Genomic DNA, 57671 nt, shown 5'->3' with positions numbered 1-57671 from the left:
GTTTGAAGCGCGTTTCCCTGTCCAGTACGTAGTGCGTCCAAACCTAGATTTTCGCGGTTTCCAAGGCACGCTTACCTCTGGCAGTTTACACCTAGGTCAAGCCGTTAAAGTATTGCCATCAGGTAAAACTTCAACGATTAAAGAGCTGGTCACTTTTGACGGTAATTTAACTCAAGCAGAAACAGGGCAAGCATTTACCATTACATTAGCTGACGAAGTGGACGTAAGCCGGGGCGATGTGATTGTGCCTGCAGAATCGGCAGCACAAGTAAGCAACCAGATCAGCGCTAAGCTGGTATGGATGCACGAAACGCCACTGCAATTGGGTAAAAGTTATAACCTTAAGTTAGGCAGTAAGAAAGTCGCTGCAATCGTGACGAGTATTGATCACACCATTGACGTTAATACGCTAGAGCACGGGCAAGCAGATACACTGGAGCTCAATGAAATTGCTATCGTGACTATCGAGTTAACTGAAAATGTCGTTGCGGACGCCTATTTAAATAACCGTGAGACGGGGTCGTTTATTTTGATAGACCGCCTATCGAACCTAACCATAGGTGCGGGTATGATAGAAACAGTCCAAGCTGCTACATCCACATCCTCAAGTCAGTTTAGTGACTTTGAGATTGAATTTAATGCATTAGTTCGCAAGCATTTCCCTCATTGGCAAGCGCTTGATATTTCGAAGTTAAAATAATGCACCTTAGCCTGTTAGTCGAGGTATGACGTCATTATGGAACAAGTCATTTTAACAGGCATTATGCTGGCGTTAGTCGTGTGTCTTTTTGCCACACGCATTAACGCTGCGTGGCTGTTCACTGGTGCTATTGCGACGAGTTACTTGACTGGTCTCATTGATTTAGAGTCAATGCTAGCAAACTATGCTAATCCTTCTTTGATCACGCTTGTGCTACTAATTTTAGTATCTATTGCAATTGAAAAAACCGCGCTGGTTAAAAAGCTAGCGCATTCGATGGCACAAGGGAGTCTAGCAAAAGCCGTTATTAAACTAGGATTATCCACCGCATTTTTGTCTTCTTTTACCAACAATACTGCGGTAGTTGCCTCATTGATCACGACGGTGAAAGAGAGCAAAACCCATGCTCCTTCAAAGCTCTTATTACCACTTTCGTATACAGCTATCTTAGGCGGTACACTGACACTTATCGGCACATCAACCAATCTTATTGTCAACGGCTTTGCCGTAGAAGCAGGCATGGCGCCGCTAGGTTTCTTCGATTTTACTTTGGTCGGGTTGGCCGTTCTAGCGGTTGGTTTATTGACCATCACTGTCATGCTTAAATACTTACCTGATAATGGTAAAAATGATGATGAGGTCGTGCCATTTTATCTGGAAGGCCGTGTAGAGCCGAGCTCCAAACTGGTTGGCCGTACCGTTGAAGAAAATGGCCTACGCGATCTCAAGGACTTATTCCTAGCAGAAATTATTCGCGGAGAGCGACGCATCTGTGCTGTTACTCCGCAGCAGGAGATTCTCGCTGATGACGTACTGCTATTTGTCGGCGATATTAATTCAGTACCGCTGCTGCAGCGTTTCGACGGTCTCAAAATCGTTCATGACAAACATGAAAAAGATGTCGAGCATCTGGTAGAAGTTGTGGTCAGTCAGTCGTCACGATTCTTAGGGAAAACCATCAAAGAAATCCGTTTTAGAGAACAGTTTCACGCGGCTATTATCGCGATCCGCCGAGGTCACGACCGCCTTCAAGGTGGAATTGGTCAAGTGGAATTACAAGCTGGAGACTCGCTAATCCTCGCCCCTAGCAGTGACTTCTACGCGCTACCCAACTTAAAGCGTGAGTTTGTTTATATCTCTGGCCTTGATTTACAAACACATTTATCCACAACTAAGTCTAATACCGTGCTTGCGAGCTTTGCGACCGTGGTAGGCCTGAGTATTTTTGGTGTTGTACCTTTGGTGAAGGGGTTAATTGTGCTACTTGGTGCATTGGTGCTACTTGGCACAATTAAAGTACCGGAGATGAAACGCCGTTTTCCTATTGAGCTGGTTGCCATTGTAGGCAGCGCCATTGGGTTGGCAAAATTAATGATAGAAACCGGACTGGCAACTGAAATTTCTTCCAGCCTATTGTGGCTACTCGGAGACTTCGGCCCTTATGGTGCATTTATTGCGATTTTCGTCATGACTGTGATATTCACCGAGCTCATTACCAACAACGCCGCTGCAGCGCTTTCCTTTCCGGTTGCCTATGCACTGGCCAGCGGGTTTGGTGTCAACCCATTACCCTTTGTGATGGCTGTCGCATTTGGCGCATCGGCGAGCTTTATTTCACCTTTTGGTTATCAGACTAACTTAATGGTGTATAGCGCAGGCAACTATCGTATTCGTGATTACGTCACTATGGGGCTGCCTTTATCGCTGATTTATTCAGCGACGGTGCTGACTGTGATCCCATTTGTATTTCCATTTTAATAGAGCTGAATATGGACGAAAATATTGTTTGGCATAATTATGCCGTAGATAAAACCCAGCGTAGCAAATTGAAGGGTCATAAGCCTTGCATACTGTGGTTTACTGGTTTTTCTGGCTCCGGGAAAAGTACTGTGGCTAATGCGCTGGAACATGCCCTGCAAGAACAAGGCATTCATACTTACCTACTCGATGGCGATAATGTCCGTCATGGGTTATGTAAAGATTTGGGCTTTAGTGATGAGGACAGAGTCGAGAATATCCGCCGTGTGGGTGAATTGAGTAAACTCATGGTGGATGCAGGACTGATGGTGCTCACCGCCTTTATTTCCCCATTTCAGGCAGAGCGAGATATGGTTCGCTCACTGGTACAAAGCGATGAATTTATTGAAGTGTATTTAGATACGCCATTGGAAGTTTGTGAGCAGCGAGATCCCAAAGGCCTGTACAAAAAAGCCCGAGCAGGAGAAATAAAACATTTTACTGGCATAGATTCGACTTATGAGCCCCCTATTAATCCAGAAATATGTTTAAATACTGCTGAGCAGTCGCTGGCAGAGTCTGTCCAGCAGCTAATAAACTATCTAGAGTCAAAAAATATCATAGGGTAAGTCATGAATCATACGGATCTGCTGGAAGAAGTATTAAATCTGAGTATTCGCGCTGGTGAAGCGATTATGGAGATTTATGCCAAGGACTTTACTGTCGAATATAAAGAAGATGAAAGCCCTGTTACGGAGGCAGATCTCGCTGCACATAAAATTATTGTTGCAGGTCTAAAAGCCCTGACACCAGATCTCCCTATTTTGAGTGAAGAAAGCGCGGATATTGAGTGGGAATCGCGTCAACAGTGGCAGGAATATTGGCTTGTCGATCCAATCGACGGCACCAAAGAGTTCATCAAGAAAAATGGCGAATTCACCGTCAATATTGCACTGATCCACAATGGTGAACCCATTCTCGGTGTTGTTCATGCACCGGCACTCAATGAAAGCTACCTTGCTGAAAAGAGCATTGGCGCCTTCAAACAAACTGGCGAAGCGCGGATTGAACTAAAAGTAACAACCAAGCCGAATCAAGGTATGATTAAAGTTGTGGGGTCGCGCTCACACCCATCACCAGATCTGGCTGAATACCTCACACGTTTTGAGCAAGTAGATATGGTGCCAAAAGGCAGCTCTCTTAAACTGTGTCTGGTCGCTGAAGGTAAAGCCGATGTTTACCCGCGCCTTGGTCCAACATCAGAGTGGGACACTGGAGCGGGACATGCCGTAGCGAGCATTGCAGGTGCAAAGGTGAGTCAAGTAAATGGTGAGCCCTTACGCTACAACCAAAAAGCCGATTATCTTAACCCATATTTTGTGGTTTCAAGATTAGCAGATTAGTTCAAGATAAGCATAAACCAGTCGCGTTAACGGTCGACTGGTTTATTTGCGGCACGCGTTAGTACCTTGTCATATACACTTTTCAGTATATCTTGTGGGGTATCAAGTAAAAACGTTTCTCTCACCAGTTGTTCCAACTGCGCAAAGCTCTCAATTTCCTGTTCAGTCACACTGCCATCGCATTCATGCCACTCAAAATAACGCTGATTACGCAACAGGTAGCGATGACAATCTGTAATGCGAGAAACCACTAAATTGTTTACGAATGCGCATCCGGATGCTGATGAGAATAAAAGTGTGCAACTTCACAATCGGACTCAAATACCTCAGCAAGATCGACATGGTACAAAGTTAATGGTGCTTCTCCCTCTTCTAGCAAAGTCACTTTGACTGTGTTTTCTGCAGTTTGCACTTGATAGGTCTGGCGACCCTGAATAGTTAAAGCCTGATTAATATTTAACGGAAGGCGAGGAGACTTCACTCCAAAACCAGCATCCACCAGATACTGCTCGCCATCAAGCTGCAACACAGTCATTCGATGCGAGCGTGGATTCGCAGGATTACCATTGAGCATAACTCTCGCCAACACGGGCCTCACACTAAAACCAAGCTGTTGCAGCGCTAAAAATAAAACCTTGTTATGCTCAAAACAGTAACCACCTTGTTTATGATCCACTAAACGTTCAAATAGTGGTTGTGGGTCAAGTAACAAGCGCTCTCCATACATGGCATTAATACTGGAGAACGCGTAGTGTGCAAGGTGTTTTTGTTGTAACTCGGTGACCAACTCAATACCTGCAAGATGCTGCAAGGATAAACTGTTAAGGTACTGGTTAATATTCGCTTCTAATTCCATGATTGACTCCTAAAGTTGATAAAGTCAGGTTAAAACCTCAACCCATGTTAAGGTCAATAGGAATTTTCAAATTTATTTGATACACAGAACTACAACTTAACTAATCAGAGATTTGGATAAGAAGTGAGCTAAAAAAAGCTGCTAGAAAGGCATTCATTAACCAAAGCTCAGCCAATTAACACGATGCAAAAAGCTGATGAACTTTCCTTTGCGGCATCGCCAAGTGTTTGGCCTCTTTGACTGACAATGGTTTAGACATGAAGTAACCTTGGGTTTGATGACAATATAGTTGCGATAATGTGCTGAGCTGAGCTCGTGTTTCTATCCCTTCTGCGGTGACTACAAGATTAAAACTTTTGGCGATGGCACAAATTGCTTCGATAAGCTGCGTCGCTTTTCCGCCATACTCAATGTCCGCCATAAACGCTCTATCTATTTTGACACCATCAACAGGGAGGTGATTGAGTCGAGCTAGACTACTATAGCCGGTACCGAAGTCATCAATATAGATTCCAAAACCAACTTGGTGAAGCTGATTTAATGGCGCAATAAGCATGTTTTCCTCCGCCATCATCGCGGACTCTGTCAACTCCAGCTTAATTTGACTCACAGCTACCTCGGCTTCGTCACACTTAGCGATCAGCCAATCAACAAATGCTTGAGACTGCAGCTGTAAAGGAGAAATATTAACGGCCACGAACAAGGCTTCATTTCCGACTTCTACAATAAAACGAAGCGCCTGTTCAAATACCCAACGTCCTAACTCAGTTATCTTTGCGCACTGTTCAGCAATGGGGATAAACTCAGCAGGACTTACCTCTCCTAAGACGGGACTGTGCCACCGTAACAACGCCTCAAAGCCCTTAAGTGTTTTGCCTTGCTGACAATAAACTGGTTGCAAGTTAAGCCTTAATTCTTGTGCTGGGTCCATTGCGTGAAGCGCTTGCTCTACTTGGATCTTACGCCCTGCCTCACTAGCAATGGCATTGGTAAATATATGGTAGGTATTTTTCCCTCTTTTTTTTGCTTCATACATGGCAATATCTGCATCATGCAACAGCTTTTCGGCATCGTAATTTACGCAAGGTACAGTGAAATGGCGAACGCCAACACTGCCACTAATACTATGAAGGTGTTCTTTGAACGAAAATGGTGCCCGGATCCGCGCAAGAATATCTTCTAGCACGCCTTCAACAGGTTGATACAAATGCTCATCCTGAATGAGTACCGCAAACTCATCCCCCCCTAGCCGAGCAATATCAGCATAACCACTAAGTAGTTGCCGCATTCTAGATGCAAATTCAACCAGCAATTTATCACCTGCTTGATGCCCGAGCGTATCATTGATCAACTTGAATCTATCTAAATCGATATATAATAAAGTGTAACGAGCATCATGGTGACTGCGCACGTTATCGACTCTAGATATAAAGCTTTGACGATTTAATAAGTCCGTTAAACTGTCGTGCTGTGCTTTATATCTTAATTGTTCTTGAAACAGTTTTGCTTGGGTAACATCTGTTACGCGACCTTCATACAAACAACTATCTGGCTGAAGTAACCAATTGCCTGAATGCCGCAACCAAATGTGTTCACCAGCCGTTGACTTAGCCAACCACTCTACCTCTTGATGTGCCTGCTTGGTACTCACAATTTGTTGCCACTCGGCACGATATTCATGATCTTGGATTAATGAGGAGAAGCAAGTCCCCGGCGGTGGCATCTCACCATCAAAAAGTAAGCGATTAAACGCAGGGTTTGAGTCGACGATATAACCATGGCTATCGAGTACAAAAAGGCCTTCGTGACTGTTGATAAACAAGCTTTTGTATTTACGCTCAGCAGCTACCTGTTGCTGCAACGCCCCCAGCCTTTTATTCGATTCGATTTGCAGCCTTTGATTGGTAATTTCTAACCGCTTGGTTCGCTCTACCACTAGGCTATTGATGGTATTATTTCGATTTCTAAGCTGTCTCAGTTGCGACCACACCAATACGATACAAATAGAAAATACTACTAAGAACAGCCCAATTAAAATTTTGTGGTTATTCAGCCAACTAGGATGTAAACGGGCTTCATCAAAAAGCTTCATGGTGATGGACAAGCCATAAAAATCCATGGTGTGCTGCGCACTGGCGGGTAATTCATCCAATCCAAATTGCTGCTGCCAGTCAGAACTGTAAATGCGCTTTCCTTCAGAGACAACGACCAAATGTTGCTTACGCTGTTGATATAGCTGGCCAAACAATGCATCAAGTAGTACCGGTAGCTCAAAGCTGAGTCCAAGCATACTCCTAAACTCGTTTTCGTTGGGTTGTGCAATCAGTAAGCTCAATTTATTTTGGCTTGGCCAAGCGAATGTCGTGAGGTTATTTTCACTACGCTGGATAAAGATATCTTGGGTGACGGCTCGCCCAGTACCCACCGTTTGCCCAACTTCATAGACTGGCGCTGCGTTGGTAACAACCAGCCATTGTGCCGCCTCACTTTCTGACTCTTGCCTTACTTTAAAATCAAAATATCCTTTTGCGCGTTGTATTTGCTCCAATTTAGAGAATTGTGCAGTGGTAACCAACGCGTAAGTTTCCATGCTCAGGCCTAAATTGGTCGTACTAAGTTGTGACGAGGCAATTTCGTAAAAGTCAGTATGTTGATGGGTATTTAGATAGGCATCTATTGAGTACAGCAAATGTGCAACATGCTGAAGTTTACCATCAAGCAAGTACTCTAATCGCGAAAGCTCTTGTGCCCTTTTCTGGTTTAACTGCTGTTGATAATAAGCATCCACGACGACACCTATATAGCACAATACAGTGAGTAGCAGCACTAGACCAACAGCTGGAGCCCTACGCACGGCGACTTGCTTTGCGTTAGATGTCATGCTGTCACTGCCAAGGTGTTGTTTAAGTCTGGACATATTTACTAAACATTGTATGCTAAACTCATTCGATAATAATTCTTATTTGCAATGAATAAAAGTAAACTTTTCCTTTTTTTACTGTTTTGGGTACATTTTAGTCAAGCGGCTGATCAGCAGCGAACTAGCTCAGCGGTCAATGTCTATTCATTTAGAAAATATGAATTAATTCAACCCGTTCTTCAGGCATTTGAAAAAGAAACCGGGATCACGGTAAACCTGGTAAATGGTAAATCGGCTCAGCTGCTTGAGCGTCTCAAAAATGATGGAGCCAATTCAAAGGCCGATGTTTTACTTACTTCCGATCTAATCCAGCTTCATGATTATAAAGCACTATTACGTCCTATCGATAAAATTCAGAACTGGCAAGAAGTCGACCTAGAACTTAAAGATGATGATAAACGTTGGATTAGTGTCTCCATAAGGACACGAGCATTATTCCGAAAAAAAGGGACTGCCACACCACTACCCGAGTATTTTTCAGATTTAGATAAGGCGCTTTACCATGGGAAATTTTGCATTCGCCAGTGGTCTCATAGTTATAACTTAACGTTAGCATCTAGCCTATACGCTTCGTCTGATAGCGAGGATTTCTTATGGATCGACAAGGCAAACTCGTTATTAGCAAAACGTCCTGTAGGAGGAGACAGAGATCAACTGCGCTCCCTAGCACAAGGCCAGTGTGAGTTTGCGTTAGCTAATCACTATTATTGGAGTATGATGCAACACTCAGAAAATAAGCGTGATAAAGCACTTGCCGAGCAATTAGAAGTGCACTATTTAAAAATGCACTCGGGGAAAACAGCAATCTCTACAACGACTGTCGCGATAGCAAAGCACTCACCCAATGCACAAAATGCCTTGCTATTTGTTGAGTTCTTATTAAAACCAAGTACTCAGTCCATGTATGCTAATTTGCTTCATGAATACCCAGTAATTCAACACGCACAAACCGTGCTTCCTCCATTTACCCCTGCAACGCAACAGGTAAAGCTCGGTTTGCAGCAAGTCTCACGTGCCCAGCACGTGGTCAACTCACTCAGCAAAGATCACTTGTAAATCACAGTTAAATACCGGCACGGGCCTATCGAAAAGCTGCTGTCTAGTAAATGTTTTTGCGGGTTTGGGTCCTTGCAATGTTTGCACTGTATGCTCGTGCTCGGCATACACTTGTTGATAAGGAGCTTGATTTGGTCTCTCACGCCAAGTTAAGGTCAGGAAGCTACTCTCGTAATTCCAACGCCCTTGATACTGAGTGCCCACTTGCTGCCAATAACCATTGGGTTTCAGTTGCAACTGAATCGAATCATCTTGGCATTGATGAGCAAATAATAAACCCGGCAGAGTCTGAGCAACTCTGTTTTGCACCAAATACAGCCCAGCATTATTCGGTGTATAACGGTGTCTTTCCATATTAAACTCTGAAACTGTTAGCCTATTAAAGCCAATCTCTTTTACCGCATATTCAATATCTCTCAGCCAATCATCACCTGAAGTCATCGGCGGAATATTGAGCCGTGCATTCTCATATTCTTGTGGTACGGGTAGTTCAGTAAAGCGGTAATGAATATCTCGTTTTGCTAATGCTTGAACTAACTTGGCTCTCGTACCGTCATCAAGACCGGACTCAAAGATATGCAAAGTTGGGGTACTACATCCACTCAATAATAAAGCGACTATTGCAACAACACGTGACATTGTCTTCCTTGGTGTTACGCTTTGATTCACTCAGCCTTCTTAGGGTGAAGGCCCGATCACCTCAGCATTATCAAAGTGTTAGGCTAACACCTTGATAACCAACTTTCTACCGACTTTTTAGGGTAGAGAATATCTTTAAATAACCGGTGTTGTTGATAACTTAAGTGTTGCTCTTGACTCGGTAACCCAGCCTGAACTTGACTGTGGTGCTCATTAAAGCGAGAGATAACTGAGAGTTTGTCCTTGGCTTGTGGAAGAGACTCATTCAAATAGTGACGTACATCATCCGCGGTCATCAGATCTGTCTTATCTACATTCATAAGCTCTTTTCTTAATGCTGTGCGAATCCCCATCGTTGCCTCCATAAAATACTGATAAAAACAAATCGCGTGGTCGGCGTGCAAGATACACACCAAATGCTTCAGTAATGTTAAAGACTCAGGTTTTAATGAAAAAGTTTCGTCATTCATCGCAGTAATTTTATATACTATCGATTAAGGCAATGAAGACACTGACCATGTGTTATCCACTGCGAACATTGAGGTAATGAATATGCAAGATGGGTTTATTGAAATTGAACTCGAAGAAGAACCGATAGAGTTATGCAACCTGTTGAAAGTACTTGATTTAGCAGAAACAGGAGGACATGCCAAGTTATTGATTACTGAAGGGTATGTGGCGCTTAATGATGAAGTATGTACACAAAAGCGAAAAAAGATTTATTCTGGTGATGTGCTACATTTTGACGGTGATGAGTTTCATTTAACGTTAGCGCCTGATGCAACGCCTCAACCAAGGGCAGTTGCCACCCCAAAACCGAAGGCAACGCCTTCAGCCGGTAAGAAAAAACGACAAAAGTCGGGAAAATCTTACACACAAGTGGACAAAAATACAGGCAGAAAACCAATTTCTTTTGGTTAATTTGTATCGATTTCACAACAGTTCATGACTTTTTTCTCACCGATGTAGTGCACCTATGCGCCGCTAAAGTGCACTTCCCTCTTGAAAAATCCCTTTTTCAACACTAGGACTATAGAAGTACAAAAATGCAGCAAGCCTGCAACTGGTACATTCTATGCAAATTGCTTTGCATGATTAGAATAAGGAAAAGGGTCAAGCATGAATAATTCATATAACACCCTGACTCAGCTTACCGTCGGCGAGCGTCAGGTCCATATTCACTCACTTCCAGCATTGAGCGACAGAACGAAAAGACTGCCATTTTCTCTGAAAATCTTACTAGAAAACCTACTTCGTCATGAAGATGGCAAAAACGTCACGGCACAAGACATTGATGCCCTACTGAATTGGAAGCCTGAGGAAAAGCCCAGTAAAGAAGTGGCATTTACTCCGGCCCGCGTCGTGATGCAAGACTTTACGGGAGTGCCTGCTATCGTTGACCTTGCAGCCATGCGTGACGCAATGGCAAAGCTTGGCGGGGATCCAAATAAAATCAATCCACTCTCCCCTGCAGAAATGGTAATAGACCACTCAGTGCAAGTCGATGAATACGGTCATGATGGCGCATTTGATCTCAATGCAAAACTCGAATACCAGCGCAATAAAGAAAGGTATGAGTTTTTGCGCTGGGGGCAAGGCGCATTTGATAATCTCAAAGTGGTGCCACCAGCAACCGGTATCGTGCATCAGGTCAACCTAGAGTATTTGGCTAGAGTCGTATTTGAAAAAGAAATTGATGGTATGCCCTTCGCGTACCCGGATACCCTTGTCGGTACAGACTCACATACCACCATGATCAATGGACTGGGGATCTTAGGTTGGGGTGTTGGCGGCATTGAAGCCGAAGCTGCGATGCTGGGCCAGCCCATCTCCTTACTCATTCCACAAGTTGTTGGCTTTAAACTAGAAGGTCAACTACCTGAAGGGACCACAGCAACCGATTTAGTTCTCACCGTTACGCAAATGCTACGTGAGCACGGAGTAGTAGGTAAATTTGTTGAGTTCTTTGGCGATGGACTTGCTGAGCTACCCTTGGCTGACAGAGCCACAATTGCCAATATGGCACCTGAGTATGGTGCAACCTGTGGGATCTTCCCTATTGATAACGAAACCCTCGAATATCTGCGTTTGACCAACCGTGATGAAGAAAAGATTGCGCTTATTGAAGGCTATGCCAAACATCAAGGTATGTGGCGAGAGCCTGGTGATGAGCCACTTTATACCGATGTATTAACACTCGATTTAGCTACAGTTGTGCCGAGCCTTGCAGGACCAAAAAGACCCCAAGATAGGATCCCACTGAATGATGCAGGTAAGACTATCCAAGCACATTTAGGTGAGTTTCAGCATGAACGTAGCGAAAAAAATGCAGATTCCAACCAAGATGAAGCGCGAACTGTTGGTGAAGGTGGCGCCTCGCGTGTCGCTCAAGACGAGCCTGCAACCTTAGGAGCCGGTAAGGTTACTTACAAAGGAGAAACGTTTGAATTAGTCGATGGTGCCTGTGTCATTGCAGCTATCACTAGCTGTACCAATACCTCGAACCCCAGTGTGATTCTCGCAGCAGGCTTAGTTGCGCAAAAAGCCAAAGCACTCGGGTTAACACCTAAGCCTTGGGTTAAAACCTCACTCGCACCTGGCTCTAAAGTGGTGACTGATTACCTTAAACAAGCTGAGCTGCTTGAACCACTTGCAGATCTGGGCTTTGATTTAGTTGGTTACGGCTGTACAACTTGTATCGGTAACTCAGGTCCATTACCGACAGAGATAAACGAAGCCATTGTAAAGCATCAGTTGGTTGTCAGCTCTATTCTATCCGGTAACCGCAATTTTGAGGGACGGATCCACCAAGATGTGAAAATGAACTTTCTTGCTTCACCGCCTTTGGTTGTGGCTTATGCACTAGCAGGTCGCACAGACATTGATGTGTACAATGAGCCATTGTGCCAAACAAAAGAGGGCAAAGATGTTTTCTTAAAAGATATTTGGCCATCGGTTTCAGAAGTCAGCGAATTGGTCTCTCAAACAGTGACTCAAGCAATGTTTGCCAAAAACTATGCTGATGTTTACCAAGGGGATAAACACTGGCAAGAGATCGCCGTTAACCAAAGCGAACGCTATAACTGGCAGGATGACTCTACCTACATTCGCAAAGCACCGTTCTTTGACGATATGACAAAAGCGCCACCTGGGATCCCAAGCATTAAAGGTGCGCGATGTCTGGCCAAACTCGGAGACTCGGTCACCACCGACCATATCTCTCCAGCTGGTAATATCAAAGCTTCAGCCCCAGCAGGTGAATACTTGCAAGCGCAAGGTGTGAAACAGTCTGACTTTAACTCTTATGGGTCGCGTCGTGGTAACCATGAAGTGATGATGCGTGGCACCTTTGCGAATGTCCGTTTACGCAACCAGTTAGCACCAGGTACAGAAGGTGGGATCACCCGATTATTACCTGATGGCGAGTTAATGAGTATATTTGATGCTGCAGAGCAGTATCAACAGCGCAATACTCCCTTGGTGGTATTAGCTGGAAGTGAATATGGTACAGGTTCATCAAGAGACTGGGCTGCCAAAGGCTCATTACTGCTTGGTATAAAAACCGTGCTCGCCAAGAGTTATGAGCGTATTCATCGCTCAAATCTTATCGGTATGGGTGTGCTACCTTTGCAGTTCAAGTCAGGTGAAGGTCACGAAGAGCTTGGTTTAAGCGGCGAAGAGGAATTTGAAATCGAAGGGATCTACGACACGGCAACTGAAGTTGTGGTTACCGCTAAAAATGCCGACGGTAAAGAAACGCAGTTTTCAGCAGACATTCGCATAGATACGCCAAAAGAGTGGGAATACTATAAACATGGCGGTATATTGCAGTATGTGTTGAGACAAATGCTCAACTAACCCAAGCTTAACGAACTATATTAACGCCAGCACACTCAGCTGGCGTTATTTTTATCTTATCTTGCTACTGTGGCTTACTGAGCATGTTATACCAATCGCATTAGATTAAAATCGACCGGTATAAATAAACGTAATGGTGTTTATTCCACCGTCGTCAAGATCAGTACCTAAGCCAAATCGCAGTGCAGAATGTGCGTTTAGCCAATATTCGCTTTGTAGCTCCACAATAGACTTATCGAACTCATCCTCTCTTAATCGTGCAGACACAGCAACCTGCCAATTCTTTGCAAAATAATAGCCAGCATTGACTTGCCAGAAATCAGACTCTGCCGCAACTTTTTGCATTTTCACATCCCAGCCAACACCATTACTGACTTCGGTATAGCGGAAAAACGGCGCAAAGACAGTTTCAGTACTGTCTTCGTCCATAGCAAAGTGACGAAATTCGGAACGCTGGCTAATAAGTGTGAGTCCTAATTGCATCGTATCACTTACAAAACGCCCCACTTGCGCTATAGCTATTGTGTCTCGCGTTGCAGTAGAGTCAGCTGAATCATCTCGAAACTGAGTAACATCGAACGCCACTCGCCAATGTCGTTTAATGAAAAACTCTGCATCTGCTTGATATAGCTGCCAATCATCATTTTGAAATCCACCTGCTGAAAAATTATTACTTTTTTGCACATATCCCTGTAAACGATAAGGCGTGTCGGTATCCTCTAGTGCTTGTAGATAATGTTTATATTGAACGCCTAAAAATCCATCTTCTATTTCTAAAAATTCACCAAATCCAACGCTCACTTCATGTGAATTGGCTAAGCTGAAACTTGAATAAAGTAATAGCCCTACCAGCGATAATGCTTTCATATTTTCCCCTTTACGTTAATGCAAAGATTGTAACGATGAGAAAAAATCGCCATAGTAAAAAAGTGTAAGCATATGTATCTAAAAGAGAGACGTTTATGTCAATTTGGTTTAAACCCGTAGACTTAGCTTTATGTAAATCGTTGGAAGAAGGCATTTCTGGTAAAGGGACACTCATGAAGACCTTAGGTATAGAAATCAGTGAGGTAGGCGATGATTATTTGGTTGCTACTATGCCCGCAATCCCACAACACCATAACCCCATGGGAATGATACACGGTGGTGCCAATGTAGCACTGGCTGAAACCGTTGCGAGCTATGCAGCAAACTTTGTTGTCGATACCGAACGGTTTTATTGTGTTGGACAAGAAATAAATGCCAACCACCTGAAAGCTTCTCGAACAGGTACGTTGACCGCCACTACTCGCCCTGTACATCTAGGAAAGCGCTCGTCAGTATGGGAGATCCGCATTAACAATAGTAAAAATGAACTGTGCTGTATTGCTAGAATGACCGCTGCGGTGATATCGCGTTAAAAGTTGATCTATCACAATTTCATAAAATCAAATCCGCCTCATTATTATTGCACCATACAAAATAGTGAGGTAGCTATGATGTCAACTCAAAAACTTTGGCCATTGCACGTGCTCATAGTGATAGGGCTGGTTTTGATTTTTACAGGCCACACCATATTGACGACTGAGTGGCTCAATGAGCTTGGACCAAAAGGGTTTGTGCTCGGTGCAAGCTGCATTGCTATCGGGCTAATTTGTTCCTTACCCACTAAAATCTATCTCACCATTTTACTGATGCGTCGTGAACACAAAGATTAACGCACTTATTTGATCTTAGGGTATATTTACAGCACCCAAAGTGACTATATTTATATTGGTGTGAATCAGTGGATAAAATCGACACGCTTATTATCGGTGCAGGCGTTGTAGGCCTTGCAATTGCAGCCAGACTTAGCCACAGTCGTAGCGTTATTGTGATCGACAAAGAAACTCACTTTGGCGAACATACCAGTAGCCGTAATAGTGAAGTGATCCATGCTGGGATTTATTACCCTAAAGACAGCCTTAAGCAGCGCTTGTGTATTAACGGTAAGGTACTCCTCTACGACCGTTGCCAGCGACTTAATATTCCATGTCAGCAGCTCGGTAAATTTATCGTCGCCACAAATGCAGAAGAGGCGCAGCAACTCGCACGTATCAAACAAGCAGCGCACAACAACTCTGTCACTGATGTTGATTTTGCTTCTACTCACACCATTAACCAACACCTCAGCGATTTAACTGTCCACAGCGCACTCTTTTCTCCTTCAACAGGTATTCTGGACAGCCACCAGCTGATGCTGTCTTTAGTTGCAGAAATTGAAGCCAACGGGGGGATTGTTGCAACCCAAACAGAGTTTATCCAATCACAGCAAACCGCTGTAGGCTTTACCGTAACAATGCACTGCAACAATGAGCACTATACGCTCAGCTGTGAGCAGCTGATTAACTGTGCAGGACTAACAGCACCGGATGTGATGGCGAAGATAACGGGCAGCAGTAAGACGCAAGCAAAGGCGTATTACTGTCGTGGTCGCTATTATCGCTATCAAGGTAAGCATCCATTCGCTCACCTTGTTTATCCAATTCCAAATACTCACGGTTTAGGGATACATGCTACGTTAGATTTAGCGGGGCAAGTAAAATTTGGCCCCGATACTGAGTATGTTAACAACATAGATTATCGTTTTGATGACGCACAAAAGGCACAATTTGTGAGAGCAATAAAACAATACTGGCCGGGTCTTGACCCAAACCGACTGACACCAGACTACACAGGGATCAGACCGAAGCTAGACCGCCATCAACAAAGTGACTTTGTTATTGAGTTTGAGGCCACGCATGGTATTGCGAACTTTGTCAATTTGATGGGAATTGAATCTCCAGGACTGACCGCCTGCCTTGCAATTGCAGAATATGTTGAGCAGCGCTTATAGCCTGCTCAATGGTTTTCCTTCAACGCCTCGTCAATCTTCTTGGCTCTTTCGTCCATCAGTTTTTGTACATTTTTTGCGTCATCCATTACTTGCTTCACCGCCGCAGGGTTTAACGCTGTTGGCAATGCCGTAGAAGTGGTTTTACTTGGTTCTTGTGACGACTTACGCGTTAGAATGCTCGTATCTTCGGCAGCCACCACAGTGATCTTGTCCTCATCAATTTGATATGCTTGAGAATGACCAGCTGGGTTTGGCTTGTCAGAATAATGCCATTGCCCGTTCTCATCTTGCCAACGATACACTTTCACGCTTTCTTTGACCTCTTGCCCTTCGTTGGTGACCAGCTGCTGAGTGTGTGATTTAACTTGCTCAAAGGCATTGGTACTGTGTTGTTTAAGCTTGGCGGTGCTCTGCTCAACCGACTCGGTGATTGCATCAGTACTCAGCCAAGGTTTTCCGTCTGGTCGCTTCAATACAAATAAACACGCCACGGCCACCAACATAATCATAATCATCAAATAACTTGCTGCTTTCATTCTCACCTCCTCACTTTCCTTAGAGTCCATACTTTAGCAGTATTTGATTAAATTTTTCCGTTTTTTTAAAGTCGATAAAAAAGCGGTTAAAGTCATCGCACAACTGCTTTGCCCGTTGCGTTTGGCCAAACTGTAATTGCAATGGAGCACGTCCGAGACTCCACGGATCGTGATCAGACCTTTTAACTTAGGATGTTTAAGCTGATACCAGCGCAAGGTGGGCTTGCCGATGATAGAAAACGCTATCGATTTATGACTTCCCCCAGCCAAGACAGACAAAATATCGCTTTCGGAGTAATAGTCCTTACGTTGCAATGTATCACTTTCAAAATAAGACTCTAGCTGCGGGTAGGTGTATCCAAAGCGACCCAAAAATAAATGGGCTTTTACGTCTGCCACATCAAATTCTTCGGCTTGTCTATGCGTAACAACCACATCTTCGATGATGTAAATTGGGTCGCTCCAGCACATTTGCATCGTGCCACGATACCACTTTTCCGACTCCATACGCACATCCACATTGCCTTTTTCGATTGCAACAGATGAGCGCTTTTCGGGATAAATTAGGTAGTTTGGTTGGTAGTTATACTGACTTGCAAAGTGGTTGAACACATCAATGATCACCCCTTGATCTGATGCATGCTCGATGGTGAATGGCGGGTAATACTGCACTGCAAAGTTAATAAACTTGCCATCAAGGGAAGCATTTGCAGCTTGCGCATAGTGCGATAACAAATAAAACGCAATCGCACCGATAGTCTTGGGGAAGTAGATCAAAGCCACCTCCTAGACTTTGAATAAATAATAGACTAAGTATGACCGATCACAGCGAATTTCCAAGTCAAAAAAATGAGGCCATACTCAACATTATTCATGCATATTGAGGTGCTAGATGCCATCCCCATCTATATGAAGGCCACACTCCCGATTAAGACCAAAGAACCGCGTTTCTTCTTCCGTCATGCCTGGTTCTAATTTACGCGTAGTATGTACATCTCCCATAGAGACGTAACCTTGCTCCCACAGCGGGTGATAAGGCAGGTCAAACTTGGTCAAATACTGATACACATCACGGTTATGCCAATCGATAATTGGGTAGAATTTTACCGTACCACGACTTAACTCAACAATGGGTTTATCGGCACGCGTTGAAGACTGTTGACGACGCAGGCCACTAAACCAAGTACCAGCATTTAAGTCCTGTAATGCCTGACTCATCGGCTCAACTTTATTCAGCGTATTGTACTTCTTGATACCAGCTTCGCCCTGCTCCCATAGCTTACCATGCACTGCTTCTTGCCACGCTGGACTCTGCTTAGCACGGTATACTTTTAGATTAAGCGACAGGCGTGCCGATAGCTCTTCAATAAACTGGTATGTTTCAGGAAATAGATAACCTGTGTCGGTAAGTACCACGGGGATATCAGGCCGTTGTTGCGTCAACAGGTGTAACATGACCGCCGCTTGGATACCGAAACTCGACGATAAAAAGTGCGTCTCAGGTAAATGCTCAAGTGCCCAAGCTACTCTTTGTTCAGCCGTTTTATCAGTCAACAAGGCATTAGCGTCAGCCAGTAGCATTTGCTGTGTAGCACTGTCCAAAGTCAATATTTGCTTAAAATCACTCATTTTTCTCATCCACTGGGCAGCGCAAAGCTGCCCTATTTAAATCAAGCGTAAAAATCGGTTTTAGAGACTTTCACTTCAGCGACTATTTCTTTACGAATAACAAAATCGCCAAAGCATTCGTCTTCCTGACGTTCGCTCACCCATTGACCAATTAGTTCATCTAGGGCTGGAAGGAAGACATCTTCAGCTACATTTTCCAAATACAATTTTGGAATACGAGTGCCTTCACGGTTACCACCTAGATACATGTTGTACTTACCAGGACCTTTCCCAACAAAACCCACTTCCGCTAGCATTGCGCGGCCACAACCATTCGGGCAACCCACAACACGGAGAATAATATTCTCGTCTGCAACACCATGCTTTTCTAATAAGCCTTCCACTTTAGTCACTAGGTCCGGCAAATAGCGCTCAGCTTCCGCCATCGCTAATGGGCAAGTTGGTAGTGATACACAAGCCATTGAGTTCTTACGTTGCTCAGAATGGTCATCGTCGATCAAACCGTGTTCACGAGCAATTTTTTCGATTTCCGCTTTATCTTCTAATGCAACGCCTGCGATAATTAGATTTTGGTTAGCCGTCATGCGGAAATCGCCTTTGTGGATTTCTGCAATTTTACGGCAACCCGTTTTCAACGGCTTGTCAGGGAAGTCTAAAATACGGCCATTTTGAATAAATACCGTCAGATGATGTTTACCATCAATCCCCTCAACCCAACCAAAACGATCGCCACGGTGAGTAAATTCATAAGGACGGGTTGGCTCAAACTGCATACCTGCACGCTTTTCAACTTCGGCTTTAAACGCTTCCGTACCAAAAGTATCTAAGGTGTACTTAGTTTTCGCATTTTTGCGATTAACCCGGTTACCCCAGTCACGTTGTACCGATACAACGTGCTCGGCTACCGCTAAAGTATGTTCAAGCGGGATAAAACCAAAATCATCGGCTTTACGAGGGTAAGTGTTAACGTCCCCATGAGTCATGGCAAGACCACCACCTACAAGTACGTTAAAGCCAACTAACTTACCTTCTTGCGCAATAGCAACAAAGTTCAGATCGTTAGCGTGAACATCCACTTCGTTGTTAGGTGGAATCGTTACCGTCGTTTTAAACTTACGCGGAAGGTAGGTATCACCTAGGATAGGCTCAGCTGTCGTTTCTGTTTTTTCACCGTTTAACCAAATCTCAGCATATGCTTTGGTTTTTGGCAGCAGGTGCTCCGAGATCTTAGCCGCCCACTGATAAGCCTCTTGGTGTAATTCAGATTCAACCGGATTAGTTGTACACAGTACATTGCGGTTAACGTCACCCGCCGTTGCAATAGAGTCGATACCCACACTGTGCAATAACTGATGCATCCCTTTAATATTAGGCTTTAATACCCCGTGAAACTGGAAGGTTTGGCGGGTAGTTAAACGAATACTACCGTACATCGTTTTATCCGCAGCAAACTCATCAATCGCCAACCATTGGTGCGGTTTGATGATACCGCCAGGCATCCGTGCTCGAAGCATCACATTATGTAATGGCTCAAGACGCTGCTTTGTGCGCTCAGGACGAATGTCACGGTCATCCTGCTGATACATACCATGGAAACGGATCAGCTGGAAGTTATCAGCAGTAAAACCCCCTGTTAACTGATCGGTCAGATCCGTTGAAATAGAGCCACGTAAGTGGGCACTTTGTGACTTCAAACGCTCGTTATCAGAAAACTTCGCGCTTGAATCGAGCTTACTATTCGGTTTGATTTCAGAATTGCTCATTGTCTTTCCTACATTATAATTGGCTGACGGTATAACAAGACGCGTTAGTAGACGTCTTTCTGATAACGATTTGCGCTACGCAACTCTTTAAGATATTGCTCAGCTTGCTCATCATCTTTCCCTCCATGGGTTTTAATGATGTCGATTAATACTTGGTGTACATCTTTCGCCATTCTGCTGGCGTCACCACATACGTAGAAGTGAGCACCCTTTTCTAGCCATGCAAACACTTCTTCACCTTTCTCGCGCAGTTTGTCCTGCACATAAATCTTTTCAGCTTGGTCACGGCTAAATGCCAAATCTACATGAGTCAACAAGCCCGACTTCACGTATTTTTGAATTTCTACCTGATACAGGAAGTCTTCCGTAAAATGTGGATTCCCAAAGAATAACCAGTTTTGACCTTCTGCTTCACGAGCTTCACGCTCTTGTAAAAATGCTCTAAAAGGCGCAATACCAGTACCAGGACCCACCATGATCACCGGTGTTGTGTTGTCTGTCGGTAGCCTAAAGTTGTCATTGTGCTCGCTGAATACTTTCACTTTAGTGCCTTCCTCAGCGCGATTTGACAGATAACCAGAGCAGCCACCAAAATGCTTTTCACCAAATGCATCAAACTCAACTAACCCCACCGTTAAGTGCACTTCGTCTTCTACCTCAGCTTGGCTTGAAGCAATGGAGTAAAGGCGCGCTTGTAATTTGCGACAGCAGTCGACTAATGCCTGCGCTTCAATCGTTGCTGGATTTTGCTTAATGACATCAAAGATTTGACGCGTTTCAATATAACTACGCAACGCGGCTTTGTCGTTTACCAACGCCGTTAATTCCTCATTCCCAGTCGCGATAGCATATTTCTCGACAAACCCAGGATATGACTGCGTGAGTTCAAGGTGCTCCACAAGAGCCGTTTCTAGTGAGACTTCTAATTCACCTACCTTGACGGTTTGTGATTTATCTAGTTGCAGTAGTGCTAAAATGTTCGCGACTTCTTGAGGGTCATTTAGGAAGTAAACACCAAGTGAGTCACCCGGCTGATAGGTAATGTCTGACCCTTCTAATGAGATCTCAATATGACGCACATCTTTACTTGAGTTTCTACCCGTGATTTTTTGCACGACGCTTAATTCAGCTGCGAAAGGGTTTTGCTTAGTGTACTGACTCGCTGCGGCCTGCGGTGCGCCAAATGGCATACTGATAACGTTTCCACCACCAGCTTGTTGCTGAGCTTTCAGCTCCGGCTCTAAAACATCTAATGCCTGCGCTATCCATGCTTGCGCTTCGGCTTCATAATCCACATCTAAATCAGCACGCGGAATGACAATTTCAGCGCCAAGGGCTGCTAGGCGTGCTTCAAAATCTTTTGCCGTTTGGCAAAAGAACTCATAGCTTGAGTCGCCAAGGCCAATTACCGCTTGCTTCACACCTTCAAGTTTAGGCGCTTTTTTACCAACTAAGAATTCATGTAATGCCTCTGCATCTTCTGGTGGCTCACCTTCACCATAGGTTGAAACGGCAATCACTAAAAACTTTTCTTTCTTCAGGTTAGCAGGCTTGTAATCCGCCATGTTCACAAGCTTAGTCGTTAAGCCACGCGCTTCGGCCTGTGCTTTGATTTGATTAGCTACTCCTTTTGCGTTGCCAGTTTGTGAACCAAATAGAATAGTCAGTGGTGCGGCATCTCCTGCGCCCGCAGTTGCCTGCCCGGCGACGCCAGATAATGCAGCTGAATTTGCGGTTGCAGCTAAATAGCCACTCACCCAAGCCTGTTGAATTGGATTTAACTCTCCAACTAAGCCTTGTAGTTTTTGCAGTTGTTCTTGTGTCAGCGGACTTGCTGCAGCATTAAGTTGACTTAACAACATCATGGATCCCCGTACCCAAAAGGTTTGCTTGCTCATTGCATAACTGGCTCGCGCAAGGCGCAGCCTACTTTTATAAGCCTGAAGCATACGTGGCAAAGTCGGAGATCAAAAAGAATAGAATCTGCTTTTATATTCCTTTTAGTTATTGATGATTGAAAAGTCCAAAGAAAACAGCTTAAAAGAAGTGCGATATTTAACCACCAAAAAGATTAACATTATCGTAACAGAGTTGATGCAAAATCAACCTGTCAAAACCGACAAATCAATAATAGAGATAAACATAATAATGAGACCAACAATGAAACACGGGAAATATAAATACCTGATCTTAGGATCATGTTGCGCACTGCTTAGCGCAAACCTTGCCGCACAAGTCAGCAATGGTGGATTCGAAAACTGGAGCGGACAAGCGCCTAGCGGGTGGACCACAATAGACTCAGGCATTACACTCTCTGCAACCACTTCTTTGGTAAAGGAAGGCAGTTATGCTGCGGCAGTCCAAGTGACTACCACAACGCAAAGCAGTACTGACTTACAACAACAGGTAAATGTCGAAGCCGGTAAAAGCTACCAATTTAGTAGTTGGGTTTACCACACTGAAGGAGGAGTTAAAGCAAGAATGGTCGTAGATGGCTATCATGGCTATTCTGATCAGTTTAATGTTGGCCAATGGCAGCAAATAACCCACACCTACACCGCAACGGCAACCAAAGCAATCAATGTCGGCTTGCGTTTTTATGATGGCACTGGCTTTGATGGCAATGAAATTGTGTATGTTGATGGTTTTGAGCCGAGCAACACCACACCTGAACCACCACAGAGCTGCCAAAACCATACTGTCAGCCTTACGTTAGTGACGGATAATTATGGCAGCGAAACAAGCTGGCAAATCACCAACGGAGTAAACAGTATCATTGCCAGCGGCAGCGACTATAGCAACAATCAAACCATCAATGAAAACTTATGTCTGAATGACGGCAATTACACTTTTAGTATTTTTGATAGCTATGGCGACGGTATTTGCTGCTCTAACGGCAATGGCCAATATACTTTAACTCAAGGTGCAACTAACCTGGCATCCGGAGGCCAATTTAGCAACCGTCAAGATCATACTTTTACGCTTGGCACGACACCACCTCCGCCTTCGGGTGATGGTTATTACGCTTCAACTGTGGGACTAAGTGGCTATGCATTAAAAACCGAGTTACACCGTATTATCCGTAATCACCAATCACAGGGTTACTCCGCCATCTGGCATTTTATCGATCAGAACGAGCGTGATCGCTACTTCGAAAACGACAACAGTATCTTAGATAGATATTCAGAAAAGCCTACTACTGGTGATAGTGTCAATTATGTGTCTACCGGTTCACAATGTGGTAGCTACAGTGGTGAGGGTGACTGTTACAACCGAGAGCACTCTTTTCCGAAATCTTGGTTCGGCGGTAAAGTGGAGCCAATGAACTCTGATATCCATCATATTTTTGCCTCCGATGGCTATGTGAATGCCAAACGCAGTAACTTTCCGTTTGGAGAGGTAGGCAGTGCATCATATACGTCAAGCAATGGTAGCCGTGTCGGTTCTGCATCCGGCATACAATACAATGGTACGGTGTTTGAGCCAATAGACAACTTTAAAGGTGACTTTGCTCGCGCTTATTTTTACATGGCAACTCGGTATCAAGATGTCATTGCTAACTGGCAGAATAATACCAGTTACAGTAATGACGTGCTCAATGGCACGCAAAATCAAGTATTCGAAAGCTGGGTGGTAACTATGTTAAAGCGGTGGCACAACGAAGATCCTGTTGATGCCCTTGAGCAAGCACGCAATCAAGCTGCCTATGAGTTTCAAGGTAATCGCAATCCATTTGTAGATCATCCTGAGTTTGTAGAGTCAATTTGGTAACAAAGAAAAGGCCAGTTTACTGGCCTTTTTTCATTATTACTGTCATCGCTATATTTAGCGTGGGTTGATAGTTAGCGGTTCAATCGTTACTTTTGCGTTACCACTGGCGCCCATATGCCCGTTGTAGGTTTGCCCTTCAAACAAAGTGTAAAATACGTCAACATAGTCATCGTCGTTGGTAAACCAGTGACTTGGCATTGCTTTGATTAATTGATTCGTCAGTTGCGGGATCAAGGCATAACCTTGCACATTTGGATCAGGAATGGCGCGCATCACTTGGGTAACAATATCGAGCAAGGTAGTAGCTAACTCTTGATAGTTGGTATTGTCATCTTGTTCCATCAATAATAGATCAGCCGCTTGCCAACGATATCTTTCCCAGTGAATAATAATTTGATTTGGAGTGTAATCAGTTCCGTCATGATCCAGATAAGGCATATCCACAATATCTAGCACGGGCTCATCTCGAGATGGGTTAACCCCAGTCACTACCCCGTATACCTCTGCCGCTCCAGATACCCAAGGTTCTTCGTCGTCATTTAGCCTAATTCTTTTTAACACACTGGTAGAGATAGGCTGTGCTTCATCAGTAGTTTGTAACTTTGCAGAAGGCATGACAAAGCCTCGCTCAGCAAATACTCGCTTCATGACCTCAAGCCCTTCAGCCTTTGCTTTTTTCCCATCAAGTTCAACAATAAGCACTGGACGCTCTGGCATTTTGTGGGCGTCCAGTAAATGTAACTGCCCAAGTTCATCAAATGCTTCTACATATTGCCAATGCTTATCATCACCTTTTGGAGCAAACGCAATAAGTGGTGCCTCACCTTGTTGCCACTTTGTTAGCATTTCGCTAGACGCAAGACGTAGTTGATATAAGTTTGAAGTATGATCAGTAAGCCCTTTTAGCGAACGAGTATACTGGCTAGCTTCACTCATCACTTGCGCTGTATTTTTTTGAACCTGCAATTGCTCGAGTGAAACTGTATCTTGATATTGGCTCAGCTGTGTTTGCACTTGCGGGCCAATCTGATTGAGAGATTGGGCAAGCTCCTTCGCTATTTGCTTCTTAATATCGACAATTTGAACCGGTGCGGCGTTGAATTTATCAAGTTGCTGAAGTGTGCTGTACGCATTTATATTATGCTTATCAGCTGCAAAGCTAGAGAAAGACGCTCCACCGAGCATCGCGATCATTATTGTGGAAAAGGTTACATGTTGTTTCATCTTGCGTTCCTAGAAATAATCCGTGAAATCGAATAAGCAAGATAAAACAACAAAAATAAATTATCAATAAGTTAACACGGTTAACATTTAAAACAATTTATTCTAGACTTTAGAGTTTTTATACCAATATCACTTAGTGGCATGAAATGATTATGATTCTTCTACCGGGTAGATAGTGATTTCAATGCCAGCTCCAATTGCCGAGATTCTTAGCAACGTATCGGCATGCAGTGCTTGTGAGAAACATTTCGGAGATTTTCCTGAGTTAAATCCAATATCAAATGTACGCTTGGTACAGCTCAGCCACTGTTTCAACGCCGCTTTTGAACAGGACTCTATCAGCTCACATAGCTGGTTAATGGCTTTATCAGGTGTTAGCTCACTGGTGTTCGCTTCAATGCGGGCGAGTTGACGGAAGTCATCTTGGTCGTAATGCAGGACGATAGCGTTTTGCTTCAAATCCGAAACCAGTGCGCTGATATCTTGCTTTGATTCCAGTTCCAAATCGACATTTAAAAATTGAATTTCAGACATGTGTTAAAAGCTACCTTGTAAAACTAAGTTTAGTAATGGCTTACTAATCAGAATGATAGGTCATTACCTATGGACAATGCGACAATATGTCACATTCTAAGTACCGTGCGTTATAGTTATCATACTCACGAACAACTAGAATAACATATTGTGATGATTAAAAAACTGCTAAAACCTGCACGTAAACTCCACAAGTACCTCGGTTACCTGCTGTTTCTCCAGATCTTTGCTTGGTTACTGGGAGGACTGGTTATGAGTGCCATTCCGCTAGAGAAAATCCATGGTAAACACCTTGTCAAAAGAAGCTTAGTAAACCCATTCACAACGTCAGACTATCAAGCTGATTTAAACCAAATCGCTACTAACGTGGGACAGATCTCACAACTTCAGTTTAGCCATGTGCTTGATATGCCGATTATTAAAATCAATCAGGATGAAGCGCTGATTTTCAATGGTATCACTGGCGCTCCCTTGTCCGCGCTGAGCCGAAAACATGTGATACAACAAGCTAACAAACATCTGTTGATAGATGCAGAGGTGAAGCAAGCCGAGTTGCTTGAAACTGGCCCTCGAGAAGCAGGCTATAGAGAAAACATCTGGCGAATTGAGTATGACGATCCCCTTTCCACCACCCTTTATCTCACTGCGAATAGCGCAGAAGTGCTAACGGTTCGCAGTACATTGTGGCGTATTTTTGACTTCTTTTGGATGCTACACATTATGGACTATGATGAAAGGGAGGATTTTAACAACCCGCTACTAGTGTCTTTTGCTGCCACCAGTGTGCTGTTTTGCCTCTCAGGATTACTATTATTGCTACAATCTCCACCTTGGCGTCAACGGCGAACCAAGTTCGCGAAGTAAACTGAACTTTGGGCTATGGCAGCATTGATAGCTGATAGTGTTATATCCCTGTTTGCATTGATGATTTTTTTGATATAGTGACATTTCCTGTATTCCACCCTTTGGTGAGAGGTTATGTCACGATATTACTGTATTCTCTTATTGAGTTTATTTGCCTTTACGGCACATGCTCAGTCGTTCACTTCTTTTTATCAAGCCAAGCAATATTTATCAAAGCAGGTCTCTGACGAAACTCGCACCTTATATTGTGGCTGCAACATTAAAAAGCAGGAGAAGAAGCTAGTCCCCGACACTGCAAGCTGTGGTTATACGCCAAGGCTTCCATACACTAGAAGTGGTAAAGTAAATGCTCGTGCACATCGTATCGAGTGGGAGCACATTGTATCTGCATGGGAGTTTGGACACCAATTGCAGTGTTGGCAAGACGGTGGTCGAAAACACTGCCGAAAAGTCAGTGAGCAATTTAGAAAAATGGAAGCTGACATTCATAACCTTGCCCCCGCCATTGGCGAGGTCAACGGTGACAGATCTAATTTTCGCTTTGGTATGTTGCCGAGTACGGAAGCCAAATACGGTGCCTGTCCTGTTAAAATTGATTTTAAACTACGCCGAATTGAACCTCCACACTATGCAAGAAAGCGCATTGCTGAGGCGTATTTTTATATGGAGAAAACCTATGGGCTAAAAATTTCAGCCCAACAGCGAAAATTGTTCACCGCTTGGCAGAAACAGTGATTGCGAGAAAAGCGAAGCAGTGCTAGTTTTTAGTTATAAAACTAAAACAGGAACGTGAATACGATGCAACGTATTACTCTAGTTTTCGCATCAACAGCGATGAGCTTATTATTAGCGGCGTGCGGTGGCGGCGGCAGTGACTCATTAGGCACTAGCAACCCTAACGACAACTCAGGACAAACCGAGCCACCTACGTGGACATTTAACCAATTCTCCCCTTCGAGCCAATTTATCAATTACTGTGCGGCCCCACGGACTGGAACGGATCCATACAATAATGATCAACCGTACCCAGATAGAGCGGGCACAGCCATGCACGAAAAAATGTGGTTACGTTCGTTCACTAACGAAACCTACCTGTGGTATGACGAAGTAGAAGACAATGATCCGACACAATTTGACACTGTCATTGATTACTTTGACCAGCTGAAAACCAATCAAAAAACTGCAAACGGCAATGATAAGGATCGATTTCATTATTACGAATCTTACGAAGACTTTCAAAAAGAAGCACAATCTGGTGTGACAACTGGGTATGGCATACGCTGGGCGGTGATCTCAAGCGCTCCACCACGTAACTTTACGGTTGCTGAGGTAGAGCCTGATTCACCAGCAGCCGAGGCTGGAATCATGCGCGGTGATAAAGTGCTATCGATTGATGGCATTGACTTTGTTTCAGGCTCCAATATTACTGTACTTAATGCAGGCTTGGCTCCGGCGCAAAGTGAGCCGCACGACTTTGTATTTGAAGATACTGACGGTAATGAAAAGTCTGTTACGTTAACTTCTGACGAAATCAATATATCTGCCGTAAAAAATGCCCAAATCATAAACTATGGCGGTAAACGCGTAGGCTATGTGCAATTCAACCAGTTTATCCCAACAGCGCAAACCAACTTGATCAAAGCCTTTAGTGACTTTGTAACTTCTGATCCTGTCGACGAATTAGTACTCGACATGCGCTACAACGGCGGTGGTCGCGTTGTTATCGCGGCTCAGCTAGGCTACATGATAGCGGGTAATAATAGCCTAAATAAAACCTTCTCCTTTAGTACCTTGAATGATAAGCGTACAGCAGAAGAAGAACGAACAGAGTTTGAGCCTCGAGTCATCAATTGGGCAGAAAATAAGTTTACCTCAACCAATTTACCTACGGTTTCTCTACCTAGGGTCTATATTCTGACAACTCGAGGTACTGCTTCTGCGAGTGAAAATGTAATCAATGGATTGCGCGGTATTGACGTTGAAGTTTTCCTTATCGGTAGCACAACACAAGGGAAACCATACGGGTTTGTGCCCGCCCAGAACTGCGGCACGGTTTACTACACTATCCAGTTCGGTTCTGAAAATGCCAAAGGGTTTGGTGACTATGCCGATGGCTTTACCCCTTCGGGCGCTTCAAGCAATGGGGAAATAGGTCTGTCATCACAGGTGCCTGGCTGTATTGTCGCTGATGATTTCTCAGAGCCATTAGGAAGTCAAAATGAAGATTTGCTAGCCGCAGCGCTTACGCATATCGACACAGGTCGTTGCCCTGAGTCTATCCAGCTTGCACCTGCCGCGTTCCCGCAACACGAAGTGCAAGGAGAGCCTGTGACCTTGCCATTGCACCCTATGCGTAACCATGCGATTTTGCTAAAGCCTGAGGAGCCATAGTGATGAGGGGGCAACAAAGCCTAAAAATTGTTGCTTTGGCTGCTCTGCTGCAAGCGTGTAGTAATACGCCTGTATCAACTCAAGCAGAAGAAGCGGTGCTTACCGCTTCTTCTCCAGAAGTCATTCAACAAATTAAACAAGCCATAGTCAAATTAAAAGGTGGTATTGCGCCAACACTCTCAAGTAGTGTATTTCAGCAGCGCCCTACGCTGCTCCTTGAGCATGGTACAAGCCTTCAAAATGATGGCATCCCGATACTAGGAGCCCATGACCTTGCGTATGAGAGCTTTGTTTTGCAACTGCGTGGCTCTCAATGTGTGCTGTATTACCCCAAGAATCAAACCTATGTCCCCCTAAATAAGGTATCTTGCGCTAGGTTCATACCTTAACTTTTACGGTCAGTGAAGTGACGTTTTAACACGTCACAGAACGCTTGAACCTTGGCTGTGCGGTGCACTAAAACATGGGTCACTAACCATACCTGACTTAACCACGTTAACTCATCTTTTAATATGGGTTGAAGATCAGGATAGCGTTTCGCCACATTGTGTTGTAACCCTCCGATACCCAGTCCATTTACAATCGCTCGAGTTGCATCTGAGGTTTCAGAAACCCTGAGCGTGACTTGAGAATCTGGAATATGCTCATCTACCCAGGCAAAATAGGGAACTCGTGCATTAAAACCAGCGACACCAGAAACAAAATAATGCCCGTTTAATGCATCTAAGGTTTTTGCCACTCCCATCCGCTTAATATAGCTCGATGACGCATACAAACCTGCCTCCAACGTACTTAAGTGTTGCACAATGTAGTCTGGTTCATCAGGCTTTGGCCCTGCTCGCAGTGCAACATGTGCTTGACCGTGATCCAATCGCAAACGCTTTTGGTCAAGAATAACTTCAAGTTGCACTTGAGGGTGTAACTGTTGAAACGTCAAACAAGGTTCTGAAAGCATATCCATAAAGCCACTTACCGTCGTCACCAACAACTTCCCTCTCAGCTGGCTGTCTGAAGCCGCAATCGATGTGCTTAACTCCATCAAGCGTTCATCAATTTGACTGGCTGTTACTAGTAGCTTCTCACCCGCTTGAGTCACTTGATATCCTCGAGCATGACGATGGAATAGTCGCGTACCCAGTGCGGTCTCTAAACTATTGATACGCCTAAGTACGGTACTATGGTGTATTTCCAACTCCTGTGCAGCAGCCGACAAAGTGCCAAACTTAGCCACTGTGTAAGCAACCTTTAGATCTTGCCAATCTGTAAATTTATCCATTACCACCTCTGTGCATATATGCACATAAGCTTTGCGTTTATTTCGCTTTTATGCAAGAAAAATTTTGCTACTATAAATTCAACGAAACAAAATAAGGTATCAGCAAGATGACTACAGCAAAAATTATCGCCCTAGCAGGCAGTTTAAGAAAAGACAGCTACAATCAACTCCTCGTTCAAGCCGCCGCCAATTACGCATTGGAAAGTGGGGCAGAAGTAGAAGTGATCAAATTACAAGATTTAGATATCCCGATGTTTGATGAAGACTTAGAAGCACAAGGTACGCCAAAAGGTGCGCAACTGCTGAAGGACAAACTTCGTGATGCCGATGGGATTTTATTAGCCAGCCCTGAATACAATGGCTCATTCACTGCGGTTCTTAAAAACGCAATTGATTGGGCTTCACGAACAGAGCAAGGTGCAGTACCCGCCTTTAGAAATAAAGTGGTAGCCCTTTATGCTGCATCACCGGGCGGCCTTGGCGGACTGCGTGGCCTAAACCATGTTCGTGACGTTCTTTCAGGGATCGGCAGCTTGGTTCTAGCAGATCAGCTTGCTGTACCTAGCGCTTTTAACGTATTCGATGAGCAAGGAAAAATTAAAGACCCAGAACTGGCAGAAAAAGTATCTAGTCTCGCGCTGCAACTAGTGTCAGTTGCAAGTAAACTAAAATAAAATGTAGATAGCTCCGCTCATATCTTGCTATGGACGTTTAGCTCATGCACACTAAGCGTCCAAAGCGAATTAAGGGATTATATCAAGCGTAAAGTCGTCTTTAGCAAATTGGTATAATGGATATAAATAACAGGAGCTAGCTTTGCAAAGCAATCAAAGCCATCTATTTACCCCTTTTTTAAAACACCATTTTCATTGTATTCAGTTTGACCCTGATAGTTACACTGACCAGTCATTTGATCAGCATAACATCTTACTACCCACGTCTTTAGAAAAAGCTGTTGCGAAAAGAAGAGCAGAGTTTCTAGCAGGAAGAGTGTGTGCCAATGCCTGTTTAACGCCGCTAGGCCATGGTGGCTTTCCTGTACTAAATGGCTCTGATCGCGCACCAATTTGGCCAACCCATACTATTGCCAGTATCACTCACACCCGAGGTATCGCAGCGGCAATCGCCACCAGTGACAGGATGATAAAGGGGTTGGGCATTGATATTGAGCGAGATATGAAGCCCAAGCAAGAAGTCGAGCTCCAACGTCAAATTTTACATTCAGATGAAGTGAACATATTTAATCAATTCGCAAAAACCGTACATTGCCCGTTGACCGTTATTTTCTCGGCAAAAGAAAGCATTTATAAAGCACTCTACGGCACCGTAAATCGCTTTTTTGGTTTTGATGCAGTAAAGCTGAGCCACTTCGATGATCAGGTATTGTCCTTTACCCTTATGGAAACCTTGCACGAACAGTTGGTTGCAGGTCAAGTAGTCCAAGTGTTTTATCAATGTAAAATGGGGCTAGTACTCACTGAGTGTGAATATAGAAAAACCCAAGCCTAGAAACAAGAAACGCCCTAATGGGCGCTTCAAATGATTTTCTTTACTGAAATACAACATTTTCACTGCCAGCAGCGGCTTTAAAGCGTTCAATTAGCTTCTCGCAGTCTTTCAGAATGTCCGCTTCTAAACGCTCTTCAGCACGCCAGCGCTGACTGTCCATTTTAAAAATCTCTTTTTTAGAGTATTTTTTACGAGCATCGTGAGTTGGCATTTCATTCACTTCGTCATACATCTGATAAACGCCAGGATAAGTCTGCTGTAAGTCCACATCCTCATCAAAGCTGTACTGTGAAATCAATACCCAAACACGCAGGCACCCTTCTGAATACTCACACTGCTTTTCTTTCATTGCGCGAGCTATCAAATTCACACTATCAGCAATTTTTTCGTTGCGCTTCTGACGAGATACTTCTAGCTCAGCGGCTTTTTTCTCGCGATATTTAGCAATCTGCTCTTTTTGTACCTTCAGTTGCCAAAGTAATTTACCAGCATAAAACGCCAGTCCAGCAATAATCAGGGCACCAATAATGATTGCGATGATCCATGCAGTATTCATTACTTATCTTCTTCCTCAAAGTCGTCATCTAGCCATTCGTTTGCTAAATCATTACTCATAAACTGATCCATTGGATCATTTTCTAGCATATCGCCTTCTTCAAATTCATCATCAATGCCCAACAGTTCACACAACTCTTGGTGACGCGCGATACCACGGTTAAAGTATTTCGCATCTTTGCCAGTGAGTAGTTCCCCTCTTTCATGACGTTCTAGTAATGCCATTAGGCGCTCGTCATTTTCGAGTTGCTCTAGTTCTTGCTCCGGCGTGAGCGTCTCTTTCGCGCTACTTAACTGAACTTGCGGCTGCAGGTGACGTTTCATTTCGGGCTGTGTGTTTTCTTTCACCGGCTTAGGCTCAGGAGTTAAAGCGATTGGCTTTTTACTTCCCACGCGAGGATCTTTATTGCTGGTTGTATTTGCCTGTTCTTTTACCAAGGTGTCAGGCGCATTTCTAGATCCAGGCTTTTTGCCTTTGGTTTTTTTGTTGCGCATTTCTTTTAGCGCGCGCAACTCTTGCAACTTTTCTTTACTCAACCTAGGAGTACCATTGGCTGCAATCTTACGTGTCTTTTTCTTTCTGGTCATATTCGATTATCCAAAACTCTCGCGTTCATTACGCTTGGTGAGAATGATGACATCATTCCCAATAAATTCTAAATCACAATCCTGCTGTGCTGCAAAGAACACAAAGCTTTTCTGACTAAAAAACGAAATATGCGTCAAGTCATTCTTATAATGCCAGTGCGCAAATCGCGATTGGTCTATGACCAATTTAGTCATCAAGGCGAGTGGCTTCCCGGGCTTTAACAGTGCTAATAATTGCAGTAATACTTGCCTAGGTTTGGCTAAGTGCTCAACCACTTCGGTACTAACAATAAAATCATAGCGCTGCATCAGTACGTCGGGGTTATTAGCATAATATAGGTCAAATAACGCAACTTGATGCCCTGCTTCTTCCAGCATTTTTGCAAGTAAAGGGCCGGGCCCACAACCAAAATCTAACCCTTTGCTAGGCGCAGCCAAACGAGCTAAAAGTGGCTCAGCTACTCTGGTCAGAAAACGGCGATAGCCTTCATCTTCTAAATCATTTTCATGACTATCATAAATGGCCTTTTCTTGCTCAGGCGTCAGTCGCGACTTAGGGTCGACCATAACTAGCTGACAAGTTTGGCACTGCCAGTAACGTCGATGCTTGTCTTGATGATAGGCTTCAAGCTGCTTACCTAAACACAGGCCACAACTTAATGATGGAGTTGAATCTTGCAATGGTTAACTGTGATTGCTTAATAAGACGGCTATTGTATCAGGTATGCCAAAAGCAACCAAATAAAAAGGCGGCAGAGATTGCTCTCTACCGCCTACTAATCTGAGCGTCACAACTGGACACTTCTCCCTTCGACTTTTAAGTCTTATTATTATTTTTGTTATTTATTGTCGTCCGTATTGTTTTTATTTTAGACTTCCGTGACATTTTCCGTATTGTTATTGTTATGAGACTTCCATGAATTTCTTTTTCTCGGTCTTCCTAACGCTTTCTTGATAATCCTTTGTATCTATCTAGATACTTAATCTTGCCACCTACGCTTCCGTATCGAATTGTCCCTTTTTTTGTATTGCTTGGCGACAACGAATAATCTACGCTCCTGAGCTTGAGTTACAACTGTTTAATAACAATTTTCTTACCTTAATTTTTTTTGTGGAAAAGAAAAAACATTGATTACATAAACTTACGCTGAATAAAAACTTAAAAATAAGCCAAAACTCACAAATAGCTCAAGACAATATCTCACAGCAAAGGTGAGAGATATCTCACAAACTTAAACACAAAAAAAGGCAGCCGATGCTGCCCTTTTTACAATAGTACGAGTTTACACTGAGTGATATAAACTCAATATACTACTTTAGTGTAAGCCACCTAAATACTTAGATAATACTTCGATGTCTTTGTCGGTAAGCTTCTTAGCGATATCACGCATCATACCATTCATGTCATTGTTGCGAGTGCCATCACGGAACTTTTCAAGCTGTGATTTAATGTACTCAGGGTGCTGGAATGACACTTTAGGGAACTTAGCTAGAGAAGTACCGTTACCACGCGGGCCGTGACATGCCGCACATGCTGGGATACCGCGCTCTGCATCGCCTGCTTTATATAGCTGTTGTCCTACTTCAATTACGTCTTCAGGTGTAGTGCCTGCAGACATAGGTAATGAAGAGAAGTATGCAGCTAAGTCTTTCATATCTTGATCTGAAAGTGGCATTGCCATTCCACTCATCACAGGGTCCATGCGCCCTTCTTTACCACCAGAAGTCATACCTAGCTTAAACTCTTGTAGCTGCTTGTAGATATAATCCGCGTGCTGACCTGCGATTTTTGGATACATAGTCACAGGGGCATTGCCATCTGGACCGTGACATGCTGCACACGTTGCAGATTTTGCTTTACCTGCTTCTGCGTCACCATCGAATGCCGATGCGTTGCTTGCTGACAACGTACCAAGCAACATTGTTAAAGTTAATGCTATTTTTTTCATGGTAAATTCTCTGTTTCCGACCCTGTAATTTGCACCCATGCGAACAAAGTCGCTCTCTTTATTGCCTGGGCAAATAATACCAATCAGTACTAAATTTAGGTTGTTATCTTAATCAGATGAATCATACATGCAATACTCAGCAATAATAACGCCAAACAGCACCGATCCACCTAAATATGCCTTGTTCAGTAGTGACTACTGATAGGTATACTCTTTAGATTGACATTGCAATTCATACATTCTACACGATATTACTTTCTCTGGCACGTTTTCTGCCCATATTAAGCTTATAATTTATAGGGATTTGACCTAGATTAATTATTATAGGGGCGTCACTGCGCCTCATTTGCATCAAAAGCAGCGTTTAGAACAATTCTCGCAATGCTTTTGGTTTCCGCCATACTGTTATAAAATACGCAATTCAATCCGCGAAAGTTTAATCAGTTAGGAGTCAGCGTGCTAAAATCTCGCGTTAAATACAATCAGGCACAATTTATTACCAGTGCCCCAGATATCAGTAAACTGCCACCAGACACTGGAATTGAAGTGGCTTTTGCGGGCCGTTCTAATGCGGGTAAGTCCAGCGCACTCAATACATTAACCGATCAAAAGCTAGCGCGTACCAGTAAAACTCCAGGCCGTACACAGCTTATCAATACTTTTTCCCTTGGCGAAGATCAGCGCCTTATTGATTTGCCGGGGTATGGCTTTGCAAAAGTACCACTCGAGATGAAAAAGAAGTGGCAAAAAGCCTTAGGTGACTATCTACAACGTCGTAAATGTTTGAAAGGCATCGTGGTGTTAATGGATATTCGCCACCCCCTTAAAGATCTCGATATGGATTTGATCCACTGGGCCACAAGCAGTGATATTCCAGTATTAGCGCTGCTGACTAAAGCAGACAAGCTAAAGCAAGGTAAGCGTAAAGCGGAAGTGCTTCAGGTACGTCGTGCACTATCAGAAATTGATGGTGATATTACCGTGCATGCGTTTTCCTCTTTGAAAGGAATAGGATTAAATGAACTCGCATGGAAGTTAGATGAATGGTATCTAGGTCCTTTCGTTAAAGAAGTTAAAGAAGAGACCGAGTAACACAGTATACCGCTTGATGATGGCGCGCTTATCCGAGATAAAAGCGCGTCTTTGCCGAACTCAGATAAAAGCCTTTTTCATCTTCTTTTAATAACTCAGCCCATTGATAATAGACATTCCTTGAGATCCTAGCTGTGAGCCCATAATTTAACCGCAGAAATGGGATCAAATGACCATCCACTCGCTCTAGCGCCAACGGAAAGCGGTTACATATTGGCCACTGACGATCTAGATTGTCTGTCGCGATGATACAGGGCGACAAATCAGCACTTTCGGCTTTATCACAATAATGCCACTGCGTGATAATAAATGGATGCGCCTCGACCTCAACTTCGCAACTCTCCGCTGGAGTTTTCAACCAAAACTGCTTGCCATCAAAACTCAATACACTCGCAAACAGTGCTATAAGCGGCTTCCTCTTGATTTCTGTACCTTGATGAAACCAGCGGCCATCAGCGGTGATTTTAATCTCGGAAAAGCCACACGAGGGCGCCGACCAAGTTTCTGTCGGCGCATGAGTCGTGACATACTGTGCGATTAATGCATCAATTTTGCTCATCAAATACCAAGTTAAAGCTAACTGGCACACTGGTCGCTATCGATTTTAACCCTGCAATTTCCCTTAGCGCTTCTATTCCCGTATCGAGGCCAAACTGCTTAGCATCTAAAATAAAGGCGCTGATTGGTGTTACGACTAACCCAGTGGCACTTTTTGTTACTAATAAGTCTAGATTGATCTTCTGGATCTGACCATGCAACGTTAGGGTCGCGGTCACGTCATAGATTTTCTGAGTACCAGGCTTTAGCTTAGCTAAAATTTCGGATACATCAGCATTGATCTTTGCTTGAGGATGCTGAGCTACATGGAACAGCATTTTTTTCATACGCTCGTTGCGAATAGGGATCATGGTTTCAACACTTGCAAGATCAATGTTGATCTCCAATTCACCTTGGCCCGACAATGCACCATCTATTGCTTTAAAATGATGAACTTCTGCTACGCTCGACTGTTTTACAGAGACAAAACTTACATCACTTTGCTGCTGATTAAATTGCCACGCAGCAAACGCCTGAGAAGAAATAAGAGCACTACCTAAAAGAAGGTACTTAAGCATGACGACTTCCTTATTAAATGAAAATGAGAGTAATACCATATTGTCTTAATACTTGCTCAATTTGAGACAACAAATCAGACGCTAACTACCCTAAAAAATTTCTTATTTAGAACAATTAAATTTTGCCGTGCCTACATAGATGTTACTACTTCGGCGTGAGCAGGATACGGTAACTGGATTACCGACAAGATTTTCTCGCCTCAAAATAGATCACTTAATTAAGCAAATAGGTATCAGTTGCATTTGAACGCACAGTGTAAAACGCAGTTCAAATTAAATAAACCTTTAATCGAATAACTCATGGTTCAGACTGAATACAATGCTTGAGATAAAGATAAAGTGGTTCAAAGAAGAAAAAGACGGCTCGTAAAAATTACGAGCCGCTATAGCAATCTGGGGAGAAGCTATCAATACACTGTATCCTCTTGCGAGAGATACATCATCAACAGGATGTCCTACAGGATGAGGACGGCGCGAACTCTATCAAATAGACGTCCAGAAATAAACACCAAAAAGCAAAACTTAAGCCAATTTGATAAACTTTCAACGATAAATTATTTTTTGTTACCCAAGATTAACAGAGGCTACAATTTAAAGACGTTATACAGCAAGTGCTTACTCGCTAACCTATGTTAAGCGAGCGGTATTTTTGAATCTGCACCGGCTGAATAGCCGGTGCGAAATGGACAATAATCTCGTTTTTGTTCCTTTGAGTTAGTGCGCTTGCTCCCAGTTGTCTCCACTATCGGCTTCAACCAATAATGGTACATCCAGCTTCGCAGCTTCACTCATTAGTTCACAAATCTTTTCACTGTATTCAGTGACTTTGTCACTGTGTACTTCAAACACCAATTCATCGTGCACTTGCATCAATAACTGGATATCATCACTGCTGCACGTTTGTAGCCACTCATCTACTTTAATCATCGCTTTTTTGATGATGTCAGCAGCAGTACCTTGCATCGGTGCATTAATTGCGGCACGCTCAGCGGCCTTTCTACGAGCACCATTACGCGCTTTAATATCAGGTAAATAGAGACGGCGCCCGAATAAAGTTTCCACATACCCTTTCTCTGCAGCTTCCTCACGAGTGCGCTCCATATATTCTAGCACTCCAGGGAAACGCTCAAAGTAAGTATCCATATAATGCTGTGCTTCATGTCTAGGAATGTCTAGCTGGCGCGATAGGCCAAATGCACTCATACCATAGATCAAACCAAAGTTAACGGCTTTGGCTTTGCGGCGCATATCCGAGGTTACCTCTTCTAGCGGTACAGAGAAAACCTCTGACGCAGTTGCACTGTGTACATCTTTTCCTTCTGCGAAGGCGGTCAACAACCCTTTGTCCTGTGACAAGTGAGCCATGATCCTCAACTCGATTTGGCTGTAGTCAGCAGCAACAATTTGTTTATTGGTGTCGGCAACAAATGCTTGTCGGATACGGCGACCAGCTTCGTTTCGGATCGGAATATTTTGTAAGTTAGGATCGCTAGAGCTCAAGCGTCCAGTAGCAGTTACCGCTTGATGATAAGAAGTATGGACACGCCCAGTATCAGCATTGACCAACTTAGGAAGTTTATCGGTATAGGTGGACTTTAGTTTGGATAAACCACGGTGCTCAATAATCAGCTTTGGCAGTGGATAATCATGGGCCAACTCTTGCAGAACCTCTTCTGCGGTGGAAGGAGCGCCTTTTGGCGTTTTCTTGATCACCGGTAGCGCCAGCTTGTCGAACAATATCGCCTGTAATTGCTTAGTTGAACTAAGATTAAATTCTTCACCTGCAATATCAAAAGCTTGCTGTTCCAATTCTCCTAAACGCTTTTCTATCTCAACACTTTGCTTCGCAAGCATATCACCATCAATGTGTACGCCAGTCCGCTCGATGCGAGACAAAACGCTCAACAGCGGCAGTTCGATCTCAGTGAAAACCTGCTTTAAGCTATTTTCTTTTTCAATTAACGGCCAAAGATGTTGATGTAGCCTTAGGGTAATATCAGCGTCTTCCGCAGCGTAAGGAGCGGCTTTTTCCAACTCAATTTGGTTAAAGGTCAACTGGTTCTTACCTTTACCCGCAATGTCTTCAAAGCTGATTGTTTTATGGCCTAAGTATTTTAGCGCCAGCGAGTCCATATCGTGACGCGTGCCTACACTATTAAATACATATGATTCCAGCATAGTGTCAAAAGCGATACCATCAAGCGTAAGACCTGCTCGAGCAAGTACACTTTGATCGTATTTTAAGTTCTGCCCAACTTTTTTGATCTCAGGATCGGCCAACAGTGGTGCCATCACATCAAACACAACTTGCTGTGACAATTGTTCAGGTGCCCCCACATAATCATGGCAAATTGGCAAGTACGCTGCTTCTCCAGGTGCAACCGCGAAACTCATGCCAACTAAATCCGCTTGCATGTAGTTCACACTGGTGGTCTCCGTATCAAAAGCGACCAGATCTGCGGCGCTGAGTTTTGCGGCCCACTCATCTAATTGCGCTTTTGTGAGGATCGTCTCATATTGTGTTTCCACTTGCGCCGCAGCAGGCGCAGATCCCTCGGCTTCAACATTAACAATATCAGCCTGTTGCTGACCATCTAATAGCTCTGCTAACCAACGCTTAAACTCACATTGACCATACAGCTCAATCAAACGATCTTTATCCATCTCAGCGATCTTAAACGCTTCTAGATCTTGCTCTACCTCGCAATCAAGCTTAATTGTAGCCAGCTCGTACGAGAGTTTCAGTTGCTCTTGGTGCGCTTCCAGTTTCTTCGCCATGGTTTTTGCGCCACGGAAGCCTAAATCAGCGATCTTATCCAAATTCTGATATAAAGAATCAATGGATCCAAGCCCTTGCAACATAGCTAATGCTGTTTTTTCACCGACGCCAGGAACGCCCGGAATATTATCGACTTTATCTCCCATTAAGGCGAGGTAATCGATTATTAGCTCAGGGCCAATGCCAAACTTATCGACAACACCTTCAGGGTCTAAAATGGTATTGGTCATCGTATTGATCAAAGTAACGTGCTCATTAACCAATTGCGCCATGTCTTTATCGCCAGTACTTATCAACACATGGCGGCTTTGCTCAGCAGCAATTCTAGAAAATGTGCCGATCACATCATCAGCTTCTACACCACTGATGCTAACAAGCGGTAGGCCCATTGCTTTGATAATCTCATGGATCGGTTCGATTTGCGTTCTAAGATCATCCGGCATCGGTGGACGGTGCGCTTTATACTCACTGTACATTTCATTGCGAAAAGTAGGCCCTTTCGCATCAAAGACTACTACCATATGACTTGGCTGGTATTGTTTAAGCAAGCTCTTCAGCATATTGATCACGCCATAGATCGCGCCTGTTGCTTCGCCTTTGGAATTAGTTAAATGTGGCGGCGCATGATAAGCACGAAATAAATAGGAAGAACCATCAACCAAGATCAACGGATTTTGAGGGATCTGAGACATAAATATTGGATCCTAAATTAGTCATATGTGGAGTAGAGTGTAAGGATGCCACAAGGCACAAAATAAAACGAGTTTCACGTTAGCTCTGTTGTGGGCTAATTTCGGCCTTACCTGTGGATAACTTTGTAGACAAACAGGAAAAATCGCTTCGGAACTTTGATTAGAAAGTCGAAGTACGTAGCAAAACATTGATTTACTTGCGTTTTTTTAGCTTTTCTTGTTGTTATTATCTTTAGCCATTTGTGGATAAAGAATTTTTTTAGTCACGCACTACTGTCTAGGTGAGTAAAAAATAGCCTGTTTTTCTCAAGCGGAGGAGTATACTAACACAATTGATCAAAGATCATAGAAGATCCTTTATAATTTTTTAATCCGTGTATAATTCTTTTTATGCATATAGCACGTATAACGAGACATTGAAGGGAGTAATGAATGAAGAAAATAGCGGTAATTTTAAGTGGCTGTGGTGTATTTGATGGCGCTGAGATCCATGAATCTGTATTAACACTACTTAACCTCGAAAAACTTGGGGCAAGTTATCAGTGCTTTGCACCTAATATTGATCAATTTCACGTTATCAATCACCTTACCGGTGACACTCAAAATGAACGTCGCAACGTGCTGGTAGAAGCTGCACGCATTGCTAGAGGAGAAGTCGCAGATCTTGACACTCTTAACGCTGATGAGTTTGATGCATTAGTGTTACCGGGCGGTTTTGGGGTGGCGAAAAACCTCTCTGATTTTGCTTTTAAAGGGGCAGACTCAACGATACTAGAAAGCGTAAAGGTCGCATGTAGTGCCTTTAGCCGTCAGCAAAAACCGATTGCCTACCTATGCATAGCCCCTGCGTTGATCCCACATATTCACGCTCCAGGCACTCTTGCAACTATTGGTTCTGATGCTGATACCGCCGCGGCGATCAACACCCTAGGCGCTAAGCATGTTGAGTGCAAAGTAACAGAGATTGTGGTTGATGAGAATGAGAAAGTGATCTCTACGCCTGCATATATGTTGGCTTCATCAGTGCTTGAAGCTGCCACCGGCATTGAAAAAGCCATCATCAAGCTAATTGAAATGGCTTAATGTTAAACCGGTTACACTTTGACTTCGTATCAAAGTAATAACTATTGAGACGTGACAAGCGAAGCCGAGGTACACACCTGCGGCTTTACATTTTGCGAATTTAGGCAAAAAAGCTTGCCCTAACGCAATAAATTAATGGTTTTAACCATTTATACTCAAGTTTACGTTTTATAAATGAACAGGTGGCGTTATAATCCCAATAATTCCGTCATCCATCATCGTGATTGAACACGTTCAAACGAAGTGAGCAAGGTAAATGAAAAAACTTTCAGCAGCACTTTTATTGCTATCAACAGCCGCAGTTGCGCAACCATACGACAATTCTTTAACTGAAGAAGCGATCAAACAACGTCTTCAGCCTATCGGCTCAGTATATTTAGCTGGTGCAGAAAGTGCGGCCGACGCTAAACCAGCGGGTCCTCGCTCTGGCGAGCAAGTTTATCAAGCAGCGTGTTTTGCCTGTCACGGCACAGGTGCACTAGGTGCGCCAAAAACAGCTGACGACTGGGCTCCTCGTCTTGCAAAAGGCAATGACGTATTACTAGACCACGCAATTAATGGCTTTAATGCAATGCCACCTCGTGGTACTTGTATGGATTGTTCTGATGATGAAATCGCGGCTGCGATTGACTTTATGACGAAAAAATAAGTATTAAGCCAACGACTCTATTTTAGTGGAAATATTTGTTCAAAGTGCAGCGTAAAACGCTGCACTTTTGTCTTTAAAGTGACGTCATTAAACGCAGCATTCAACATCAAAACAACCCGCGCACTTAAGCGTACTAGAATGAGTAAATTGCACTTGACCGCCTCGGCTAAAAGTGAAACTATTAAGCTCAATAATTAAACAAAAATAAGAACTGGTTTCGTCATTGGAAGAGCCACTACAACAGGTTGAGAGATTATCTCGGCGAACCGCCAGATTAGAGTCTTTACTCGAAAAGTACAAAAGAAAGTCTCAACTGCAATACACATTAATTCAACTATCAGAACAGGCTAGCACTGTTGCTGAGCTTACCCTGTTGTATCCTGCAATTCACAATATTCTATCGCAATACCTGCCTAGCAAGAGCTTTTATGTGGTCTTGCAAAATCGTTTTACCCAAGCTTTGGAGCTGTCTTATTTTGTTGATGAAAAAGACGGTGTTTCTATACCTTTACATGAAGCCCACCATTTTAAAGATGGCGTCACAGGGTTTGTCTTTAAAACTGGTGAAACCGTTTACCTAACCAAAGAAGACATGCTGTCACGAGCTCAAAACGGTGAGTTTAAAATATTAGGCAGCCAAGCAGAGCATTGGGTTGGCGTCCCCATCTATCGTGATGGCGCAATCATTGGGGTCATGGTGTCACAAAGCTACCAAGCAGAACAAGCTTATAGCGATCACCAAGTAGAATTGCTCGAAGTGATGTCTTTATATTTGGCCACTGCAATAGAGCGGGTAAAGAAACGAGAGTTACTAGAATCAGAAGTAAAGATCCGTACCCGAGCGCTGATGCAAAGTAACGAAGCACTGAACAAAGAAATAGACAACCGCAAACGCGCCCTCGAGAGACAGCAGATCTTATTCAAAATATCAGAGTTAGCAACACAGTTCTCTGATATTGACGACGTATACCAGCAAGTTCACGACATTATTCGTTCTATTACTTTTGCGGATAATCTCTATATCGCATTATATGATAAAGAAAATGACTGGTTAACTTTCCCATATAGCGTCGATGAAAAAACCAGTTATAAAACCAGACCTTTTGCAAAAGGTTACAGTGAACTGGTGATCCGTACCGAACAAAGCCAATTAATCGACTGTACTCGGGCTAAAGCGCTAGCCGCAGAAGGTACGGTAGAGCGACCTAAGGGTTACGATCACAAATTATCGGCAACTAGCTGGCTCGGTGCCCCCTTAAAAACAGCAACAGGAGTAATAGGGCTCATTGCTTGTCAGGCCTATGATCATAAATATGAGTTCGATTATGACGACGTTGAGCTAATTTCTTTTGTGTCTAATCAAATAGCATCTGTACTACAGACGCATTTGGCTAATCAGGCATTAAAGATCAGTCACCAGCAGCTAGAACATAGGGTGGCTGAAAAAACCAAAGAATTACAACAAGCAAATTTGCATTTGCAAATGCAAATGGAAGAGCGCAAAAAGATAGAGCAACAGCTTTACCATGATGCCCATCATGATTCACTGACAGGTTTGCCTAATCGCAGCTTATTCTTGACTCAACTTGAGAAAACCCTAAAAAAGCATCATAGATATCCCGAAGATAATTTTGCTGTTCTGTTTATCGATTTAGATAAATTTAAGGACATAAATGATGAACTAGGCCATCAGGCGGGAGATCAGTTTTTAGTATGGGTCGCCCAGTCTTTCTCTGAATGTATTCGAGAGCACGACTTGTTAGCTCGACTTGCGGGGGATGAATTTGTGGTGCTTCTCGATCACTTAACCGATCGCCAACAAGCTGAAGATGTCGCTAAGCGGATCATTAAAGTGATGCAGCAACCCTTTTGTTTAAAAGGGGTATGCATGCAAAGCGGCGCGAGTATCGGTATTACCTATAGCAATAAACTTTATCGCAATACCGACGAGATTATTAGGGATGCGGACGCGGCAATGTATTACGCCAAAAATGCAGGCCGTGGTCGTTATGAGTTTTATCATCCCTTACTCACTGCCAGCTCGAATGCACAAAAACAGCAAGAGCAGCATCACCTAGATAAACTACCAACGCATTTCCGTTGTACGGAAATCGTGAATCTGTCTGATAATGCCGAACCCATCGGGTTTATAGAAGCATTTGGTGAACACCCAGTACTTGGCAGTACAAGCTTTGATATTTTGAAAAAGTTTGCAGCAGAAAAACCTCAACACCTAGAAATAGAGCTGCACCTACTCAACAGAGCGCAAGAGATTGCCAACAATCGTGAAGAAGACATCCTCTTTGGCTGCTCAACCATGCTGCTGGAAAACAATCACTTTGATGCACTCAAGCAGCAGCTTAAAAGGCAAGATAAGGCGCTTTGTTTACTATTTGAAGAGAGTGAAATTCGATTTGCCTCTAGCCAGCAGATCCTTAACCTCAGAGCGCTAACTGAAATGGGTATCCCTATTGGCCTTAATAATTTTGGGAAAGATCGCTGTGATCTCACGCTGATCAGTCAAGTTGATTTTACCTACGTACTGCTAAGCTCGACGTTTAGTAAACGTGTACTACAACAGACTAGCTACGAGGTTCAACTACAAGGAATTATCGCGGTCACTAAGGTGAAGAATATCAAGGTTATTGCTCGTGGTCCGGCAATATTAAACTTTAGAAGTTTATTGGAAAAGCATGGGTTACAGCTATTTTTTGGCAAGCAACAAGCTTTAGATAAAGACCGTGATATAACAACCTTTATCCAAAGCTACGACAACGAATCAATCCCGTCTTAGCATTGCACGTAAATTCGCAACGTTAGACTTACCCTTTTCCATTCGCTCGGCCTGTGTCGCCACAGGCTTTTTCCCCTCTATTTGTAGGTCGTCTTGTGGCAATTCTTGCACAAAGCGGCTTAACTCAGGGGTGATCTGCTCACCGAATTGACGGCGACTCTTGGTATAGGTCAATGTTAACGTTTGCTGGGCTCGAGTGATCCCAACATATGCCAAGCGCCTTTCTTCTTCAACATTATCTTCGTCGATACTGGTTTGGTGCGGCAATAATCCTTCTTCCATTCCTACCATAAATACATGTGGGTATTCGAGGCCTTTGGAGGCATGTAAGGTAAGTAGCTGTACGGCGTCAGAATCATCCTCTTCCTCATTACGTTCTAGCATATCTCTGAGCGTGAGTTTGCTAACCACCTCGGGAAGCGTCATCGCTGGATTATCCGCATCGCCGGTAAGCATATCGCTGATCCAACGATATAACTCCGAGACATTTTTCATTCGCATTTCAGCTGCTTTAGCGCTGGGTGATGACTCATACAAATAGGCTTCGTAATTAATCTCTCGGATCATATCCTTAACGGCTTCTAGCGTATCACCACGTGTGGCGCGATCAGCAAGTTCAACAACCCAACGAGCGAAGCCCATCAACGCATTCAAGCCACGTCCTGCCAATCGTTCAGCCAGTTCGGTCTCGAAGCATGCTGCAAATAAACTGATGTGACGCTCGTTTGCAAAACTACCAAGCTTTTCTAGCGTTACCGGCCCAATTTCACGTCTTGGCGTATTCACTATGCGTAAAAACGCATTGTCATCATCCTGATTCACCAAAAATCGTAAATACGCCATGATGTCTTTAATTTCACTGCGTGCAAAGAAAGACATCCCGCCACTGATTTTATAAGGAATGCGGTTAGTCATTAACGCTTTTTCAAACACTCGAGCTTGATGGTTACCACGATATAACAAAGCATAGTCACGATAGCTCGTTCGCTTCATAAATTTATGCGAAATAATCTCGGCAACCACACGCTCAGCTTCATGTTCTTCATCACGAGTCGCTATCACGCGGATCGGATCACCATATCCCAGCTCACTAAACAGTTGTTTATCAAACTCATGGGGGTTGTTGGCAATAAGAATGTTGGCCGCTTTTAAGATCCGTCCTGCACTGCGGTAGTTTTGTTCTAATTTGATCAGCCGTAAACCAGGAAAGTCCTTGCTTAGAAGTACAAGGTTTTGCGGCTTAGCGCCACGCCACGAATAGATAGACTGGTCATCATCTCCTACCACAGTGAAACGCGCTCGCTCCCCCACCAACAATTTAACCAGTTGATATTGGCTAGTGTTGGTATCTTGATACTCATCCACCAGCAAATACCGGAAACGCTGCTGCCAACGTTCTCTCACTTCTACCGACTGATTTAATAACAAGGTTGGGATCATGATCAGATCATCAAAATCCAACGCATTATAAGCACGAAGCTGAGTTTGATAACGCGCATAAAGTTGTGCAAATAGTGCTTTTTGTGGCTCTTTTGCTTCTCGGATGGCGCGTTCTGGAAGAATAAGCTCATTCTTCCAATTACCAATCTGCATTTTTAGCAAATTGAGCAAATCTTTATCACGCTCCAGTTCTTTTTCCGTCAGCTCACTTAGCAACTGGTTGGTATCTTGATCATCAAATAAGGAAAAACCCGGCTTGTAGCCCAACGTTTTTACTTCCTTTTTAATGATTTCTAAGCCCAGAGTATGAAAAGTAGAAACCCACAACCCTTTTGCTTCTTGCTTGCCTAGAGTTTGCGCCACACGCTCACGCATTTCTTTTGCGGCTTTGTTAGTAAAGGTTACCGCTGCGATATTTTTTGCCTTGTATTCGCACTGCTGTACCAAATAGGCAATTTTATTAGTAATAACGCGGGTTTTACCTGATCCCGCCCCTGCCAATACAAGGCATGGGCCACTAATATACTTTACTGCTTCGTCTTGTTTTGGGTTGAGCTTCATGCAACTAATCCGGTTATCTTCTCGCTTGGCACAGGGTTGGCAACAACTATCAGTGCTGAGGGGTTGAGGAATTCTTATAAACTAAGCCTGCTAGTTTACCGTATCAATGTAAAACTATGAAGCGAACCTTTTCCCCCTCTCGTGCATAAGGTAAGATGGGGCTTGTATACTGACTCCCAAGCTAAGGTAAGAAAATGATTAACCCAGCCAAAATTGAAGAAATTGCCAAACAAATTTCCAGCAATATGCCACAAGGTGTCAAGAACCTTGCTGAAACGTTTGAAGCCAGAACTAAGCAAGCTATTCAAAGCAAGTTATCAGAAATGGACTTTGTCAGCAGAGAAGAATTCGATATTCAAAGCAAAGTGTTGATCCGTACACGTGAAAAGTTGGTAGAGCTTGAAGAAAAAGTAGCCCAACTTGAAGCCCAGCTAGCCGATCAACACACTGACGCACAAGAGTAATTAAAGTCACGCGGCCCAAGGGCCTGTTGATCTTTCAAGTTTGTTTTTGCAGCACTTTGATTGCCATTTATACAAAGCAAAGTCTGTGTAGCATAGTTATTCTATGTGAGTCAGGCGATAAAAACTTTGTGCTCCTGCAAAGTCACCTTACCCCACCTCCTTGTGGGGCAACGCAGTAGAAATGCCAATCAAGCGCTGCCCTTTGGGTTCCCTTGACTGCGCTTTGTTCATTGTTGCTCAACTTTTGCTTAGATTACTAGGCGCCAAGTCGAGCGCCCCTAGCAATAGCGCTGATTCACACCGAGCAATGATTTCTCGTAGCATAGCGACAGTTGCTCCATGTCCTCCACCGCATTAACAACTTCATTTAACAGCCCATCGGCAAGACCATAGACCCAACCATGAACCGTCAATTGTTGACCTCTCAACCACGCATCCTGCACGATATTACTCTGACAAACATTACGTACTTGCTCAATCACGTTAAGCTCACATAATGCCGCACACTGTTGTTGCTCAGCGACTCGTTCAATAATAGCCTGATGCTTCTCTTTGACATCCGCAACATGGCGGAGCCAATTATCAATCAATCCAAATTTGGCATTATCTAATACAGCTTGTACACCACCGCAGCCATAATGCCCAACAACCATAATATGATCGACTTTTAGGACCTCAACCGCATATTGCATTACCGACAAACAGTTATGATCTGTGTGTACGACCACATTTGCCACATTACGATGCACAAATAACTCTCCCGGCATTAAATCAACAATCTCATTCGCCGGCACGCGAGAGTCTGAACAACCGATCCATAAATAATCTGGGTTTTGCTGCTCAGATAGCTTCTTAAAAAAATCAGGATCACTGGCATTGGTGCGATCCGCCCACAACTTATTATTATCGAGTAAATGACTCAGTGGGCTTTGGCTTGTGTTACACATTAATGGCTCTCCGGCTGATAGTCAGCCTGTATCAAAATATTCCTTGGGGTGAGTGACTTTTCGCAAAAAGTGCTAAGTGAAACATCATACCCAGCTGCCTGCAGATATAAAACCCTATCCAGGACCAACCAGATCTCAATGGCACGACGGAACAAGTGCCGAACGAGCTCTATTCTGTCGGTCACTTGCTTTCTTTCTCGACCAATACGCTCGTATTTATCAAAATCAATATTCACAGGTAAAGTGAGCTGCTTTTGCGCTGCAGCCCAATCACAAAACTCGCTAAACGCGCCGGAAAATATTGCTTTATTTACCGAGGGAACACTGAGGTAATGGTTATCTCCTTGTAGCTCCCTTCTTAAGGCGTCAAAGCCCAAGCGCCAACTCACTTCTTTTTTACGGATTTCGGCAACTCTTCCAGGTGCAGTCACTGTTTCTTGTAAAGCCAACTTCATATCATGATGAGACAAATTCAGAGGGCTAGATTGAGCCTCTTCACTCATTGCCTCATACAATGGCGGCGTAAAAAGGTGGTAACAGCAAGGAGAAAGCGATAGCTTTTTCATGCCATTCTCGACCGCTTGGCGCATAAATACACGATGCAATTCACCACATGCGTGCAACGCAATTCCATGGCGGTTTTCAACAAAGTGGTGATGAATATCGTCTTTCAATACATCAGCACAATGAAAGTGAAGGTTTAGGTCTTGTCGCTTTGCGCTCTCTTCTCCTTGGCGGCATAGATCAGCTTGTAGCTCAATACTATTCACTTCTGGGGCACCATGATATGCCAGCATACGACCCAAGTGACCTTTACCTGCACACCACTCAAGCACAGAAGCTTTGGTCTCGTTAATGGCTGCAACAAAATCTTGCAACTGCTCAAGCTTGCGACCTTTAATGCCATTACTTAACCAAAAAGGTAACTCATCCCGATGGCCTTGTATCCTTGGAAGTGCACAAAGAGCATGAAGCTCCTCGAGCTCAGGAATAACCCCTTTAAAAAAATCACGATGAGCTTGAGGGTCGTTGTCTAACGCACACACCGCACTATCACTAAGTTGCTGTAACTGGGGCGCTAAGTGTGACCAAGGTATCGTTAGATGTTCAAATGCAACGATCTGCCAATATTGGCGAGTATCAAAAAGTAATTTATCTAAGCGTTGGAATCGCGTACTTGGGTTCACAATGGCCACAGTTGTCTGGGAAACAATAGGCTTATTCTAGCGTAAATGTTGATGATGTTTACGAGAAAAAATCAGGTGAATATACATAGGAATGCAAACTACCGTCAAAATAGCTGCAATTATCAGCACCCAAGACCATGAAACCTGTTCATGCTTCACCTGTGAATAAATGAAATCGTCTTTATGCTCATGAAACTGGTTTAAATCTAAATGGTACAACTGTGCTATCCACTGCCATTTTGCCGTCGACATTTTTCCGATCGGAATACCGGCCACCTTAATAAACTCACTGAGTTTTTCAGCTTCGAATGCCAGCTGCTCTAACGATTTATGGGTGGCATATTGCGCTTTAGTCACTGCCAATGACTCTTCTAAATGTAACATTGCATATCGCCACCCTTTCAAACTGGCTCTACGAAATCGCTTAACCAATTCTGGGCGGTTTTCTAATACGGTTTCAGTTGTGAATAACACGTCCGCATAAACATTGAGACCAAACTGCTTGGGGCAAATCTCTCTGGTTTCAACGCCTTGCTGTTGCACTATGTAAGGTTCATTGGTGCTATAGACTTGCATTGCATCAAACTTACCGGCAATAAAATCCTGTAATGGATCACTCCCCGAATATAACCGCATGTTTTCTGTACTGACCCCAGCGCGTTGCAGCATCATCAACAACTCACCGTTTTCGGTATGACCTAGGTGACTCAGTCGCTTGCCTTGAAAGTCTCGCGGCACATAAATATTACTATCGGCCTTAACCATCCAACAATAAGGAGAAGATTGTAATAATGCCGCAAGCGCTACAAACGGTTTCCCTTCGAGACGCTGTTTAAGTAAACCAGAGTGAAACACACCAAACTGTGCTTGGCCATATAAAACACGAAAATCAGCATTAGGATTATTTGGATCAGCTGGGACAATAACAACGTCGAGCCCCTCTTCTTGATAAAAGCCTTTTTCTTTTGCCATATAATATCCAGCAAATTGGAACTGATGCGTCCACTTTAACTGAAACGTTACTTTCTCAAGAGCCTGTATTTGCGTGTTGAACACGAGAAGCAATAACACTGCAAAACACTTAGACATTATGTCCTTATTTTTTATTAGCTAATAATGGCTAACTATAGTTGATGAGCAGCAGCCTGCCATGGCAATCCGTGTGATTTCAAAAACCAGTACAAGCAAGTATCTTATTATACTCTTTGTACTGTACAATTTTTGAAATGCGCTCCGAGCACATTTTTAATATGGTGATGAATTTGCTCTCGACTTCCTTTGCACATAATGTCGTAACCATTACTGTTGTTTTTCTCTATTAGCCCAAGGTAGTTTTTACCGATCGCGATAGACTCAACACGCTCTACCGGTATTGTTATCTTCCCCGTGCCATAGGAGAGCATCAATGTGTTTCCATCCTTAGTTAATAGTGCCTCTAGCCTTTGGTTACCATATCCACCACCGCTGAGCATCAGAGCCAATATTGTTATTAAACAAGCAGTTGAAAAGAAGGTTTCACCTTGAATACCAGGCAATAGTATCACCAGCATTACGTACAAGCCCACCAGTAACATCAGCCTCTTTACTAGCATCATCCATTTATGTTTGGTTTTATTGGACTGCATAACTACTCCACTTTTTAATACCAAATGTATTAAGTAAATGCGCTATTTGAAGCACAGAAATAGCGTTAGTCGCTAGGCAAAAAATTTGCTATTTAGTTGTGCTAAATGAGAAATTTTGAACGACGCTAATATGCTATTTCATCCTTCAAATTGATTAGAGAATTAATTCAATTGGTATAACTAGCGCACTAGATTACCTAAGTGTTGAGGATAACGCAGCTCCCCCCACTCTGTACACGCCAAACTACCGACGTCCATGTTTAACCAGCTTTTTGTTTTTGTAACGGCTCACCATATAAGAAACGAGCGAAACACGGGTTATCAGTTTCCTCTTGAAATTGGTAAGCCAGCTTTGCCAAATGCTCGTCAAACCGTTCGTAATCTCCAGTCTCTACCTCAAATGCAGCGAGTACATTACCTTGTGCCGCACCATGATTACGGTAATGGAATAATGTAATGTTCCAATTGCTACCTAACATTTCTAAGAAGCGTGCCAAAGCCCCCGGATATTCTGGAAACTCGAAACGTAACAAGCGTTCATTCATGACCGTAGGCGGCTTACCACCCACCATATATCTAACATGAAGCTTTGCCAGTTCGTTGTCGGATAAGTCATCAAACTGATAACCATTGCTATGTAGTGAGGCGGTAAGCTCGTCTAATTCTTGCTGCCCATTTCTTAGCCCCACCCCTACAAAAATTTGCGCAGCACCTGGGCCGGCATAGCGATAGTTAAACTCAGTGATTGCTCGTCCCCCCAAAGAATGGCAAAAGCGTTTAAAACTGCCTTTTTCTTCAGCAATACTCACACCGAGCAATGCCTCGTGTTTGGCACCTAGTGCTGTTCTTTCAGCGATATACCTCAACCTGTCAAAGTTTAAGTTAGCACCTGACAAGATAGCAGCGACACTGAGACCCTTTTCACCTGTTTGTGCGAGCCACTTTTTTAACCCCGCTGTCGATAATGCTCCAGAGGGCTCCGCAGTCGCTCGAGTCTCAACAAAGATATCTTGCACAGCAGCACAAATTTCATCGGCGCTAACCGTGACAACTTCATCACAAAATTTTTGTGCTAAGCGAAAGGTTTCTGTACCAATCAGCTTCACCGCGACACCGTCTGCAAAACCGCCCACTCGTTCCAGTTCTACGGGCTCTCCCGCTTCAAGAGCGGCTTTAAGACAGGCACTGTCTTGTGCCTCAACACCGATGATACGAATGTCTGGTCTAAGTGACTTTAAGTACACTGCCATTCCCGCTAGCAAACCACCACCACCAACCGGAATAAACACCACATCTAATTCATCGAGTTGCTGAATTAATTCTCGAGCAACAGTGCCTTGACCAATAATGACGTCTTTATCATCAAATGGAGGGACAAATACACCTTGCTGCTCTTCACAAAGGTTTAACGCGTATTGCTTTGCCGCATCAAAGTGATGACCGTGTAAAATCACTTCTCCACCCAGTTTACGAACAGCGTTGACCTTGATCTCTGGTGTGGTCACCGGCATCACAATGGTCGCGTGCTGACCTAGATGCGTGGCGCTCAATGCAACCCCTTGAGCATGATTACCCGCAGAAGCCGTATACACCCGAGACCCTTTTGGCAATTGACGTAGCTTATTATAAGCACCACGTAATTTGAACGAGTATACCGGTTGCTGATCTTCTCTTTTCAACCAAATTTGGTTACCCAACTGGGCTGACATTTGCGTTAATTGGTTGACCTGTGTCACCTCAACCAATGGCGCCACATTCGCTTGAATGATGGCCCTGAAGTAATCAAGCTCTTGGGAAACCATCGCTAGCTTAACTCCTCTAATTTTTGCAAGTCGCGTACTGCGCCTTTATCAGCGCTGGTTGCCAGTAATGCATAAGCCTTGAGTGCGGGGCTCACATAACGTTCTCTGTTCAGTGGTTTGTACGCATCTTTACCGCGAGCAAGTTGTTTTTCGTGGCGCAATGCCAGTTCGGTTTCATCGAGTTTAACGTCGATGCTGCGGTTATAGATGTCGATAGCAACAATGTCTCCACTTTCAACTAGTGCTAACGTGCCACCACTAGCAGCTTCTGGTGACGCGTGACCAATAGACAACCCTGAAGTCCCACCAGAAAAGCGACCGTCGGTCAGTAGAGCACAGTCTTTATCCAGCCCCATAGATTTCAGGTAGCTAGTTGGATAAAGCATCTCCTGCATACCCGGCCCACCTTTAGGCCCTTCATAGCGGATGATCACTACATCGCCCTTGTTAACCTGGCCACCTAAGATCCCCGCTACAGCGTCGTCTTGAGATTCAAAGACCACAGCTGGCCCTGTAAAGCGCAGCATCTCATCGGCGACACCTGCACTTTTCACAATGCAGCCATCGGGTGCTAAGTTACCTTTCAATACCGCGAGCCCCCCATCTTGTCTAAAGGCATGTTCGATGGAGCGAATACAGCCCTCTTCACGGTCTAGATCCAACGTATCCCAGCGATATTCTTGACTCATGGCTTGAGTCGTGCGGATCCCTGCAGGCCCTGCACGATAGAAAGTTTGTGCTCGTTCATTATCACTGTCAGCTGCATTCCAACGTGCAATAACTTCACCTAAGTTTCCGCCGGCAACATGGCCAACGGACAAGTCCAATTTATCACCTCTGGCAAGCTCATTAAGAATCGCCATAATACCGCCCGCTCGGTGGACATCTTCAATGTGATACTGCTGTGTTGCTGGTGCGACTTTGCATAAAAATGGGGTGCTACGAGACAAACGGTCTATGTCATTCATATCAAAATCGACAAATCCTTCTTGTGCTGCCGCCAATAAGTGCAACACGGTATTGGATGATCCACCCATCGCAATATCTAGTGTCATTGCATTCATAAAAGCAGCTTGATTTGCAATATTGCGTGGCAACACTTGTTCATTGTCTTTGCCATAATATTCATCACACAAAGCCATGATCCGCTTTGCGGCTCCCAAATAAAGTTGATGGCGATCTTTGTGTGTCGCCAGCGTAGTACCATTACCCGGCAACGCTAAACCTAGCGCTTCTAATAAACAGTTCATAGAATTGGCTGTAAACATACCAGAGCATGAGCCACAAGTAGGACAGGCTGAGCGCTCTACTTGTTCAGAGTCTTCATCACTCACCGTTGGATCTGCTCCCTTAACCATGGCGTCAACTAGGTCAAGCTTAAGGTCAATATCTGCAAGGCGTGTTTTGCCTGCTTCCATAGGTCCGCCAGAAACAAAGATCACTGGAATATTTAACCGCAGTGCAGCCAATAACATACCTGGAGTGATTTTATCGCAGTTCGAAATACACACCATGGCGTCGGCGCAGTGGGCGTTCACCATATATTCAACGGAGTCTGCGATCAGATCTCGCGACGGTAACGAGTAGAGCATGCCACCGTGACCCATGGCGATGCCATCATCAATTGCTATGGTATTAAACTCTCTTGGCACACCGCCGGCTTCTGTGATCGCATCCGCCATTAATGCACTGAGTTGGTTGAGGTGAACATGACCCGGAACAAACTGGGTATATGAATTCACGACCGCGACGATCGGTTTATGGAAGTCGCCATCGGTCATTCCCGTAGCTCGCCATAGAGCACGAGCGCCCGCGCGCTGTCTGCCCTCTGTAGTTGTTTTACTCCGTAATTTAGCCATGTTTCACCTTTTTCTCGGTTTTCCGAGTTCCTCATTCCCACAATTTACAATGCTTTTTGGTCAGGGCACTTGCCCTGCTATCAAGTTACTTACTCGTTTATATACTCTAACCAGCCATTTTCATCATCGGCTTGGCCTTTTACTAGCGCGAAATACGCTTGCTGCAACTCTTCCGTAATTGGGCCACGACCGCCGTTGCCAACTGGAATTTTATCTACGCTACGTACAGGAACCACTTCTGCGGCAGTCCCCACCATGAAGAATTCATCTGCCAGATACAACGCTTCACGCGCAATTGGCTCTTCACGTACTTCATAACCACGCTGTCTTGCCAAATGAATAATCGTGTCACGCGTCAAACCAGGTAGAATACATGCTGTGGTTGGCGGGGTGTACAGCACGCCTTTTTTCACCACAAATAAGTTTTCACCAGCGCCTTCACTTAAGTAACCATTGACGTCCAGTGCAATCCCTTCAACATAACCGTTACGCTTAGCTTCTCCTGAAATAAGCTGTGACGATAAATAGTTACCACCTGCTTTTGCCGCTGTTGGCATAGTATTCGGAGCTAAACGACTCCAAGAAGAGACACAGACATCAACCCCTTGCGCCAATCCTTCCTCACCGAGATAAGCCCCCCACTCCATCGCTGCAACAGTCATATCTGCAAGATGCGATTTTGGGTTTAGCCCAAGCCCAACATGCCCTAAAAATGCGAATGGACGAAGGTAAGCATTAGTGAAGTTATTCGCTCGGATAGTCTCTTTACACGCTTCAATCACTTCTTCTTTAGTGTAAGGAATTTCCATTCGATAGATTTTCGCGGAATCAAATAAGCGCTGAATGTGATCCGTTAAACGGAAAACCGCAGGGCCATTCGGTGTGTCATAGGCACGGATCCCTTCAAAAACTGAGCTACCATAATGCAAAGCATGACTAAGCACATGTGTTGTTGCTTCAAAGTAAGGAACCATTTCACCGTTGTGCCAAATTAGTTCAGATGTTTGTGTCATTATTTACTACCTTAATTCTTTTAAATTGCCTGTTGCTGTAGTGTGGTGTGCAAATCAACCGCTTGCACTTCCACTAGCTTACTCAGTTGTGAGGTTAATAAATAGATAGGTTTGTCACTATCTACGGTCATTTTGACGTGGAATAAGTCATCTTGACCTTGTAATTCCAAATTTGTTAAACGAAATCCGCGATGTCTGGCCACGCGAAGAAAGCGCTCCACTGCGATACTTTGTTGTTTTACTGCAACGGTTAAATGGTGTCTCATGAAAAACTCTCCGTCATCATTTCATCATTGGCAGCACCCGGTGGAACTAGCGGCCATACGTTTTCTTTATCGTCTATACATGCATGCAGAATATAGGGCCCTTCAGCGTTAACTAATGCGTCAATGGCATCATCTACTTGATTTGCATGGGTGATTGTTTGTCCTGGTATACCAAATACGGCAGCCAGAGAGACAAAGTCTGGATTATCGGAAAGGTCGGTTTCGCTATAGCGACCTTCAAAAAAGAGTTGCTGCCACTGCCTAACCATACCCAATCTTTGGTTATCTAATATTAGTATCTTGACCGGAAGGTTATTACGACGGATGGTCGCCAACTCCTGAATATTCATCATGATTGAACCATCGCCAGAGACCGTAATAACGGTATCATCAGGGCGCGCTATCTGTGCGCCAATCGCTGCTGGCAGGCCAAATCCCATGGTTCCGGCGCCACCACTACTTAAGTGATTGCTTGGGTGGCTAAACTTCATGTGTTGAGCAACCCACATTTGGTGTTGACCAACATCGCAGCATACAACGGCGGTATTCGGTAGTTTTTGGCTGAGTTGATTCAATAAATACGGTGCAAATACTTTTTCGCCTGGGTAATCATAACGCCAGGCATGTTTACGCTGTAATGAAGTGATGCTATTCAACCATTGAGGATCGGTAACAACACACTCGAGTTGCGGTAGTGACTGTTTAAGGTCGGCGATCAGTGATGCTGCCGCTGGCTTTCGCTTGCCTATTTCCGCAGGGTCGATGTCTAAATGGATCACCTTTGCACCTGCGGCAAACTTTGCCAAATTCCCAGTTACGCGGTCATCAAATCGCGCACCGATACACACCAACAAGTCACATTGTTGAACCGCTAAGTTCGCAGCTTGCGTGCCATGCATGCCAAGCATACCTAGGTCATAATCGTAATCTGGTAATACGCTACCCAACGCCTTCAGAGTTGATACCGCTGGCATGTGGGTCTTCTCTAAAAATTGCATTAATTGAGATTGCGCATCAGCGTTATGAACGCCCCCTCCAATGTAAGCGACGGGCCTTTTTGCTTCACACAGTAGTTGATTCGCTTTTTCAACCTCAGCTTGAGACAACCTTGGCTGCTGCTCTTGAGGTGCAGCAAAAGGATGAAAAGGAACTTTAGCGAGTTGAATATCTTTGGGAATATCCACCAATACTGGACCTGGACGGCCAGATTGAGCAAGGTACATTGCTTCTTGCAACACTTCGGCTAATTCGTCTGCTCGCTCAACCATATAACTGTGCTTTGTACAGGATAAAGACATTCCCAGTACATCCACTTCTTGAAACGCATCCGAGCCGATAGCAGCCGTTGGTACTTGACCTGTGATGGCAACGAGCGGCACTGAATCCATCATCGCATCGGCAAGGGCAGTGATAAGGTTAGTGGCTCCGGGTCCTGAGGTGGCAAAACATACACCTAATTTTCCAGTACTTCGAGCGTAACCCACCGCGGCAAACCCTGCGCCTTGCTCATGTCGAGTCAAATAATGCTTAACTGGCGCACCATACAAAGCGTCGTAAATTGGCATGATCGCTCCACCTGGGTAACCAAATACGTGTTTAACGCCTTGTTCTTCTAGCACCTTGATAACAAGTTGTGCGCCGGTTGTTGAATTGCTCATGATCTGCTCTCAGTTGCCTTTTTTGCCCTAAAA

Annotated in this window: 53 protein-coding genes (1 of these 53 running past the window's edge); 22 read left to right on the top strand and 31 right to left on the bottom strand. The window is 44.0% G+C overall.

All coding sequences use genetic code 11. The features are described 5' to 3' along the window. The 4 genes in view from cysN to cysQ are tightly spaced (at most 33 nt apart) and all read left to right on the top strand, a layout consistent with a single transcriptional unit that may run on beyond the window. Positions 1-700, top strand: partial view of a sulfate adenylyltransferase subunit CysN gene (cysN, locus tag CEX98_RS15730; protein ID WP_099642985.1) — the 3' portion only. The gene continues 716 nt to the left of window position 1, outside the view; 700 of the gene's 1416 nt are visible here — the last part of the coding sequence; its start codon lies beyond the left edge, outside the window; its stop codon occupies positions 698-700. A 33-nt stretch (positions 701-733) separates the two neighbouring features. Beyond that, positions 734-2458, top strand: coding sequence for an SLC13 family permease (locus tag CEX98_RS15725; protein WP_172439785.1), 1725 nt, complete (start codon positions 734-736; stop codon positions 2456-2458). 11 nt (positions 2459-2469) lie between these two features. Next, positions 2470-3066: an adenylyl-sulfate kinase gene (gene cysC / locus CEX98_RS15720; RefSeq protein ID WP_099642983.1), complete on the top strand. Its 597-nt coding sequence runs from the start codon at positions 2470-2472 to the stop codon at positions 3064-3066. 3 nt (positions 3067-3069) lie between these two features. Then, the gene (gene cysQ, locus CEX98_RS15715) at positions 3070-3840 is read left to right on the top strand and encodes a 3'(2'),5'-bisphosphate nucleotidase CysQ (RefSeq protein ID WP_099642982.1); all 771 of its coding nucleotides are present in this window, start codon (positions 3070-3072) and stop codon (positions 3838-3840) included. A gap of 26 nt (positions 3841-3866) precedes the next feature. Here the strand turns inward: cysQ and CEX98_RS23310 are convergent, their stop codons facing one another. The 3 genes from CEX98_RS23310 to CEX98_RS15705 form a co-directional block, all read right to left on the bottom strand. Next, the gene (locus tag CEX98_RS23310) at positions 3867-4091 is read right to left on the bottom strand and encodes a hypothetical protein (protein ID WP_242441728.1); all 225 of its coding nucleotides are present in this window, start codon (positions 4089-4091) and stop codon (positions 3867-3869) included. 8 nt (positions 4092-4099) lie between these two features. Continuing rightward, positions 4100-4696 carry an arylamine N-acetyltransferase family protein gene (locus CEX98_RS15710; protein WP_242441727.1) on the bottom strand — a complete coding sequence of 199 codons (597 nt, stop codon included), beginning with the start codon at positions 4694-4696 and terminating at the stop codon, positions 4100-4102. 175 nt (positions 4697-4871) lie between these two features. After that, positions 4872-7613: a putative bifunctional diguanylate cyclase/phosphodiesterase gene (locus CEX98_RS15705; protein ID WP_242441726.1), complete on the bottom strand. Its 2742-nt coding sequence runs from the start codon at positions 7611-7613 to the stop codon at positions 4872-4874. 51 nt (positions 7614-7664) lie between these two features. Between CEX98_RS15705 and CEX98_RS15700 the strand changes: the two genes are divergently transcribed. Beyond that, positions 7665-8672, top strand: a complete 1008-nt coding sequence (locus CEX98_RS15700; RefSeq protein WP_099642981.1) for an extracellular solute-binding protein — start codon at positions 7665-7667, stop codon at positions 8670-8672. Here CEX98_RS15700 and CEX98_RS15695 read toward each other — a convergent pair. Both CEX98_RS15695 and CEX98_RS15690 read right to left on the bottom strand, forming a co-directional pair. Continuing rightward, the gene (locus CEX98_RS15695; protein WP_099642980.1) at positions 8649-9311 is read right to left on the bottom strand and encodes a hypothetical protein; all 663 of its coding nucleotides are present in this window, start codon (positions 9309-9311) and stop codon (positions 8649-8651) included. The two genes, CEX98_RS15700 and CEX98_RS15695, sit on opposite strands and share 24 nt — an antisense overlap. 83 nt (positions 9312-9394) lie before the next feature. After that, a complete protein-coding gene (locus CEX98_RS15690) occupies positions 9395-9664 on the bottom strand; it encodes a hypothetical protein (RefSeq protein WP_099642979.1) in 270 nt (89 codons plus the stop codon). Between the two features lie 199 nt (positions 9665-9863). Here CEX98_RS15690 and CEX98_RS15685 point away from each other — a divergent pair, with 199 nt between their 5' ends. Then, a complete protein-coding gene (locus CEX98_RS15685) occupies positions 9864-10232 on the top strand; it encodes an RNA-binding S4 domain-containing protein (protein ID WP_099642978.1) in 369 nt (122 codons plus the stop codon). A 198-nt stretch (positions 10233-10430) separates the two neighbouring features. Then, complete coding sequence (acnA, locus tag CEX98_RS15680; RefSeq protein ID WP_099642977.1) at positions 10431-13169, top strand: aconitate hydratase AcnA; 2739 nt, start codon at positions 10431-10433, stop codon at positions 13167-13169. A 105-nt stretch (positions 13170-13274) separates the two neighbouring features. Here the strand turns inward: acnA and CEX98_RS15675 are convergent, their stop codons facing one another. Continuing rightward, on the bottom strand, positions 13275-14036 hold the full coding sequence (locus CEX98_RS15675; RefSeq protein WP_099642976.1) for a hypothetical protein: 762 nt from the start codon (positions 14034-14036) through the stop codon (positions 13275-13277). Between the two features lie 95 nt (positions 14037-14131). Here CEX98_RS15675 and CEX98_RS15670 point away from each other — a divergent pair, with 95 nt between their 5' ends. The 3 genes from CEX98_RS15670 (at position 14132) to CEX98_RS15660 (ending at position 16023) form a co-directional block, all read left to right on the top strand. Next, positions 14132-14569 carry a PaaI family thioesterase gene (locus tag CEX98_RS15670; RefSeq protein ID WP_099642975.1) on the top strand — a complete coding sequence of 146 codons (438 nt, stop codon included), beginning with the start codon at positions 14132-14134 and terminating at the stop codon, positions 14567-14569. Between the two features lie 78 nt (positions 14570-14647). Next, positions 14648-14866, top strand: a complete 219-nt coding sequence (locus CEX98_RS15665) for a hypothetical protein (protein WP_099642974.1) — start codon at positions 14648-14650, stop codon at positions 14864-14866. Between the two features lie 68 nt (positions 14867-14934). Continuing rightward, complete coding sequence (locus CEX98_RS15660) at positions 14935-16023, top strand: NAD(P)/FAD-dependent oxidoreductase (protein WP_099642973.1); 1089 nt, start codon at positions 14935-14937, stop codon at positions 16021-16023. Positions 16024-16028: 5 nt separating this feature from the next. On the opposite strand, the gene CEX98_RS15655 is transcribed toward CEX98_RS15660, so the two are convergent. The 5 genes from CEX98_RS15655 to CEX98_RS15635 all read right to left on the bottom strand — a co-directional run bounded on the left by CEX98_RS15655 (position 16029) and on the right by CEX98_RS15635 (position 21813). After that, positions 16029-16559, bottom strand: coding sequence for a DUF4124 domain-containing protein (locus tag CEX98_RS15655; RefSeq protein WP_242441725.1), 531 nt, complete (start codon positions 16557-16559; stop codon positions 16029-16031). Positions 16560-16592: 33 nt separating this feature from the next. Continuing rightward, positions 16593-17336: an amino acid ABC transporter substrate-binding protein gene (locus CEX98_RS15650; RefSeq protein ID WP_242441724.1), complete on the bottom strand. Its 744-nt coding sequence runs from the start codon at positions 17334-17336 to the stop codon at positions 16593-16595. 111 nt (positions 17337-17447) lie between these two features. Further along, positions 17448-18188, bottom strand: a complete 741-nt coding sequence (locus tag CEX98_RS15645; RefSeq protein ID WP_099642972.1) for a phosphoadenylyl-sulfate reductase — start codon at positions 18186-18188, stop codon at positions 17448-17450. Between the two features lie 41 nt (positions 18189-18229). Further along, positions 18230-19951: an assimilatory sulfite reductase (NADPH) hemoprotein subunit gene (cysI, locus tag CEX98_RS15640; protein ID WP_099642971.1), complete on the bottom strand. Its 1722-nt coding sequence runs from the start codon at positions 19949-19951 to the stop codon at positions 18230-18232. A 44-nt stretch (positions 19952-19995) separates the two neighbouring features. Next, entirely contained in the window at positions 19996-21813 is a 1818-nt protein-coding gene (locus CEX98_RS15635; protein ID WP_099642999.1) for an assimilatory sulfite reductase (NADPH) flavoprotein subunit, read from the bottom strand. Between the two features lie 298 nt (positions 21814-22111). Here CEX98_RS15635 and CEX98_RS15630 point away from each other — a divergent pair, with 298 nt between their 5' ends. Then, positions 22112-23722: an endonuclease gene (locus tag CEX98_RS15630; RefSeq protein WP_099642998.1), complete on the top strand. Its 1611-nt coding sequence runs from the start codon at positions 22112-22114 to the stop codon at positions 23720-23722. Between the two features lie 54 nt (positions 23723-23776). Here CEX98_RS15630 and CEX98_RS15625 read toward each other — a convergent pair whose 3' ends face one another. After that, a complete protein-coding gene (locus tag CEX98_RS15625) occupies positions 23777-24946 on the bottom strand; it encodes a DUF3103 family protein (RefSeq protein ID WP_099642970.1) in 1170 nt (389 codons plus the stop codon). A 150-nt stretch (positions 24947-25096) separates the two neighbouring features. Continuing rightward, complete coding sequence (locus tag CEX98_RS15620) at positions 25097-25480, bottom strand: hypothetical protein (RefSeq protein WP_099642969.1); 384 nt, start codon at positions 25478-25480, stop codon at positions 25097-25099. Between the two features lie 153 nt (positions 25481-25633). Between CEX98_RS15620 and CEX98_RS15615 the strand changes: the two genes are divergently transcribed. The 4 genes from CEX98_RS15615 (at position 25634) to CEX98_RS15600 (ending at position 29124) form a co-directional block, all read left to right on the top strand. Further along, positions 25634-26344 (top strand): hypothetical protein, encoded by a 711-nt coding sequence (locus CEX98_RS15615; protein WP_099642968.1) that lies wholly within the window; start codon positions 25634-25636, stop codon positions 26342-26344. A 114-nt stretch (positions 26345-26458) separates the two neighbouring features. Further along, complete coding sequence (locus tag CEX98_RS15610) at positions 26459-27079, top strand: endonuclease (RefSeq protein WP_099642967.1); 621 nt, start codon at positions 26459-26461, stop codon at positions 27077-27079. A 63-nt stretch (positions 27080-27142) separates the two neighbouring features. Continuing rightward, positions 27143-28735, top strand: a complete 1593-nt coding sequence (locus CEX98_RS15605) for a S41 family peptidase (protein WP_099642966.1) — start codon at positions 27143-27145, stop codon at positions 28733-28735. 2 nt (positions 28736-28737) lie between these two features. After that, the gene (locus CEX98_RS15600; protein WP_099642965.1) at positions 28738-29124 is read left to right on the top strand and encodes a hypothetical protein; all 387 of its coding nucleotides are present in this window, start codon (positions 28738-28740) and stop codon (positions 29122-29124) included. On the opposite strand, the gene CEX98_RS15595 is transcribed toward CEX98_RS15600, so the two are convergent. Further along, a complete protein-coding gene (locus CEX98_RS15595; RefSeq protein WP_099642964.1) occupies positions 29121-30011 on the bottom strand; it encodes a LysR family transcriptional regulator in 891 nt (296 codons plus the stop codon). The two genes, CEX98_RS15600 and CEX98_RS15595, sit on opposite strands and share 4 nt — an antisense overlap. A gap of 107 nt (positions 30012-30118) precedes the next feature. On the opposite strand from CEX98_RS15595, the gene CEX98_RS15590 reads away from it, so the two are divergent. Both CEX98_RS15590 and CEX98_RS15585 read left to right on the top strand, forming a co-directional pair. Further along, a complete protein-coding gene (locus tag CEX98_RS15590; RefSeq protein WP_099642963.1) occupies positions 30119-30685 on the top strand; it encodes an NADPH-dependent FMN reductase in 567 nt (188 codons plus the stop codon). A gap of 142 nt (positions 30686-30827) precedes the next feature. Further along, positions 30828-31520, top strand: a complete 693-nt coding sequence (locus tag CEX98_RS15585) for a 4'-phosphopantetheinyl transferase family protein (protein ID WP_099642962.1) — start codon at positions 30828-30830, stop codon at positions 31518-31520. 40 nt (positions 31521-31560) lie between these two features. Here CEX98_RS15585 and CEX98_RS15580 read toward each other — a convergent pair whose 3' ends face one another. The 4 genes from CEX98_RS15580 to CEX98_RS15565 all read right to left on the bottom strand — a co-directional run bounded on the left by CEX98_RS15580 (position 31561) and on the right by CEX98_RS15565 (position 34612). Then, a complete protein-coding gene (locus tag CEX98_RS15580) occupies positions 31561-32076 on the bottom strand; it encodes a DUF2489 domain-containing protein (RefSeq protein WP_099642961.1) in 516 nt (171 codons plus the stop codon). Further along, positions 32076-32663, bottom strand: coding sequence for a Der GTPase-activating protein YihI (gene yihI / locus CEX98_RS15575; protein WP_099642960.1), 588 nt, complete (start codon positions 32661-32663; stop codon positions 32076-32078). Before yihI ends, CEX98_RS15580 begins: the two co-directional genes overlap by 1 nt. 6 nt (positions 32664-32669) lie before the next feature. Continuing rightward, positions 32670-33344, bottom strand: coding sequence for a class I SAM-dependent methyltransferase (locus CEX98_RS15570; RefSeq protein WP_099642959.1), 675 nt, complete (start codon positions 33342-33344; stop codon positions 32670-32672). A 635-nt stretch (positions 33345-33979) separates the two neighbouring features. Then, complete coding sequence (locus tag CEX98_RS15565; protein ID WP_099642958.1) at positions 33980-34612, bottom strand: c-type cytochrome; 633 nt, start codon at positions 34610-34612, stop codon at positions 33980-33982. Positions 34613-35068: 456 nt separating this feature from the next. Here CEX98_RS15565 and yihA point away from each other — a divergent pair, with 456 nt between their 5' ends. Next, on the top strand, positions 35069-35704 hold the full coding sequence (yihA, locus tag CEX98_RS15560) for a ribosome biogenesis GTP-binding protein YihA/YsxC (RefSeq protein ID WP_099642957.1): 636 nt from the start codon (positions 35069-35071) through the stop codon (positions 35702-35704). A gap of 28 nt (positions 35705-35732) precedes the next feature. On the opposite strand, the gene CEX98_RS15555 is transcribed toward yihA, so the two are convergent. The 3 genes from CEX98_RS15555 to polA all read right to left on the bottom strand — a co-directional run bounded on the left by CEX98_RS15555 (position 35733) and on the right by polA (position 40290). After that, a complete protein-coding gene (locus CEX98_RS15555; protein WP_099642956.1) occupies positions 35733-36263 on the bottom strand; it encodes a DUF1285 domain-containing protein in 531 nt (176 codons plus the stop codon). Continuing rightward, positions 36250-36819: a YceI family protein gene (locus tag CEX98_RS15550; protein WP_099642955.1), complete on the bottom strand. Its 570-nt coding sequence runs from the start codon at positions 36817-36819 to the stop codon at positions 36250-36252. Before CEX98_RS15550 ends, CEX98_RS15555 begins: the two co-directional genes overlap by 14 nt. Before the next feature lie 714 nt (positions 36820-37533). Next, entirely contained in the window at positions 37534-40290 is a 2757-nt protein-coding gene (polA, locus tag CEX98_RS15545; RefSeq protein ID WP_099642954.1) for a DNA polymerase I, read from the bottom strand. 432 nt (positions 40291-40722) lie between these two features. On the opposite strand from polA, the gene elbB reads away from it, so the two are divergent. From elbB to CEX98_RS15530, 3 genes are all read left to right on the top strand, one after another. After that, the gene (gene elbB / locus CEX98_RS15540) at positions 40723-41373 is read left to right on the top strand and encodes an isoprenoid biosynthesis glyoxalase ElbB (protein ID WP_099642953.1); all 651 of its coding nucleotides are present in this window, start codon (positions 40723-40725) and stop codon (positions 41371-41373) included. 256 nt (positions 41374-41629) lie between these two features. Then, positions 41630-42022, top strand: a complete 393-nt coding sequence (locus CEX98_RS15535) for a c-type cytochrome (protein ID WP_099642952.1) — start codon at positions 41630-41632, stop codon at positions 42020-42022. 223 nt (positions 42023-42245) lie between these two features. After that, the gene (locus CEX98_RS15530; RefSeq protein WP_099642951.1) at positions 42246-44816 is read left to right on the top strand and encodes a bifunctional diguanylate cyclase/phosphodiesterase; all 2571 of its coding nucleotides are present in this window, start codon (positions 42246-42248) and stop codon (positions 44814-44816) included. On the opposite strand, the gene rep is transcribed toward CEX98_RS15530, so the two are convergent. After that, positions 44802-46817, bottom strand: a complete 2016-nt coding sequence (gene rep, locus CEX98_RS15525) for a DNA helicase Rep (RefSeq protein ID WP_099642950.1) — start codon at positions 46815-46817, stop codon at positions 44802-44804. The two genes, CEX98_RS15530 and rep, sit on opposite strands and share 15 nt — an antisense overlap. A gap of 194 nt (positions 46818-47011) precedes the next feature. Between rep and ubiK the strand changes: the two genes are divergently transcribed. Beyond that, the gene (gene ubiK, locus CEX98_RS15520; protein WP_099642949.1) at positions 47012-47281 is read left to right on the top strand and encodes a ubiquinone biosynthesis accessory factor UbiK; all 270 of its coding nucleotides are present in this window, start codon (positions 47012-47014) and stop codon (positions 47279-47281) included. 278 nt (positions 47282-47559) lie between these two features. Here the strand turns inward: ubiK and can are convergent, their stop codons facing one another. From can to ilvG, 9 genes are all read right to left on the bottom strand, one after another. Beyond that, entirely contained in the window at positions 47560-48228 is a 669-nt protein-coding gene (gene can / locus CEX98_RS15515; RefSeq protein WP_099642948.1) for a carbonate dehydratase, read from the bottom strand. After that, complete coding sequence (locus CEX98_RS15510) at positions 48228-49424, bottom strand: methyltransferase (RefSeq protein ID WP_099642947.1); 1197 nt, start codon at positions 49422-49424, stop codon at positions 48228-48230. Before CEX98_RS15510 ends, can begins: the two co-directional genes overlap by 1 nt. Before the next feature lie 27 nt (positions 49425-49451). Then, positions 49452-50504 carry an ABC transporter substrate-binding protein gene (locus tag CEX98_RS15505; RefSeq protein WP_099642946.1) on the bottom strand — a complete coding sequence of 351 codons (1053 nt, stop codon included), beginning with the start codon at positions 50502-50504 and terminating at the stop codon, positions 49452-49454. A gap of 107 nt (positions 50505-50611) precedes the next feature. Continuing rightward, positions 50612-51040: a hypothetical protein gene (locus tag CEX98_RS15500; protein WP_099642945.1), complete on the bottom strand. Its 429-nt coding sequence runs from the start codon at positions 51038-51040 to the stop codon at positions 50612-50614. Between the two features lie 260 nt (positions 51041-51300). Next, a complete protein-coding gene (gene ilvA / locus CEX98_RS15495; RefSeq protein WP_099642944.1) occupies positions 51301-52842 on the bottom strand; it encodes a threonine ammonia-lyase, biosynthetic in 1542 nt (513 codons plus the stop codon). A gap of 2 nt (positions 52843-52844) precedes the next feature. Continuing rightward, positions 52845-54701 (bottom strand): dihydroxy-acid dehydratase, encoded by a 1857-nt coding sequence (gene ilvD / locus CEX98_RS15490; protein WP_099642943.1) that lies wholly within the window; start codon positions 54699-54701, stop codon positions 52845-52847. A gap of 89 nt (positions 54702-54790) precedes the next feature. Further along, positions 54791-55714, bottom strand: coding sequence for a branched-chain amino acid transaminase (locus CEX98_RS15485; protein WP_099642942.1), 924 nt, complete (start codon positions 55712-55714; stop codon positions 54791-54793). 20 nt (positions 55715-55734) lie between these two features. Then, positions 55735-55980, bottom strand: coding sequence for an acetolactate synthase 2 small subunit (gene ilvM / locus CEX98_RS15480; protein ID WP_099642941.1), 246 nt, complete (start codon positions 55978-55980; stop codon positions 55735-55737). Further along, a complete protein-coding gene (ilvG, locus tag CEX98_RS15475; protein ID WP_099642940.1) occupies positions 55977-57638 on the bottom strand; it encodes an acetolactate synthase 2 catalytic subunit in 1662 nt (553 codons plus the stop codon). The genes ilvM and ilvG overlap by 4 nt, the downstream gene beginning before the upstream one ends. Positions 57639-57671: the final 33 nt, after the last annotated feature.

The sequence above is a fragment of the Pseudoalteromonas piscicida genome (genome assembly GCF_002744175.1).
Classification (GTDB): Bacteria; Pseudomonadota; Gammaproteobacteria; order Enterobacterales; family Alteromonadaceae; genus Pseudoalteromonas; species Pseudoalteromonas piscicida_B.
The sequence above is the reverse complement of the archived record's forward strand: the minus strand, read 5'-3'. Positions and strand labels throughout refer to the sequence as shown.

Coding starts and splice junctions, on each gene's coding strand:
- CEX98_RS15645 (WP_099642972.1), bottom strand. CDS start 18,188: ATGAGTGATTTTAAGCAAATATTGACTTTGGACAGTGCTACACAGCAA.
- CEX98_RS15610 (WP_099642967.1), top strand. CDS start 26,459: ATGTCACGATATTACTGTATTCTCTTATTGAGTTTATTTGCCTTTACG.
- yihI (WP_099642960.1), bottom strand. CDS start 32,663: ATGACCAGAAAGAAAAAGACACGTAAGATTGCAGCCAATGGTACTCCT.
- CEX98_RS15500 (WP_099642945.1), bottom strand. CDS start 51,040: ATGCAGTCCAATAAAACCAAACATAAATGGATGATGCTAGTAAAGAGG.
- CEX98_RS15625 (WP_099642970.1), bottom strand. CDS start 24,946: ATGAAACAACATGTAACCTTTTCCACAATAATGATCGCGATGCTCGGT.
- CEX98_RS15700 (WP_099642981.1), top strand. CDS start 7,665: ATGAATAAAAGTAAACTTTTCCTTTTTTTACTGTTTTGGGTACATTTT.
- CEX98_RS15655 (WP_242441725.1), bottom strand. CDS start 16,559: ATGAAAGCAGCAAGTTATTTGATGATTATGATTATGTTGGTGGCCGTG.
- CEX98_RS15555 (WP_099642956.1), bottom strand. CDS start 36,263: ATGAGCAAAATTGATGCATTAATCGCACAGTATGTCACGACTCATGCG.
- rep (WP_099642950.1), bottom strand. CDS start 46,817: ATGAAGCTCAACCCAAAACAAGACGAAGCAGTAAAGTATATTAGTGGC.
- CEX98_RS15705 (WP_242441726.1), bottom strand. CDS start 7,613: ATGTCCAGACTTAAACAACACCTTGGCAGTGACAGCATGACATCTAAC.
- acnA (WP_099642977.1), top strand. CDS start 10,431: ATGAATAATTCATATAACACCCTGACTCAGCTTACCGTCGGCGAGCGT.
- cysC (WP_099642983.1), top strand. CDS start 2,470: ATGGACGAAAATATTGTTTGGCATAATTATGCCGTAGATAAAACCCAG.
- CEX98_RS15590 (WP_099642963.1), top strand. CDS start 30,119: ATGACTACAGCAAAAATTATCGCCCTAGCAGGCAGTTTAAGAAAAGAC.
- ilvD (WP_099642943.1), bottom strand. CDS start 54,701: ATGGCTAAATTACGGAGTAAAACAACTACAGAGGGCAGACAGCGCGCG.
- CEX98_RS15620 (WP_099642969.1), bottom strand. CDS start 25,480: ATGTCTGAAATTCAATTTTTAAATGTCGATTTGGAACTGGAATCAAAG.
- CEX98_RS15630 (WP_099642998.1), top strand. CDS start 22,112: ATGAAACACGGGAAATATAAATACCTGATCTTAGGATCATGTTGCGCA.
- CEX98_RS15675 (WP_099642976.1), bottom strand. CDS start 14,036: ATGAAAGCATTATCGCTGGTAGGGCTATTACTTTATTCAAGTTTCAGC.
- CEX98_RS15665 (WP_099642974.1), top strand. CDS start 14,648: ATGTCAACTCAAAAACTTTGGCCATTGCACGTGCTCATAGTGATAGGG.
- ilvG (WP_099642940.1), bottom strand. CDS start 57,638: ATGAGCAATTCAACAACCGGCGCACAACTTGTTATCAAGGTGCTAGAA.
- cysQ (WP_099642982.1), top strand. CDS start 3,070: ATGAATCATACGGATCTGCTGGAAGAAGTATTAAATCTGAGTATTCGC.
- CEX98_RS15485 (WP_099642942.1), bottom strand. CDS start 55,714: ATGACACAAACATCTGAACTAATTTGGCACAACGGTGAAATGGTTCCT.
- CEX98_RS15580 (WP_099642961.1), bottom strand. CDS start 32,076: ATGAATACTGCATGGATCATCGCAATCATTATTGGTGCCCTGATTATT.
- ubiK (WP_099642949.1), top strand. CDS start 47,012: ATGATTAACCCAGCCAAAATTGAAGAAATTGCCAAACAAATTTCCAGC.
- CEX98_RS15690 (WP_099642979.1), bottom strand. CDS start 9,664: ATGGGGATTCGCACAGCATTAAGAAAAGAGCTTATGAATGTAGATAAG.
- CEX98_RS15615 (WP_099642968.1), top strand. CDS start 25,634: ATGATTAAAAAACTGCTAAAACCTGCACGTAAACTCCACAAGTACCTC.
- CEX98_RS15565 (WP_099642958.1), bottom strand. CDS start 34,612: ATGAAAAAAATAGCATTAACTTTAACAATGTTGCTTGGTACGTTGTCA.
- can (WP_099642948.1), bottom strand. CDS start 48,228: ATGTGTAACACAAGCCAAAGCCCACTGAGTCATTTACTCGATAATAAT.
- CEX98_RS15535 (WP_099642952.1), top strand. CDS start 41,630: ATGAAAAAACTTTCAGCAGCACTTTTATTGCTATCAACAGCCGCAGTT.
- CEX98_RS15505 (WP_099642946.1), bottom strand. CDS start 50,504: ATGTCTAAGTGTTTTGCAGTGTTATTGCTTCTCGTGTTCAACACGCAA.
- ilvM (WP_099642941.1), bottom strand. CDS start 55,980: ATGAGACACCATTTAACCGTTGCAGTAAAACAACAAAGTATCGCAGTG.
- polA (WP_099642954.1), bottom strand. CDS start 40,290: ATGTCTCAGATCCCTCAAAATCCGTTGATCTTGGTTGATGGTTCTTCC.
- CEX98_RS15605 (WP_099642966.1), top strand. CDS start 27,143: ATGCAACGTATTACTCTAGTTTTCGCATCAACAGCGATGAGCTTATTA.
- CEX98_RS15635 (WP_099642999.1), bottom strand. CDS start 21,813: ATGTTGTTAAGTCAACTTAATGCTGCAGCAAGTCCGCTGACACAAGAA.
- CEX98_RS15670 (WP_099642975.1), top strand. CDS start 14,132: ATGTCAATTTGGTTTAAACCCGTAGACTTAGCTTTATGTAAATCGTTG.
- CEX98_RS15685 (WP_099642978.1), top strand. CDS start 9,864: ATGCAAGATGGGTTTATTGAAATTGAACTCGAAGAAGAACCGATAGAG.
- ilvA (WP_099642944.1), bottom strand. CDS start 52,842: ATGGTTTCCCAAGAGCTTGATTACTTCAGGGCCATCATTCAAGCGAAT.
- CEX98_RS15595 (WP_099642964.1), bottom strand. CDS start 30,011: ATGGATAAATTTACAGATTGGCAAGATCTAAAGGTTGCTTACACAGTG.
- CEX98_RS15695 (WP_099642980.1), bottom strand. CDS start 9,311: ATGTCACGTGTTGTTGCAATAGTCGCTTTATTATTGAGTGGATGTAGT.
- CEX98_RS15600 (WP_099642965.1), top strand. CDS start 28,738: ATGAGGGGGCAACAAAGCCTAAAAATTGTTGCTTTGGCTGCTCTGCTG.
- CEX98_RS15550 (WP_099642955.1), bottom strand. CDS start 36,819: ATGCTTAAGTACCTTCTTTTAGGTAGTGCTCTTATTTCTTCTCAGGCG.
- CEX98_RS15710 (WP_242441727.1), bottom strand. CDS start 4,696: ATGGAATTAGAAGCGAATATTAACCAGTACCTTAACAGTTTATCCTTG.
- cysI (WP_099642971.1), bottom strand. CDS start 19,951: ATGAGCAATTCTGAAATCAAACCGAATAGTAAGCTCGATTCAAGCGCG.
- elbB (WP_099642953.1), top strand. CDS start 40,723: ATGAAGAAAATAGCGGTAATTTTAAGTGGCTGTGGTGTATTTGATGGC.